Here is a 57671-nt window from a genome sequence, read left to right on the forward strand (position 1 = left end):
GATGAACGATATGCTGCAGCTATCCTAGATCTTGCAAGCAAAATTGAGAATCTAGCTGAAATGCTCTGATACTAAGCCTTCAAATAATTAAAAAATAAGAATCCCTGGCTTTTCAGCCAGGGATTCTTTGATTTTAGAGATTTTGTAGATGCACTTTCATACCAGTTTAGAAATTGAAAGGCTTAAATCCTGCCAAAATGATCGATTTATGCAGGCATCCCTCACCGGACACTTGCCCGCCGTGGCGGGCCTGACATCTGTCCAGATTAACAAAGAAAATGAGGACCTGGCATGATTCCGTATATCTACAATAAGAATAATCTAAAACCTAATACACTCCACTCACGGCTGCAGCAGCATTCAAATTTCCGTAGCCGTACTGAGAACTTTTATTTGGAAATAAGTCTGAACTCTCACGCATCCGCTGAAGTACTTGATCTCTAGTCCAATTTGGATTTTTTGACCAAACCAAAGCTGCAATACCGGAGGTCGTGGCAGTAGCTACTGATGAGCCTCCGACAGTCGCTGGATCATTTCCAAAGTTGGCTGTGGTCAATGGCTTATTATTGCTGCCTGATCGTTCCATCACCACGGTAAACTCAACCTGAGAGCCTGAGTGGCAAGTATCACAACGCTGATAGCCGCTTCCTTCTTTTACACCGGTTACGGCAACTGTCTCAGGCATATTAGCCGGGAAAATCACTCCTACCCAGTTGGTGAAACTGGTAGAAGTTCCAGCTGCCGCAAAAATCAATTTACCTCGATTGTATGCGTACCGAACAGCATCAGCCACTTTAGAATTTGAAAAAACATCACCAATGGACATGGAAATAATTCGCACATCAGATCGATTGCCTAATAGCACCAAAGCCTCTGCAACGCCGTCTTTTTCATTTCCGGAATTGACAATTACATCCGAGGTACCTCTTACTGATATCAAATTACTGTTATAAGCTACTCCTACAGCATTTCCTACTGTATTTCGGGGTGATGCAATCACACCTGACATGGCCGTACCATGACCACATTGATCATCTGGTCCATCATATCGCTTCCAAAACCACCAACCGGTCTTATGTGTACCAAAGCGAAGTACTTGTCTTCCGGATGATTCCCCCGAATTGAATAATCCGTTTAACATCGGTTGGTCCGGGGAAAGCCCGGTATCAATTACGCCAACTGTGATACCTGCTCCTGTACTTTGAGCCCAAGCTTGATCAATTCCCATGTCTTCATAATTCCAAGAAGACTTGGCTGATGGGCTAATTATTGTAAAATCCGAAGTAGGAACATTTCCCGGGCTATTTTCGCAGCCTGCGTCGCTTAGGATACGCGCATCTGGATCGCCTCCCTGAAGTAAGGTATAATCGAATTCATACGATCTAGGCTCTATGTATCGGACTTCTCCCATACTTCGAAGCGTCTGAATCATAGCTAAATCCGTAAATTTCACCTCCAAGAACGGCAGGTCTGGATGGATCAAAGCATTTTCATCCGCTAATCGATATTTGGGGCTTTGATTACGATCAAGCGTCTCCTCAATTGTTTGAACAATTTTCTGAGCGGCAGCTTGCCATTGAGGATCGGTAACTTTCTCGAGACCAATTCTTGAATTAGGCTGGCTCTCCATGCTTGGCTTATATCCTATCGTCAAGATAGAATCTGCATGCATCATAGCGGACCAAATCAGCAAATCACTTTGCTCTTCCCATTTGAAATCCCCGGTTTCCTGAAGGGATTTAAAAATCAACTCATTGATCTGAGTTTGAGGGATGACTTCTTGACTTTGGGATAACTCCGAACTTGGGGAGACCTGTGGCGATTCTTCCTGAGAACAGGACTGAATGATCAGGGCTAAAAATAAAAGCCCTGAAAAATACTTCATGGTTTTTTTCATTTTAAAAAGGTTTTGGTTTTGACTATCAGGAATTTACGTTTTCCGATAAAAAATTACAAAGCTATTTCTAAAAATAATTAGCGCGGAGAATTTGAGCTGATAGGTATTCCTTCATCTCATCACCTTCCTCCACTTTTATTTCGCCGGGCAATCCCAGAATAAATCGTCCCAATCCAGGAAGCTGAGGCACATTACCTTCGAAAATAAACTGATTACGATTTTCAGTTTTCAGCGATGGTCGGGCATTTGGATATTCTTCGAGCATAAGTTGGTAGGCCTTTTTACTCATCCGAAGCCTGACATGAAAACGCTTTTTTCCAGTATATCCAAAAAAAGATTCCTCCGGAATTTCATGTTTCCTTTTATTTTTCCATGCTTCATTTGACAATAAAACTTCACCAATCCGCTCGATTTTGAAAACCTTCATCGAAGAACTCTCAGGTTCAAAAGCATGGATGAATTCGTAATTCTTTGAAAATGCTACTGGCTCCACCAGGCGGTCACTGACAGAATCACTGTGCAAGGAATAGTAGTCACGTAGCCAAATTTGTCGCTCTTCCTGAATTCCCTTTCCAATTTCGTCGATAATTCGACCCAAGTTTGCACGAAATAGCTCCTCAGTACTCTCCCGTAGCTCTGATCGAAGCTGAAGCTTTTGCAAAACCGAATCACGAAGTAGGTTTTTCTTGCCCTTGCTTTCAATGATTTCTCTTAGCCATTGGCTTTCTTCAGCTGAGAAAGTGGAAAAATTCATCGTATCCATGCTACCGGGATACTCCGCTAATTTGTACTTGCTAAATTCCTTTTCCACCTTAAAACCCAAGGATTCTAGGAGTTTAAAATATCGGTAGATTGTCCGGACATCAGTTTCTAACAGTTCTGCCAATCGATGTACCGGCTTCCCAATATTCCCTCTAAGAAGATTGATCAATTTGAAAACACGGAGAATTTTTTGCTGCTCTACTTTTCCTGATGCTGCCATATTCGATTCTTTTTGAATTAAAAAAGGACCCTAAACTATCACTTTGAAAGTAAACTTTAACTTTTTTGTCAGTAATTGTCATGAATAAATTATATAGGCTTTCTTACCAATAGAAAATTGAAGGGCTAAAAATCTGCGAAAATGATCGATTTATGCAGGTATCCCTCATCGGACACTTGCCTGCCGAGGAGGGCCTGACACCTGTCCGCTGAGTCGAATCCCTCTGGATTAGCAAGGAAAATGAAGCTGCTGGCATAATTCCGTATATCCGAAATAAAATATTTCCACTTTCCTAAAGGAGAATTGAAATCGCCTAATTTTGAAAGTATGCAGATGAATGAAAGCGAAGTATTTGCTAAGAATTGGTCCTCTATTGTTTTATGGGGAGGATTGATCTTTCTTTTTGGCTACTGGCTTTTTGGTTTTGACGGGATTACTTTCAGCGATGATGTGTATTACCTACTCGCGGGGAGAGATTTTTGGGAGGGAAATATGGGCACAAACGATTATCACTTTTCTAGTCGCTGGGGCGCTTACATACCTGCAGGTTTAATTGTGCATTGGTTTGGGATGAATCCCCATTGGGCATCGGCAATATCACTCATAGCCTACTTGATTACATTTCTTTTGCTATTTCGTCTGCAACCAGAAAAAGAAGGAAAGTTGATATTTAGCTTCTGGATGCTTACTCAGGTTTATTTGCTTCACTTTTTGACCAAGGTATATCCGGATGCTTTGTTGGTACTCTGCGTTGCTTTTGTCGTATTCGCTTCAACTTTTCGCTTTCAAAAGCCCTTTTTAGCAGCTTTAGGAATCATCGTTGGATTTTTTGTGGGAATGGTAACCAAAGAAACCATGATCTTATTGGGAACTTTTCCAATTCTGATTCTATATTTTGACTGGAGGTCAAAAAAAATGGATTTCTCCTTTCTAGGCTATTTGATTGCTTTGAGCACAGCCGTCATACTTCTTTATTTGTTTTATTTCTGGTGGAAGTTTGGAGATCCATTCTACCGGGTTACATCTATCAATGCAGGTCATTACGTTTCTGAATTTACCTACGCAGACAAAGGTTGGAAAAGTATATTGAGACGCTTGAGCTATTTGCCTATTACTACTTTTGTAGAACGTATTTATTGGCCTTGGATAGTCTTTGCTATTCCTGGAATTTGGAACGCTTTGAAGACAAAAAAACCAATAGACCTTGAGTTTTCTTTGGCTTTTCTGTCGCTTTTAATCGGTTTTTGGTTTATGAGTTCTACGCTCGAACTCTACAATCCCATTTACCTGAACCCTCGTCACCTGATCGTGATTGTTCCGATATTGGCATTTTTGATAGGCGGTGGTTGGAAAGCTTGGAAGACTAATCCTAAAATGAAATGGACAATAATGTCCTTAATGATTCTAGGCGTCACCATCAGTGTATTTCAAAATGACTGGAAAACTGCGGCTTTTCAAGGGGTTCTTGCCTTCCTACTTTTCCTTCCAAAACCAAACTGGCAACTTGCAGCATTTAGCTTTGTCCTCATAGGTCCAGCTATCTTAGCCATTCAGTATCAAAAAGACTTAAAGGAATATCCAAATTTAATTTATAAGTTAAATATAGAGCTATTATCTACTGAAAATCAATCACCTATACTAGTAAACAACTTTGTGTATTTCAGTAGAGAAGCCCTCATCCCAGACCAAGGTTTAACTGATAATAAACTTATTCCTATAGAAAGTGCTGATTCTTTGATACAAACCGCTCCGGAAGAAATTCGGGTTTTTATCTACCATTATTACCAGCACGCTTATCCTCAAGAGGAGGAAGATATTGTACCATTGGAAAGCCTTCTTGTACCTTCCTACCAATTGCAGGAAGGTCGAGTAAATGGTCAGGTTGAAGTCAAAGTTTATATAAAGAGAAACTAATTTATAAAGACTTTTTAAAGGCCTTTAAAATGAATTGTCTTCCTTATTAATTTGTAAGACAAGTCAGGTAATTCAACTCTTTATCTCTTCTTCTGACCAATCGCAAATACCCGATTTACATTGAATCCTAGTCTAAATTCCTCACCGGGTACTCCATTGCCTCCGGCTAGCAAATAGGGTTCGTTTAATGCCTGAGAGGTCACAAAATACATCTGAAAGACATGACCACCAGCCTCCACGTCCCAACCTATTCCAAAATTACTTCGAAGGTCTGTATTCAAATTTGGGATGTATTGCAAAGTCAGCGAAGAGCGCTCTCCAACTTTAAACTTCCCGCTAAGACCGATAGCTAGATAGAAATTTTCCGTCCCCTCGATTTGATAAACAGGCCTAGGATCTACAAAATAAGCCATCATGGGACTCATTTGCAGGCTGATTCTATCAGTAAACTTTCTGGCAATCATCACCTGAGCGAAGTAATTGCTTCGCTCTGAGAAGTTGGGAGAATTTTCTGGGAGAAAATCATAATTACTGGTATTCACTCCCATTCCACCTGCAAGACTGACACTTACCGGCATAGACTCATTTAAGCGCTGCTCAAGCAAATGGTAGCGACCAAATACCTGATAAACCTTGTCTCGACTACTTCTCGAAACTCCAGCCGAAAACTTCTCAGAAAGCGCAAACTCAAAACTAAACTGAATATTTGCACCATTATCCAAGCCAAACAGATTCTCGACACCACCATTCAGCGTACCAAAAGTATGCATGATGGCGAAGTGCATGGTCTTTTTGTCCAAAGGCTCTACAGTAAGCAAATTGATATGCCTGGGGGCATGAAAAATCAAATCTACCGCTTGATTTTCATTGACCAGTTTCCGCTCTAACTGTCCCTTTGCGGTGAAAGAAATCAAGCTTCCAATCAATATTAAAGTAAATAGCTTTTGCATCAGTTCTGAAGTTTAAGACCTGCCTCAATATGAACCAACTGCTTTTCAGCCAATTCATAAAAGACCAATTTTGGAATTTCTATATCAAAGTCTCCTAAAAGCAATTCGAAGTCTGCCTGTAATTTCACAAGGCCTTTCTCCTCTTTTTTCAGCATTCCGGGAATTCGAATTTGTTTCTCTTTTCCATGGATTTTGAAAATACCTTCCACCTCTACGGCTACCCAATCGCCAGAATCTAGGTCAGGTACAGTTAGCATTTTTCCGGTAAACTCTGCAAAGGGGTATTTATCTGTCTCAAGATAATTTTCCCGCATGTGACGATCCCGTAGTCCTATTCCGGTATCGAGGGTATTCAGATCAAGGTAAAAATCCACCAAGTTTTTATCCAGGTCGATCAATCCATGAAGTTTCTGAGATACACCTTCGAACTCATTCAAAGGGGCTTTGGAAGTGAAAACAGCTTTTCCGTCCTCTGTGATAAAGTTTTGACCATTGGTCAATAAACTGAAGGCGGAAAAGAATACGAATAAAATAAGCCTTCTCATCACTTGGTGATGGTTAAAATACCATTGCTGATACTGGTGTCAAATCGCTCAAGGGGTCGATTGGCAGGTCCTTGGAGAACATTTCCCTCCGTGTCAAACTGTGACCCATGGCAAGAGCAAGTGAATCGATTGCCTGAGTAACTCCAGTTTCTGTCACAGGCAGAATGAGTACAAACGGAAGTCAAAGCACTATAGCTTCCTCCCACATTTACCACAAGAGTTTGAGCTTCGATGATAAGCAACCAGCCTCCACTATTGGCAAGCCCTGTTTGCTGATTTAGATCAATGGTAATGGTATTTCCCGCTACGGTAATTCCGCTTCCTCCGCCTGTAGGAGGAGCCTGAGGAGTGGCATCTTCCTCATCTGAGCAACTTGTGAAAAATGAAAGTCCAAAAACAGACATAGCGAGCACAGATCCGGATTTTTCCAGAAAAGCTCTGCGGGAATTAGTCAGATTCCCCGATTTTACTTGAATTGTTTTCATGATAGCTAATGTTTCGTTGGATATACGAGAACAAAAGCCTTTGTGGATTTAAAATGTTTGTTGCAGCCTAAAAATGCCTCCTATCAAGGATCTCTTTGAGGACAATGGCGTTCTTTAAAGAATCTTTGTTTTTTACCAACTTCGAATAAGGATTGGCCTTTTTTTGGCTTCTGTATTTAATGAAGCGTTCATCACTGGAAGAGGAAGGAATTTCAGGTATTCCTTCAGAAGTTTTGACTGATTTTGGGTCAAGTTTTTCGAAAGCTCCCTTGTAATATTGTATTTCATCGTCCTGCTCTTCAAGAGGTTTGTAGGAAGAAGTAGGAACTTTTTCAGCCTTGATGGGCTCAAAGGATTCTCTCCTTTTTGGTGGGGTTTGAGGTTTGGGCTTTGGCCTGGCTTCTTCCTTGGGTTTACCTTCCTGAATATCCCGGATTTCTTTTAGCAAATCCTCAAAAGTAACCGGCTTTTCTTGATCTTCAGGAGATTGATTATCAGGAATTTCTGGATTTTTCCCCTTCTTTTTACCACTGGTAGCTTGGTAAATAAAGTAGATGATAATCGCAATGATGTAAATAATATTCCCCCAATCCATAGCTCAAGATAGATATTCTAGCCGATAATTTATCAAGGCTCCTTTTGCTAATTCCAATTTATGACCCAAATTAATCGCTAACATGCAAATCAGAACAAATTATCTCAGTTTGCGTGATTAAAGAAGTTCAATTTTATTACTAACACTATGATCATTTCAACTACCAACAGCCTGGAAGGGCACAAAGTCACACAATATTTAGGAATAGTATCCGGCGAGACCATCATCGGTGCCAATGTTTTCAAAGATTTTTTTGCAAGCATTACAGACATTGTAGGAGGTCGCTCGGGTTCCTACGAAAGAGTTTTGAGAGAGGCAAAAGCCACTGCGATGATGGAGATGGAAATGCAAGCAAGAAGTTTTGGTGCCAATGCCATTATAGGAATCGACCTTGACTATGAGACGATTCGTGATGGTATGCTAATGGTAACCGCAAGTGGTACGGCTGTCAAAATTGAGAAGCTTTAATCTCAACTAGATGAAAAAAAAAATCCCGCTAAGTCGGGATTTTTTTGTTAGTCTACTATTCTTCGAGGCTGAAAAGGATAAGGCCTAAAACAAATCCTCAGGTTCGGATTTTTAATGCTTCAGTCTTCATACTTCCAGCTTCCAACCCTTCCCATTAAAAAAATTTGGCTATTGGTAGAATTCCCTCTTACCTATTTTTTTTGAATGGGCTATTTCAGCTTCTTTTCTAATTCATTCAATATTTGATCCGAATTGGTCTTTTTGTAAAAATGATCATCCAATATCACTACAGGAGCTGACTTACAATGATCAAGACATTTCGTTTGGATCAACTTACAATTTCCTTTCATGGGCGACTTTTTGAAGGATTCTTTAAGCTCTTTGCACAGACCTTTTGCACCTGCTTTCTTGCAGTCAGAACCCGTACATACAAAAATCAATTCACGTTTTTGCTTCATATAAGCTAAATCACATACCTGAAACAGCCTGCATCATCAGGCCGCATAGATAAGCTCCGTAAGTACCTACAGCATAGCCGAGGACTGCCAAAAGCACTCCGACTGGAGCTAATGAAGCATCAAAAGCACCTGCTACAATGGGTGCTGATGCAGCTCCTCCTACGTTGGCCTGGGAGCCCACAGCTACATAAAAGAAAGGAGCTTTGATCAACCATGCTACCAGAAGCATGATCAATATGTGGAAGAACATCCAAAGAATTCCTATGACGAATAAGATAGGGTTATCTAACACAGCACCCAAATCCATCTGCATACCGATGGTGGCAACCAGAATATACAAAAAAACTGACCCAAAACGAGAAGCACCAGCTCCTTCGAGATTTCTTGCTCGGGTAAAAGACAAAGCCAAGCCAGCAGTAGTAGCTACAACCACGATCCAAAAGAAAGTTGAATCCAAAGAATAATCCTTCAGCTGTGGATAATTCTCTCCAATAAATGGAGCAAGGTTATCTGCCAGTAAATGGGAAACACCGGTGATTCCAAATGCGACACCGAGAATCACCATACTATCCGAGAGCGTAGGAATCCGCATGATTTTGGACCTAAAATCAGCAATCTTATCCCGTAGTTCATAGATAGCAGAGGTATCCGCTTTGAAGAAATTATCGATTTTTTCGGGCTTGGCTGCCCAATAAAGCAGAAATGCCATCCATAAATTGGCTACCAACACATCGACTGCGATCATTTGTGCGAAAAGGTCCGCATCAGCACCGAATACCTCCAGCATGGCCGTTTGATTCGCCCCTCCTCCTATCCATGAGCCAGCGATAGTAGCAAGTCCACGCCAAATTTCCATGGGACCTTCTCCTCCCAATACCTCGGGGAAAAATGTCCCGACGGTAAGCAAGGCCAAGGGACCACCCAGCATAATCCCGAGCGTACCTGCCAGAAACATGGTGAGCGCTTTCGGCCCTAGCTTCAGGATACCTTTCAGGTCAATGCTCAATGTAAATAGTACCAGAGATGCAGGAAGTAAATAGCGGCTAGCAACGAAATAAAGATTAGAATCTTCCCCTGAGATGATTCCCAAGGAATTGAAAACCGCTGGAATGAAGTAACAGAGCAATACTGTCGGAACTACCCGATAAAACTTTTGAAGGATTCTATTATTACTGGCTGCTGTGCTAAAAACTAAGGCCAAAATGGCCAGCAAAATGCCAAAAACAATTGCATCATTGGTAATTAGAGGTCCCTGTCCTTCCATACTTTTCTAGTTAGTTTTTACAACAATACCAACAAAAGGGCAAAAGCCCAATAGAAATAGATCAGCCTTCTGCAAGCAAATGTGCCAACTCACTCAATATCATGGCTGTGGCTCCCCAGACGATTTCTCCGTGAAGATCGAAGTATGGCGTATCTAATTCTAATTCCTGATTGATTTTCAAAATCGTCCGTTGCCTTCTTTCCGAATTGAGAATGAAATCGAGTTGCGTAGGTAGGATCATATCTACTTCCCTGATTTCAGGCACAAACTCAGGAACTTCATGAATGGCACCGATTACAGGCGTTACGAGAAAATTGGATGTGGGAATATAAAGATCGGTCAGCTTTCCGAGGATCTGAACCCTCTCTGCGTTCACTGCAACCTCTTCCTGAGCTTCCCTCAAAGCAGTATGGATGATATCTGTATCTTCAGGATCCATCTTCCCGCCCGGAAGGGCAATCTGTCCACTATGAACTCCCTTGTATACTGGCCTTTTGATCAATGGAAAAAGCACTTCGGACCTTCCTGGATAAAATACGAGCAAAACGGCTCCTTTTCGATGATGGTGTGGAACCTTTGGGTCAAAGCGACGCAAATCGATGGGTTGAGGGGCCATTTGTATATGTGCCTCCTTCCCCGGTAATGGATGGCGGAGCCGATCCTTCAAAAAAGCAATTAATTCATCATGATTCATGTCTTCTGCAAGATAACAGACTTCCAATAAGACAATCCCAAAATGGATGCATTTAAACACAAAAAAGGCCGGGCTAATACCCGACCTTTTCCTGCTCTCAAACCTATTAAACCTATTGTAGATATTCGATTATGAATACTGTCGAAAAGTAGAAAATGTTTTCTATTACTCCAAACAATCGATTGCGAAAGATTTTCAAAATTTTATTTTCCAAATGATTTTTGACCTAAATCATTTAAAATCAAGCCTAAAGCCAGAAATATTTTTTAAAAAAAATTTAAATAATATTCTATCTAGATTTAATCAAAGTTTTATGCAATCGTCTGCATAAATTTTCACTTTTTCATTACAATCCTGAAGGGTCTTTTTTTTTCTGTATTTTCGGAAAAATACTAAGCCAAGCAATGCCGCATAGTCCCCAATCATTGGCCAAAAGAATCTTTGATGGATTTGAAAGCTACATCCGAAGCTTCAATACCTATACACGTCTCGCTCCAAAATATTTCAGGGAACGAAATTGGCAAAATATGCAAATCAACCACCGACAAAGGTTGAGATTGTACAAGGATCTTCTATTCCAACTAGTGGATGAATTTCATGAAAAGCTTGGGGAGACTGCTTCCGACAGAGGCATTTGGTCTTCTATTAGGAAAGAGTACCAAAGCATGATATTGGGAAGACCAGATGTGGAATTGGCCGAAACTTTTTTCAACTCAGTCATCCGCAAAGCTTTTCCTGGAATGTCGATAGATGCCGAATTGATGTACCTTACGGAGGGCCATGAATCCTGTGAATGGAGTAGAGATAGCGATATGATCCATGTATATCCCAGTCAAATGGGACTTGAGCCTATCATCCGAAAGATTTTGGATGATTTTGATATGGGAGTTCCATATATGAATAAGGAGCAGGATATCCAGTTTTTAATTCAAAGTGTCAAAGACGTCATTCTCACCCGGTACAACCCGGGCCCAGAAACTACCACAGAAATACTCAAATCGGTCTTTTATCGAAACAAGGCTGCCTACCTGATCGGAAGGACATTCGTCGGGGAAAAGTGGATGCCTTTCATTATACCTATGCTTCATGGAGAGAAGGGTGTTTTCGTGGATACCTTGATTTTTGATCGGCAGATCATGAGTCACTTATTCAGCTTTACCCGCTCCTATTTTATGGTCGAAGCCGATGTCCCTTCACAAGTGGTTGGTTTTCTAAGCTCAGTCATTTCTCATAAAAAGACACACGAACTCTACAATGCAATCGGGTTTAACAAACACGGAAAGACGCTTTTCTATCGTGACTTTCTGGACCATATAAATCAATCTTCGGATGAGTTTATTCCTGCCCCTGGAGTCAAAGGCATGGTGATGACTGTGTTCACGTCCCCCTCTTTAGATGTGGTTTTCAAGCTGGTAAAGGATCATTTTGAACCACCAAAAAGCATGACCCGTCAAGAAGTTAGAGAAAAATACAAGTTGGTTTCATTGCATGATCGTGTTGGTAGGATGGCAGACACCCATGAATTCGAATACTTTCACCTTCCACTTGATCACATTAGTTCGGAACTGATGGAGGAGTTGAGGAATACCTGCAACTCCCTCTTGAAAATCGAAAACAATGAATTGATTATCAAACACCTGTACACCGAGCGCAAGATGATACCGCTCAACCTTTACTTGGATGATTGCCCCACAGAGGAAGGATTGGAAGCGGCAGAAGATTATGGTAGAGCCATATTGCAATTGGCGCAGGCGAATATTTTCCCAGGTGATATGATGACCAAAAACTTTGGACTGACCCGTCAAAAAAGAGTCATTTTCTATGATTATGATGAGATTGAGTTTTTGACAGATATGAACTTCCGAGTGAAACCAAAAGCGGAAACTTATGAGCAGATCTATGCCTCCGAGCCTTGGTATGATATTGCCAAAAATGACGTCTTTCCAGAAGATTTTCGGCGCTGGATGATTGGCAGAGAAGATTTAAAAGAACATTTTCTGAATTATCACAAAAACCTTTTCGATCCGTTGCATTGGCAAAAGATTCAAAAAAGAATTAAAAGCGGTGAACTCATTCATGCATTCCCCTATCCAGAGGAAATCCGCTTTAGACCTTTTGAAAGAGTCTGACAGAAACACCTGTTTTTCACATTCTGAATAATCATTTTCAAATACATTTCATTTTGAAGCGGTATAAGCTATTTTTGCAAGGCTAAGCCATCGCCTGCTACCTGCTGATGAATTCACAAGAGCCTCCAGTAAAGTCCACTGTCACCCATACCAAAAAAATCATCCTTCTCACTCCGAATGATGATAACAGGCCGGTTTATATCTCGGGTAATTTCAATAATTGGGCGACTCAGGACTATAATTTCCGAATGGAAAAAATTGAAGAGGGGTGCTATGAGTTTGAATTTCCGGAAGGTGAAGAGTTTGAAGGAGAACTGATCTACAAATTTACAAAAGGAGACTGGTCAGAAGTCGAAATTGATCGATACGGAAATAAAACTCCCAATCGCCACTGGAATGATGATCAACTCGAGCGAGTTGAAAAAGTAGCTAAATGGCGTCACAACTGGCTTCCTTACCGCCCAAGTCAATTGCCAAAGGTGCATTTGATCTCGGAGGAATTTGAAATTCCCCAACTCAATAAAACCCGCAAAATATGGGCGCTCCTTCCCCATGATTACGATACCAGTGATGAGCATTACCCGGTTCTTTACCTACAGGACGCTCAAAACCTCTTCAATGAAAAGTCCGAATTCAACTGGCAGATAGATAAGAAGCTGGCGGTTATGTCGGACTACGGAATTGGGAAGATTATCGTCATTGCTATCGAGCATGCAGAATCAGAGCGCATTCAGGAGTACAATGTAGGGCGAACCTTACTAGGTGCAGGTCACGGAAAAAAATACATCCGCTTTATCACCGATACCTTGAAGCCTTTTGTGGATAAGACTTTCCGAACCAAAACTGAGCGTGAATTCACAGGTATTGGCGGAAGTTCCATGGGAGGTCTAGTGAGTATTTTTTCAGGATTGATCTATCCGGAGGTTTTCGGAAAATTGATGGTCTTTTCTCCCTCGCTTTGGGTCATACCCAAGATCAAGCTCGGCTTTCTGGATATTTTTGAACCGCAGGAAACTAGACTTTACCTCTATGCAGGCGGAGACGAAAGCGAAACTATGGTCAAGCATGTGACCAAATTCCGAAAGCGGTTACTAAGGAGAGAAAGCCTTCAAGGAAAAATGAAAGTGCGCCTTTCCATCAATATGGAAGGAAAACACAATGAAAGATACTGGAGCGATGAGTTCCCAAAAGCCATCGAATGGCTTTTCTTTAGTGACAAACCTGACTAAATCAAAATGCAATTTCAACTGAATCCAAAGTCAAAATCACAGACTTCCCTGAAAATTTTTCCTCTTAGAAGCGATCAGGTTTCCGATTTTTTAAGCCAAAACTTTCCGCAACAAACTATATCTCCGCTCCTTTTCAGCGGGAAGGAAAATACGCATTATGCTTTCTCGAATGAAAGCCATATCATTCTTCTGCTGGGTTTAGGCGATAGTCCAAGCTATAAATCAGTTGAGAATGCTTTCCGAAGAGTATTGGCTAAGCAGGGAGATTGGGTGAAAGAAAACATAGAATTGAACTTCAGTCAAACTGACCAGGCAGATTTGATGGAAGCAAGTATAATTGGCTTAGGATTAGGAGCTTACCATTTAGATTTTTTCAAGAAGGAGCGAAAAGAACTATTTCAAAAACTGAAAGTAGCTATCCGTTCGAATTCACCCGAAGCCAAAAAGACGCTATTACGTGCAGAGAAGATCTTGGATGCCAAGTTGGAGGCTTTATTGATGGTAGATCTTCCACCAAATGTACTTACCCCTAAGTATTTGGCGGATTGGGCAAAAAAGACATCCAAAAAGCTAAGCCTGAAAGCAAAAATCTTTGACCGGAAAAAGGCAAAATCAGAGGGCCTTGAAGCTTTTTTGGCAGTGGCAAGAGGTTCTGCTAAAGAACCCCAATTCATCGTTTTAGAATACCGACAGCCTAAAGCCAAAAAACACATCGGACTGGTCGGAAAAGGAGTTACTTTTGATACAGGAGGCCTGAATGTGAAGACTCAAGGGATGCATTACATGAAGTCAGACATGGGCGGTGCAGCGGCGGTTTTGGCAGCAACCCAACTCATCGCTTCCCTCCAAGTCCCAATCAACCTGACTTGCATCGTGCCAACGGTGGAAAATGCAATTGACAAGGATGCCTATCTTCCTTCCGAAGTCATTGAAAGCTACTCAGGTAAAAGCATAGAAATCGTCGATACCGATGCAGAAGGACGATTGATTTTAGCAGATGGCTTGGCTTATTTGGTCAAAAATTACCAAACTGATCACATCCTTGATTTTGCAACATTGACTGGATCAGCTGTTGGAACTTTCGGGTATGAATGCGCAGCTTTGTTTTCCAATGATGAATCCTTGTCCAAGCAAATTCAGGATTCAGGTATGGGAATAGGTGAAAAATCCTGGCCTCTACCCATCTGGAAGGAATATGCGAAAGAAATGGATAGTGAGATTGCGGACATTCGAAACTACCATGGAAAGCCTCTTGCAGGAGCCATCACAGCAGCTACATTTTTGCAAGCTTTCACCAATGAGCATCCATCTTGGGCACATTTAGATATTGCCGGTGTAGCCTTCGGAGATAGTGAGTTTACAAAAACCAAATCCGGCACATCCTATGGTGTCAATTTATTGCTTAATTTGATCGAAAATCTTCTTTAAAATGGATACTTCGGGCAAAACTTTTCTCTGCATCTCCAACTACTTCAAAGGAAATGCATTTTTAATTTCTCTCAAGAAGCAAGGGAATCGAGTCTTTTTGGTGACATCAGAAAATCTCAAAGAGCATCCTTGGGCTTTTGAATACATCGATGAAGTTTTCTACATGCCGGGCCAAGATTTGGATTGGGATTTGAATTTACTCTTGCAAGGAGTCGGAGGGCTCATGAAGGAGAATAAGATCGATGCCATCGTCGCTTTGGATGATTATGATGTAGAAAAGGCAACTTTTCTTCGAGAAAACCTACGTATCTCAGGTATGGGGCAAACTACCGGTCGATACTTCCGCGACAAGCTTGCCATGCGGATCAAAGCGCAAGATGCAGGAATCAATGTGCCTGCCTTCTCTCCCCTATTTAATGACGAGGATATCAACCAATATGCAGATCATATTCCTGCCCCTTGGGTACTGAAACCTCGCTCCGAAGCCTCAGCGCATGGTATCATTAAGGTGCACAACAAGGAGGAGCTCTGGAAACATATCCATGAACTTGGAGACAATCGCCTTTATTACCTCGTGGAGCAGTTTAAGCCGGGTGATGTTTATCATGCGGATGGCTTGATGCTAGACGGAAAAAACATCTTTTTGACCGTTTCTAAATACTTAGCAACTCCCATGGAAATATCTCAAGGAGGTGGGATTTTCCGATCAGCCAATTTGGAATATGGCTCTGCAGATGAAAAGGCCATCAAGAAAGTGAATAAAGATATCATGAAAGCCTTTGGCCTAAAGTCAGGTGCCACTCATACCGAATTCATCAAGTGCCATGAAGATGGGGAAATCTACTTTCTAGAAACCTCTTCGCGCGTGGGAGGAGCTCATTTGGCAGAAATGGTAGAAGCAGCTACATCCATCAATCTCTGGACTGAATGGGCCAAAATCGAAGATTCTCTTGCTCGAGGAAAGGAGTATAAACTCCCCAAAAGCGTCAAGCAATATGCAGGAATTGTGCTCACACTTTCCAAATTCCAAAATCCTGATTTAAGCAGCTTTGATGACCCGGAGGTGTACTTTAGAGTTCCATTGGAATACCATGCAGGATTGATTGTACGATCAAAAAATCGGGATAAGGTTTTGGCACTTTTGGATGATTATGCAGATCGATTAACCAGGGATTTCTCGACAACTGCCGCTGCACCCGAGGTGAAAAAGTTTCATTAATTCCGCCTTCTAAAACTTCTCCTCCACTCCCAGACCAAAAAGCGCAAAGTCATATTTGACAGGATCGTTCGAGTCCATTTCGCGCAATCTTTCTGTAAGTTCGATAGCGGTCTGCCAGTCGGTTTGCTTTCGGGTAATCAATCCCAACTTTCTGGCAACCCGATCCACATGCAAATCGCAAGGGCAGATCAACTGAGCGGGCTGTATACTTTTCCATATCCCAAAATCCACTCCATTGTCATCATGTCGAACCATCCAGCGGAGAAACATATTCATTCGCTTGCAGGCTGATTTCCGGGCAGGTGTCGCAATATGCTTTCTCGTACGGCTAGGAGCATCTGGCAAGGAAAAGAAGAACTCGTGAAAAGCCTTCAGCATGCTCTCCATTCCATCGAGTGAATGGTTTTGGCCTATAAGAAACGCTTCTTCAAGCGAATCATAATGCCTATAAAACCAGGCAAAAAAATGAATAAAATAAAGCGTGTCTATATCATTGAAGGTTCTATGCTTGAAAAGCAAAAAGGGCTTTAAATCCTTCTCTTGATGATTTAACAAAAAGTCATGCGGAGCATTATCCATTAGACGAAAAAGCTCCAAGCATTTGGAAATTATGGTTTTCCGCTGTCCCCATGCAAGAATAGATGCAAAAAAACCAGCGATTTCGATATCCTGCCTTTTCTTGAATAAATGTGGGATAGATATTGGATCGTAGGTAATAAATCCCGGTTGATTGTATTGCTCAACCTTTTCATCCAAAAAGCCCTTCAGATCTTGCATTGGCTTAAAGAGCGACCTTTACCTCTCCTCCTTGGGTTCCATCAAACCATTTAAAAAACAATTCCCGTTCTCCTCTCTCAGACACATGCCAGTCAAAGCATTTGATATTGGTAAGCGGTCTCAGGCTATCTTCATCCGGATTGTAAAGACAAATATCAAAATCAGGAAGTTCTTTGGAATCTGTGCTGTTCCACTTCTCCAGAATCAAGCCTTCTTCAATCACCCGAACTTTATTACCAAATACATAATCGGATAAAATGGAAGGAACACCATCCACTCTTCGAAGCTTAAACCCTGAAGGACCAAACATGATTGATTTGACTTCGAGTGCCTCAATTAGCTCATTGGTATGGGGCAAGGTCTCCCAATCTGAAGCTTTGATCGTCACTTTTTTACCCTCAGGTCTAATACGAGCAAGCAATTGGGAAAGCTTTGAAAAAATCCAGGTCAGGCCGATGAAGAGCAAGCCAAAACTAGCAAGAATTGGATAGCTGATCACGAATATCAAATTCCAGATAAATCGGAATAGGTAATGAAAAAAGAGTTGGATTTTGTTCATTCTTCTGTGGTAGAATGCAAAGTTACCTTAGAAGCTTGGGATTGACAAATGCCTATTGAATTGGAATCCGTAGGGAAAAGCCCGTAGGGCCTAAACTGAGTTGATTCACAATTTCCGGTAAAGCCTGTGCATGATGGCTGTGAAAACCATACATAATTGCGTCAAAGGTCAATAAAAATGCACCTTGGAGAATGATTGACTTCCCAAAGCCCTGCAGTCTTTCGTTGTTTTTTCTCAGGCCACGCTCCTTCAGATAAAGACCTCCTGCCATGTATCCCAAATCAAGCGCAGCATTGACAAGCAATACTTTTTCGATTCCTTGCTGGGCTTCGATGGTCTCCCAGAGACTCATGGCTTCCGGGCTTTTGCTTGCCTGCCAGTATCCGAATCCTGCAATGATCAGATTGACCGAATTCCAATAGAGATTCATTTGATGAAAAGCCTTATCGGAACCGGTAGTTTGGGATGCAGCTATTCCTCCCCAAAGCATATTTCCAACCGCCCAAGAACCTAAAATGACCATACCCTTCCGATTGAAATCTGTTCGGGTGGTATTGAAAAAATCAAGTTCCTGCTGCTGCGCCATCAGCTCATTGGCAAAGAAGCAGGATGAAAAAACTATCAGAAGAAAAAAGGCGGTTTTAGATTGCATATGTGTAAAACTACTGGAAATTCTGAATGTTTTTTTAATCTCCTAGATGCATTTTTCTCTCGCAAAGACGCAAAGAAAAAAAGCGCTGAAGGAGCGATATGTATAAACCCTACCACAGGTAGGCAGGCCTGGGTAAGCAAGAGGAGGTACGAGGCGCAGCGCAACCCAGAATAAAATTAATATCAACCTCTAGCGCTGGCCCTTAGTCTATAATTTGAAAACGGATTTTTTTGCCAGCAAGACGGAGATGAATTGAACTGACGAATTGCGATTTACGATTTACGGCATTTTTATATTAATGGGCCTCAAACCAGGCCTTTGATGGCCTTATTTCTTTCGGTCGTTCTAATGTCGAATGATGAATGTCGAAGTTTCCAGCTCTCGTAGAGGACCGGTGTCCATAGGTTTTTTTCCAGCGATTCTGGAAAATATGAAATACGCCTGCGGCGAAATAGGCTTCATTGCTAGCAAAACTTCGACAATTAATTAAAAAACAAACCTTATTTGACCGACCCTATTCAACAAAAAACCCATCCGACAAAAATCAGATGGGCTTTGATCGCTAAAATATTTATAATCTCTTAATACGCTACTTCAACAGGAAAGCGTGGATTGACTGCCTTGAGTTGATCATAGGCTGCTTGGGATAGTTTGATAACCAGTTTGGAATTATCACCTGTTTCTGGCAAAACACCAACTACCCTAGCGAAAATGGTCACATCATTTTCCTCATTTCGAACTCGCATGATCGTTCCGACAGGAGCTGTACGATGAAGGACCAAGTATTTTTTGTGCCCTCCCGTTCCCGGAATCACTTCAGCCTGACCCATTTCAGAAATATTCTTAAACCCGCCTGAGCTAGCTCCATCAGGCACTTCATGCATTTCCTCTACATCAGTTACCACTTTCGGTTCACCGACGATCGGAACTTGTGAGGGAGCAGGCTCTGCTCTTCCCACTTTGATAACTTGTCCAACTTTAAGATTATTGGAGCTTAAGCCATTCCATCGAATCACCTCCTCGACCTTTGCATTGTATTGTTTTGAAATCGAAAAGAGCGTCTCTCCCGATCTTACTTCATGGGAAATCCAATCACCCGGAACTACTGCTACAGCCTCGGCAGGTGCTTTTGGAGTTTCGGCCACTGAGCTTTTCTCTTCTACCGCTTTTTCAGCTTTCGCTTCTACTTTCTCGACCTTTTTTGGTGCTTTTTCTTCAACCTTGACCACCTCCGTATTGGTAGCTACAGCCTTTTCTGAAGTAGGCTGAGTTTGTTGCGGTATTTCTTGCTTCTCGACCTCTGCTACAACTGGCTTGGGAGTTGCAGCCTGACCTTTAATAATTAAAGCCTGACCGACGCTAAGGTCATTTCCACGTAGGGAATTCCAGGTTTTCAATTCATCGATGGAAACATTATACTTTTTGGAAATCGAATACAGCGTCTCTCCTGAAGCTACTTTATGCAAATCCGAACCTGCAGGAACCGACTCTTCACCTATGAAAGGAACAAAAATTTCCTGACCTGCTTTCAAGCCTGATTTTAAAGATTCATTTGATTTAACAATCTCACCAACAGGGGTTTGGTAACGGCGGGAAATCGCAAAAAGCGTCTCTTTTGCCTCTACTTGATGAACAATAAATGACTTCCCACCTCTTTTTTCTGTACGTAAGGAATCCAAGACAGAAACAGCTTGAGCACTACCTGCGAAAGCTAAAAAAATTAAACCGAGAGTAAGAAATTTGTTGAATCGCATGCTTAAATTAAGGTTAGGTGTTGTTCGGAAACTTCAAACATTAACATAAGAACAAGAATTATGCTAAAGAGAGCGATTTTGAACAATTAATTACCGCTCATATTCTCTGCATGTGATATTTAGCTTTTTTGATCTCGAATCGAATCAATATTAGACTGAAAAAAGTATCTTGCTTCTATGAGTAGACTTCTTCTTCCTTTCCTTTTCATGCTTATTTCTTTTTTCCCACAGCAACTCCTTGCGCAGGATAAAAAGATAGAACGGATTTTCACTTTTAAAATTGATCGGGACATCGATCCTGCCATGAATCGCCGGGTAAAACTCGCTTTGGAATCCGCGGAAGAAAAGGAAGCTGATTTGATCATTATTGAAATGGATACTTACGGCGGCGCTGTGAATGATGCCGATGATATTCGAACCATGATTTTGGAAGCTCCGATTCCGGTTTACACTTTTATCAACAAAGATGCGGCATCTGCAGGAGCCTTGATCTCTATCGCCAGTGACAGTATTTATATGGCCCCGGGTTCAAGTATCGGAGCAGCCACCGTGGTAAATGGTGCGGATGGTAGCGCTGCACCTGACAAATACCAATCCTACATGCGATCCATGATGCGAAGTACTGCCGAAGCAAGTGGTAGAGATCCAAAAATCGCAGAGGCTATGGTGGATGAAAAAATTGCCATTGATGGAGTCACAGAGGAAGGCTCAGTAGTAACACTTTCCGTTTCTGAAGCTATCAAATTTGGCTTTTGTGAAGGAGAATATCCTTCGATAGATGCAATTCTTGCCACTCAAGGGATAGCAGAGGCCGAAATCATTGAATATGAAGTTTCCAATACGGAGCAAATCATATCCTTCTTTTTAAATCCTGCTATTTCAGGAATCTTAATCCTAATTATCATTGGTGGTATTTACTTTGAATTGCAGACACCGGGAGTTGGTTTTCCACTGGCTGCCGCCATTCTCGCAACCATCCTATATTTCATTCCCTATTATCTCAACGGCCTGGCTGAAAATTGGGAAGTGATTGTCTTTGTTTTGGGAATCATATTGCTGGCGGTGGAGCTATTTGTCATACCAGGTTTTGGAATATTTGGAATTCTGGGAATAGTCTGCATCCTCTCTGGCTTGGTCTTAGGAATGCTCCCCAATCAAAACTTTGACTTTTCCTTTGTACCTGCAGAGCAACTCTTTGTCGCTTTGCTCACCGTTATACTGGCAGCCATAGCCGCAGTTTTTCTGATATTCTGGTTGACACCAAAAGTGAACTCTTGGAAGGCATTTAGCACCATTACCCTTGCCACAACTCAAGGAAAGTCTGAAGGATATACTTCTTCCTTTTATCCTGATGAACTCAAGGGCAAAGTTGGAAAGGTCCATTCCCGTCTTCGACCAAGTGGAAGAGTAGAAATCGATGGAGAAATCTTCGATGCCTATTCCCGGGGAGAGTTTATTGATCAGGGTGAAGAGATTATTGTCATTTCTACAGAAGGAACTTCGCTGAAGGTCAAAAAGCACGAAGGCTAATTCTACTTTTTTTCTAAGTTTGCGCCATGAATCCATTTCAGAGCATCTACGAGGCAGTAGGTGAAGAAAAAATACAGGAACTGGTCCATCATTTTTACCAAGGGGTTGAAAGTAACCATGAGCTCCGGAAACTTTATCCTGAAGGAGATTTAAAACCTGCTGAGCGTAGACTGTATTTATTTTTAGTTCAGGTGTTTGGAGGGCCGCAAACTTACTCAGAAGAGCGTGGTCATCCTCGCTTAAGGCTGAGACACATGCAATGGGCGATTGATCCAAAAATGCGGAATCATTGGCTGAATGCCATGCTCGAAGCAATGGATAAAATAGAGCTTGATCAAGAGGTCCGGGAATTGATGATGAATTACTTCATCAAAGTTGCAAATCACATGGTCAACCATGATTAAGCTTCTTCGAAGAATATATTCCCTCTATGCCGCACTGCTTTTTGTGCTAAGCTTTTTATTGATTTTTCCATTCTTTCTGATTTGTATTTGGATACCGGGCTGGAAACCTTACGGCCGAAGAATCAATCAATATTGGGCTAAAATTTATTTTTCTCTGATTTTCAAACCAGTTCATTTAGAAATTCAAGGTCAAATCAAACCCGGCCAACCCTACATTTTTGCAGCCAATCATTTCTCATACCTCGACATTCCCATGATGGGTTTCATCCCCGGAGATGTACAATTCATCGGAAAAGCATCGATTCGAAAAGCACCCCTTTTTGGTTATTTCTTCAAAAGCCTTCATATCGCAGTGGATCGCTCCCGCTTAAAAAGCAGGGCGGAAACTATGCGTCGCGCTGCTTTGGCGGTGGATGAAGGTAGCGGGATCGTGATTTTTCCTGAAGGAGGAATTTACACGACTCAGCCACCCCATATGGTACCCTTCAAAAATGGGGCTTTCCGACTTGCTTTGGACAAACAAATCCCCATCATTCCTGTCACATTGTCGTTTAATCATCTAATTTTGCCTGAGGACGGTAAGTTTTTGCTCGACTTTCACCGGGCAAAAATGGTCCTGCATGAGGCAATCTTTCCTGAAGAAGGAGCTACGGAGGAAAGTTTGAAAAACAGATGCTTTGAAGTCATCGAAAGGCAATTGCAACTTGATAATGGCGTTTAAAGGAAGATTGGTAATAAAACTGAGCTAAGTTCAAATGAAAATAGACAAAGAATCCATTAAGAAAATCGCTCACTTGGCGCGCTTGGAATTTGATGAATCCAGTGCCGAAAAAATGTCAAAAGACATGAGTCAGATTTTGGACTGGGTGGAAAAACTCAATGAACTCGATACAGAGGGAGTAGAACCACTGACCACGATGTCCTCTGAAGTCAATGATATGCGTGAAGATAAGGTTGGAAACCACTTGGATCATGAAGCAGGACTGAAAAATGCTCCTAAGCGGGATTCAGATTATTTTCGGGTGCCAAAAGTTTTGGAATAATAATGCGTCAAATCCTTCCAGCCATCGGCTCTTTTATCCTCATTGCCTTGATCCTAATCGGGGCTTTTTTATTGATCTATTTCGTGGGTTTCGATCGTATGCCCTATCGGGAGCTCATTCCTGGTTACTTTCTGGACCGACTACCTATTCCTTTTGACATAGCTGCGATTGGGCCAGTGACTTTTCCGATTGAAGTAGATAATTTTCTGGTTTTCCAAGAATTCAAATCTCTAAGACCCAGTTTTTCATTGCTTGAAATTCGGACATTTGGAGTGCTGGCTTTTATTTTAATTTCAGCCTTTTTGGCTTGGATACCTTCTTTCAAAAAACTCTATTTCCTCATTGCGGGTGCAGCCTGGATTCTGATCTTAACACTTGGCAATCTCAATGGGCTCAATTTTGAAGGGCTTAGTACTAACCTACCCTTGATTGTAGCGATTGCAGGAAGTTTGGCGGCTCCTGTCTTTTTCCATGTATCTGGAAAATTCAATTACTATCCAGTTCGCTTTGTTGTCAGCTTACTGTTTGTGGGGATTTCAGCTTGGGTTATGATTCAGGGAAGTACCGTAGAGCAGGCGGATATCTTCCTTGCAGAACATGCCCTGATTCCGGTCTTTTGCCTCAGCATTGCTTGGGTTTTCTGGAATGGACATTCTATGATATCCGGTATTTACATCTTACTGACCCGAGCAAGCCGCAATTTAGAAGTAAAGATTTCATTTCAACTTTTAATTCTATCTATCGTCTACTTATTGCTGATTTTCAATATCTTATTAGATCTAACAGGAAACCCTCTTTCTTGGCTTCCCTCTTTTGATCCGCTGTATTTATTGATCCCCGTAGGCGTTTTGGGCTATTTCGTAATCGATGTCAAAGGAAACACCGATCTAGATTTAATTGCTCCCCCCAAAGTGCTAAAATCCCTGCACTTAATAGGCTTTGCCTTGGTCTTATGGTTAGTTTGGAAATTGAAAGCAACCGGCAATCAACCCGGAGAAGAATTGCTTAAGCACCTCTTTACCTATTCCCAATTGGGTATTTCAGCCTTTTTCATCATCTATCTTTATTCCAATTTTCTTTCCATCATGAATACTGGAAAGAATGTGGAAAGAGTCCTTTTCAAACCTTTTTCTCTTCCCTATTATCACCTTCGTCTTGGTGGGTTGATTGCTATGCTGGTCATCACTGCTTACGCCAACGGAATCGTCGGTGCCCAGGTCAATGCGATGAGTAATCATGTCTTGGGTGATTATTATTATGCAACCGACCAAAGACTCAATGCGAGTATCTTATATGAAAACTCATGGTTTCGCTACCGAAATAATCCGAAAGCCAAAAATGCCTTGGCTCATCTGCTCTTTGAACTGAAACAGCCAAGTCTGGCCAAAAGCCACCTGGAACAAAGCGTGTATGAAGCACCACAGGAGGATAATTTTGTACTTCTAGCAGGGCGGTTTCATCAGGAAAACAAACTTTTCCAAGCTATTTCATTATTAGAAAATGGATTGGATATTTTTAAGCAAAGCGAAGCTATTCGAAATAATCTAGCCTTGCTTTATCTCAAGACCAATCGAGCCGAAGAAGCCATCCAACTTTTGCTGGATGCTCCTCTTGAGCAAAAGGTGACAAAAAGCAATCTTCTGGCTTCTCAGTTGAAAAGCGGAAACTTCAATACTGAAAATACCGAAGCCAAAGATTTACCGAATAAAATCAATGCACTCGCTTATCAGAATGCTTTGGGAAATATTCCTGCCAAAGAGTTGGTAAAAAACCTTCGAGAAGAATCATTAAAGTCTACTTCTCCTATTTTGAAGCAAGCTGGCTTGCGAAATGTGTACTCTGTGTGGACACAAGAATCTCCTGAATCTGACCTTGTCCTATTGGATAGCCTTTGGCAGCAGCCTGAAATGGAAACCTATATCATGCCTTTGCAGGAGACGGCCGTTATTCGGAGCCTGGCAGCAGATCGTATCGGTGAAGCTGTTAAAAACTTAAATGGGCTAGCCTTCCGAAATCCCGGAGACGCTGGTTATTTCCTTCATCTATCGGCCATGATTTTGGCATCCGAACTTGACTTTGAAAAAGCTGGAAAAGAATTATTGGCAGCAAAGGACAAAGGATTCCAAGCTTTCCAAAGCTATCATTGGGAGATTCTAACTTTAGGAGGGTACTATGAAGAAGCCGAGCAACTGAGATTAGCTTACGAATTGAAACCTAGAAACTGGTATGAAAGTCCTGATTCTGAGGAAGCTCAATACCTATTTTGGATTGAACGATTGCATAAAAGCTTGCCCAAAACACTACTAGGAGCTTGGAAGGGAATGGAGGATGAGCGATTCAAGGCAGATTTTGGTATTCGCTTATTGAAGAGTAAATCCCATGACCTAAGCAAAAGCAATATTCAGGAATTGGCTGATTTTATTCAAAAAGTACAAGGTGAAAATACCGCTCTATCAAGCTTCGCTAAAAACCCGGATTTTCAAGATTCGAAATCCATCAATAGCTTTTTAGAATGGCTTGGAAAACCCGATGAACTTACCGGTAACCCCTATCATAGTCCTTTGATTTGGTCGGCACAAGCTATCCAAAGTGATGCCCTCGATCGATACGAAATACTGAATCGAGCGACAGAATTTAACCGAGATCCGGTGCTTTGGATGCGGAAAGTACAAGCAGCCCGAGAGCTGGGCTTGAGCAATTATGCTACCGATGCCTTGGGAGAAATGTCAAAATGGATTGATGAAGAGACACTTTATCAGCTTCAAATGCGTAAATTTTGATAGTTGGTTTCGGTTTTTCTCATAAATGAATCTAACTTTAAGCGAACTAAACCTACACCACATGAGTCGAGTCATAGAAACCCACGAAATCAACAAAACCTATAAAATGGGAGCCGAAACTATTCAAGCTCTCAAGTCTGTATCCATAACCGTGGATCGTGGGGAATATGTAGCATTCATGGGACCTTCCGGTTCGGGTAAGTCCACTTTGATGAATATCATTGGCTGCCTCGACACACCAACTTCAGGTTCCTATATTTTGAATAATAAAGATGTCAGCTCCATGACTGAGAATGAGCTGGCTGAAATCAGAAATAAAGAAATTGGTTTTGTCTTCCAGACATTTAACCTGCTTCCGAGAGCTTCCTGCTTAGAGAATGTTGCCCTACCATTAGTTTATGCAGGGTTTAGTCGAGAAGAGCGGGAAGAAATGGCTTTCAAAGCCTTGGAAAATGTAGGCTTGGGCGATCGAACAAAACACCGTCCAAATGAACTTTCCGGTGGTCAGCGTCAGCGTGTCGCCATTGCAAGAGCCTTGGTCAATGATCCAAGTATTATTCTTGCCGATGAACCTACAGGTAACCTAGATTCCAAAACATCTTACGATATCATGGAGCTTTTCCATGAGCTGCACAGCAAAGGAAATACCATCATCATGGTAACTCACGAGGATGATATTGCTCACTATGCTCACCGAATTGTCAGACTTCGGGATGGATTGGTTGAGTCCGACACAGTCAACCCCAACCCTACTCGCGGAGTGAGCGAAGCAGTCTAAACCCTGCCCTTTTCGAAATAGATTCTTAATTTTGTGCGATCAAAGCAGGGAGTAGAATGAAAATTTATACAAAGACCGGAGACGAAGGGATCACCTCATTATTAGGGGGTATTCGAGTTCCAAAATCTGATTTACGAATCGATGCCTATGGCACTGTGGATGAACTTAATTCCTATGTGGGCCTGCTTCGAGATCAAGAAGTAAATAAGGAAAGAGGTGCGATCTTAAAGGAGATTCAGGATAGACTCTTCACAATCGGTGCTGACCTTGCTACCAGTCCTGGCAAAGACAAAGTCAAAAAACCAGACTTGCACGAATCTGACATTGATCTGTTGGAAAAGGAGATGGATCAAATGGAAGAGCAATTACCACCATTAACCGCCTTTATTCTTCCGGGCGGACATCAATCCGTCTCTTTTTGCCACTTGGCCCGCACAGTATGCCGTCGCACAGAGCGTTTGGTCGTAGAGCTGGCTTCCTATGAAGAAGTCAATCAACTTGTCATGAAATACCTCAACCGACTTTCCGATTACTTCTTTGTATTAGGTAGAAAAATGGCCCAAGAACTAGAGGTCGAAGAGGTGACTTGGAGACCGAGAGTTGAGGGGAAGTAGGGAGTTTGGAGTGGGAAGAGGGAAGTGGGAAGTTGGAAGCTTGAAGTGGGAAGATGGGAGTTGGAAGATGGGAGTTGGAAGATGGGAGAAGGAAGTAGGAAGAGGGAAGTGGGAAGTTGGAAGCTTGAAGTGGGAAGATGGGAGTTGGAAGCCGGGAGAAGGAAGAGGGAAATTGGGAACTTGAAGTTGGAAGTGGGAAGCGGGAAAGTTGAAAGGTTGCAAAGTTCGAAGTTAAGTACAAGGTTCGCTAGTCTGGGCTAGGAATAAAAACCAAAAAGACCCTGAAGGGGTCAAATTGTGAATAGCCCTGGGTGAAACCCAGGGTTCTAAAGTAGACTAGAAAACCAGCGCTGGGCCTGAAAATTTAAATTGGAGAATAATTATATTTCCCAGCAAGACGTAGAGGGAAGGGAGAAGTTGGAAGCTGGGAGAAGGAAGCAGGAAGGAGAAAGTTAGAAGTAAAAAATGAAAATATCATTGGGTTTTGATTGAAGAGCTCAATCCAAAAAATATAAAATAATCATAGCTTTTAGTATAGAAGAACATGAAGACATCACTAGCCATACCCGTTACCAAGGTTCAGAAGTCCAAACTAGCTGAAACCGACTTTTCAAATTTAGTTTTTGGGAAAACCATCTCTGACCACATGTTTGTGGCGGACTATAAAAACGGCGAGTGGACTGACTTAAGAATAGTTCCTTATGGTCCTTTGCAATTATACCCGTCGAATGCTGCCCTTCACTATGGACAGTCAATTTTCGAAGGCTTGAAGGCTTACAAAAATGAAGCTGGAGAAGCCTTGATTTTTCGTGCTGATGCCAACTGGAAAAGAATGAATGAATCAGCGGTAAGAATGTGTATGCCAGAGATTCCAGAGGAAGTTTTTATGGAAGGATTATCTCAGCTGATTGATCTGGATCGGGATTGGATTCCTACTGCAAAGGGTTCTTCCCTTTATATCCGCCCTTACATGTTTGCCACGGATGATTACATTGGGGTAAAACCATCAGACACCTACAAATTCATCATTTTCACTTGCCCGGTTGGGAATTATTATTCCAAGCCAGTAAGTGTAAAAGTGGAAACAAAATACACTCGAGCAGTGCAAGGCGGAACTGGCTCAGCCAAAACAGCAGGTAACTACGCCGCTTCCCTCTATCCTGCCCTACTAGCACAGAAGGCCGGTTATGATCAATTGCTCTGGACCGATGGAAAAACCCATCAGTTTATCGAGGAAAGTGGTACCATGAATGTGATGTTTAAAATCCATGGAAAAATCATCACAGCCCCAATTCATAGCGATACCATCTTGAAAGGAATCACCCGAGACTCCGTTTTGAAATTGGCGAAAGACTGGGGAGAAGAGGTAGAAGAGCGATTTTTAAGCGTATCCGAATTGAAAAGTGCTTTGGAAGATGGAAGCATCGAGGAAGCATTTGGAACAGGAACTGCCGCAACCATCGCCCATATTCGCTTGATTAATATCGATGGAAAAGATTACGAACTTCCAGAAAAACCCGCAGATGCTTTTTCACATCGGGTTTTAGCTGAATTAGATGGGATCAAATACGGAACCAAGGAAGATCCGCATGGATGGGTGATGAAGTTTTAGGGCTTTAAAAATCTCTTTAATTCACTTAGAAAAAAGACCCAGGTCAGTTTGTTAGAAGCGTAATTTTTTTGCATAAGCTAAAAAATTGGGAAATTGATAATAGGCTGATTTTTAAAGATGGAGTTTTTGAACTTATAAAAATTCTATTATTTTAGTTTCATGTTTTAAGTTATAAACGCATGAAACTTAATCCTTTCCTTCAAAAGCTATTCTTTTTCTTGATAGCGATAGTATTGATTGCAAAAGTCATGAATTGGTTTCTGGATTTCAACTCAGAGATCAATACAATCATTAATGCAGCTATGTTTTCCCTGATCGGTATGGCTTACATTTATACTGGATTGTTCTGGGACAAAAAGCTAATTCAAACCATTTTTATTCTTTGTGGTATTTTCCTGATTGGGATGAATTTCCTCAAAGAAACTACATGGATATCCATTATGGCCATCATCTGCCTTTTGATACCCATGGTCATTGGCAGAATTAGTTCAAAAGACAAAAAAGAACTGGCAGAGCAGTAGCTTACAAGAAATAGTTCCTTTCTATTCGCTTTCCTGAACTATTTTCTGAAAAAAATATTCGAGCCGCTCTCCTAATACTCCGAGACGTATTGGTTTTGTCAGGTAATCATCCATCCCTGCCTCGATAGCGGAAATATGGTCCTCATCAAACACATTCGCAGAAAGTCCAATGATGGCAGGCTGTTTACTAAGTGCTAGTTTTCGGATAGCTTGAGTAGCCTCAAGACCATTCATCACTGGCATTTGAACATCCATTAGGACCATATCATACCCATTTTTCTCTACCATTTGGACCGCTTCCAATCCATTTTTAGCAATTTCATAAGAGAAGCCTAGCTGATTTAACATCATTCCCATTAGTTGAATATTAAGCTCATTATCTTCAGCCAATAAGACTTTTATCGGATATTTCCCCGTAGAATTTTTAATATCTTTCCAGCTCGTTTTGCTCTTTGGGTCAGTAGCCTCAGGTGAGGACACTCTTTTAACCAAAACCGAAAACTGGAAAGTGGAACCTTCACCAAGCTGGCTTTCCACCTCAAAACTTCCACCCAGAAGCTCTGTAAGCTTTTTGGCTATTGCCAATCCCAAGCCTGTACCTTGGTGAGACCGCGTTTTAGAGCTATCAATTTGATAAAACGGCTCACTCAAATGCTGTAAGTGGTCTGATGAAATACCGATCCCGGAATCCTTCACAGTGCAGCTCAAAAAGCCCTGTGCCTCACCAAGTGGGTCGTATTCAAGCCGAATATCTACTTCCCCTCCTTCTGGAGTAAATTTGATGGCATTTCCTGCCAAATTGAGAAAAATCTGATTGATCTTAACCTTATCCGCCTCTATAAATAAGTCTTCCTCATCAGCTCGCTGAAAAGTAAATTTTATCTCTTTTTTTGATGCTAGTCCTGAAAGGATTTTTGCTTGATTCTCCAGTTCCGCATTGGCATCGTAGACCTCTTTGATAATTTCGATTTTTCCAGCTTCAATTTTGGAATAGTCAAGAATGTCCTTGATTATCCCCAGCAGCATATTCCCACTATTTTTGATAATATCAGCATATTGTTTTTGTACCTTATCAAGCTTGGTCTGTTCAAGCAGGTCTATGATACCCAAAAGACCATTCATTGGGGTACGAATCTCATGACTCATATTTGCCAAGAACTCCGATTTGGCACGACTTGCCTTATCAGCCGCTTCCATAGCTTCCATGAGTCCTTTTTCCCAAATTTTCTGTCCAGTGATATTTTTGGAAATTGATATCATCTGCTGCTGATCCAATGGAAAAAAACGGGTTTCAAAATGCTTGATACCGGACTTTGTTGGGATTTTCTGTTCTAAGGAGTGGATTTTCCGAGATTGAAGTGCATTTAAGAAGGTTTGCAATACTCCTTCTCCATCTGGACCATCAAACAAATCCTTAAGATTTTTACCTTTCACATCCTCCGGCGGCATCATTTCAGCTGCTTCTGAAGGAATATGGAAATCTAAAATCTTACCTGAATTATCATAAATAAAAATGATATCCGGAATACTTCGAATCAGGTTTCTCAGGCGGTTTTCACTTTCTCTGAGTTGCTCTTGAGACTCATATTGAAGTGAAATATCAGTGCCCAAACCCATACCACCCTTAAAGTTGCCTTCTCCGTCAAAAATCAATTTTTCAAAAACTCTTACTCGAATCTCCTGACCATCTGGACGGACAAAATCATACTCAAGATTCAATACATCCTGTTTTTGGGCAATTCGATCCATGACTTGCTTTTTGACCAATTTGGCTTCCATATGACTGGAATTAGTAGCAAAAGCTGCTACAAATTCATCCGGACTATGCCCTAATACCTGCTCGACTTCAGGACTGACTCGAGTGATTTCCCCTCGATGATCATGGAAGAATACAAAACCTCGCAACTCCTGTAAGAGCAGATTTTGCTGATCAAACAGTTGCTTAATCTCTTGGATATTGCTCTCTTGGATACGCTGAAACTCGAAACTATTTTTAAGAGAAATCACAAAAAAACTTACCGCAGAAATCAACAATATCATAAAGCCGAAAAACGACAGAAAATAGGTGCGGTAAATACCTGAATAAAGACTTTCTACAGGAACCACAAAGACCACAGCCCCTACCCGATTTGCTACATGAAACCGAAAAGGGTATTGCGCAGCCACCCCGGTAAAGTCATCTTCTCCTACACTGCTATTAATGGTATAAATACCTTTAACACCCTCAGTTAAGTCTTTTTGAATAATACTCAATTCACTTTCAGGCAAGCTAATTTCAGATTTATTCAAGGGGAACAGTTGGTCTTCAAAAAATAAATACTTAGCACCGGTTGGATTGAGATAATAATTTTCCGCAAATTCCTTCGCAAAATCAAGAAATTTCAAACTGTAAAGTACCCGAAAGCCTTTTTTCCCAAGGACAAGATTGGCATAAGGCTTAGAAGAAGACTCCGGAAATCCTTGGTCAACCGCCTTTCTGAAGAAGTCATTCCGCTCATTGAAGGTAAATGTCAAAACCGAGTCCTGCATATCTACCCATGCTGAGTCAATCAACTGAGGAAAAGCATTGAAAAGCCTTCTTACTGCATAGGTAAACTCCTCATCATAGTCATCGATTTCATGATTAGGATCCTCGAGATAATTGATCAAGTCCTTTGATTCTTCCTCAAATCGACGGATTTCTAATTCCAGACCCCTCGCAGCCAATTCGGATTGCTTGGTTAAAAAGTCTCTTCTTGATTCGATTTGCGCATTATAAATCGCGTTGAAAAAACCAATTCCCAGAACCATAATTAGGATCACTAAAAGGGTTCCAACCACAAAGCTCACCCAAAAGTTTCTAAAATAAGATCTAGGTTTAGGTGCCTTCATTGTACCCGTGGATTTATCTTGACCATGTACCAATCTATGACCTCAAATGGAAAGCAAACCGCATCTTCAAGGTACGCTTCCTCTTCAAAAAGAAAATGATCATTTCCTTCCAAGATAAAGCTCTTAGCCATTTTTCTCACTTCCCTACTCTTACTATTAAATAGGTTGAAGTCAGAAATTCTGAAGGAATCAGATTGGATGGTTTCCCTGTAGACATGATTTTTCAATGGGGGCATACTCAAAGACTCTATGGCAGAGGAAGAGCCCGCCACGATATCTCCATTCTTATTCAGAATCAGGAAACTCCCTTCAAAGTCATCGATAAAGCTTTGGATAATTTCATCTACAGTGATGTCTATGCCTAGTACTCCAAACAACTGATCACCATCATAAACGGGATTAATCAAAGATAATATCCAACCCTTACCTGCAGGGTCTACATAGGGTTCAGGAATCCATACGGGCCCTTTGGAGGGATTATGCTCAAGATCAGCTTCATAGAAAAAGTTGAATTTTTTCACATCAATATCAGGATCCATGATGTTTTTGGCATCATAAGCGGGGAAGACTCTAGAATATTGATTACTGGTGTTTAAGTATACTTGAGCGATGATACCATACTTCCTGACCAAATGGTAAAAGGCCGAATCCAAGAAATTAGTAAACTTAATTTCATCAATTGCGGCCTCGTAATCTTCGGTGGTGCTTAAGATGACTACTGTACTTTTTGTAGAGTCTTCGAGTGTAGGCAGGGAGGAGAAATTACCAACCATGCGATATGGGTCAGGCCGCTCCTGGGCAAGAATTTCCTCTTTTTGATCTACCAGCGAGTCCAAAAAATCGGCTAAAGAAGAGATTTCCCTTGTCAAGGAATCACCCTGGAACTCTAGGGTTTTAATCATTTCCGCTAAGAGAACTTGATCTTGAATCTTCCTCTCTTCCAAGGATTTGCTGCACTTGGAAAATAGACCAAGCAACACTAGCACTATTAGAGACCTAAATATTTTCCCACTCATTGGGGTAATTTAAAGATTTTCGAGCTGCTTCCGTAAATTTTTCCCCATTTCTTCGAAACGTAGTTTGACTGCTTCAAAAAAATCCCCTTCACAAAAAGAGTTCAAGTCCTCCTCATCAAGGACATCAACTTCACTTACTTTAAAGGTTTGCTCCATGGGACCCAACTCAAATTTGATCAGATACTTATTATTCCATGAAAAAATACTAACGCGAATTTCTTCCTTAGAAAACTCCTTTACGACTCTCATGCTGGTCTTTTTACTTCCGAACTGTAAGTAATTCGACTTTTCAATGAAGAAGCCACAGAGCAATATTTGTCTACAGACAAGGCCACTACTTTGGCAAACTCCTCAACCTTGGCATCCGGAGATACTATGACAAAATGTAGATTAATATCGGTGTAAAAAGCCGGGACACCATCATTTCGCTCACCATTCACTTCGACATAGAAATCTGCAATATTTCTACGCTTCTTCTTCATCATCAAGACAGCATCCACTGAAGCACATCCGCCCAAAGCAGAAAGCAGCATATCCATGGGGGATTGAGCCTTCTTTGCAGGAGCATCATACATGTCGATTTGCACGGTATTGCCCTGTTGATTCGTTGCTTCATATTCATAATCCGCTTTCATCCGGACTGTGACTTGTCTATGATGTGCCATATGTTTGATTTGGAAATTTAATTTTTGGATAAAGTACTAAGTGTGCAAAGATTACATATTTCTCCGATACTGCCCCCCTACTTGATAGAGTGCTTGGGTGATTTGACCCAGAGAGCAATATTTCACTGCCTCCATCAGTCTTTCGAACACATTTTCATTTGCCACTGCAGCTTTTTTTAGAGCATTCAAATGCTTTTCCGCTTCCACTTCATTTCGTTGATGAAGATTATTTAATGTAGCAATTTGACTTTCCTTTTCCTCTTTAGTAGCCCGGATTACCTCTCCTGGTACGATGGTGGGAGAACCCTCAGAGGACAGGAAAGTATTCACCCCAATGATTGGGTATTCACCTGTATGCTTTAGCATTTCATAATGCATACTTTCTTCTTGGATTTTTCCTCGCTGATACATGGTTTCCATTGCTCCCAAGACACCTCCGCGCTCAGTGATTCGGTCAAATTCCAAATAAACAGCCTCCTCTACCAAGTCAGTCAATTCCTCGATGATAAAGGAACCCTGAAGTGGATTCTCATTTTTTGCTAGTCCCAATTCCTTATTGATAATCAATTGGATGGCCATGGCACGGCGTACAGAAGCCTCTGTAGGCGTAGTAATCGCTTCATCATAAGCATTCGTATGAAGTGAGTTGCAGTTATCATAAATCGCATACAGTGCTTGCAGCGTGGTCCGAATATCATTGAAATCAATCTCTTGAGCGTGAAGCGAACGACCTGATGTCTGAATATGGTATTTAAGCATTTGAGAACGCTCATTAGCCCCATATTTCAACTTCATCGCCTTTGCCCAAATTCTCCGAGCTACCCGGCCGATTACCGCGTACTCTGGATCGATTCCGTTGGAAAAGAAAAATGAAAGGTTTGGAGCGAAATCATTGACATTCATACCTCTGGAAACATAGTATTCCACATAGGTAAAACCATTGGAAAGTGTTAGGGCCAATTGAGTGATTGGATTGGCTCCGGCTTCTGCTATGTGATAGCCAGAAATACTGACTGAATAGAAGTTTCGGATCTTATGATCGATGAAATATTGCTGCACATCCCCCATCAACCGAAGTGAAAACTCTGTAGAGAAAATACAGGTATTTTGAGCCTGATCTTCTTTTAGGATGTCTGCCTGAACTGTTCCTCGGACCTTAGAAATAGTATCAGCTTTGATTTTAGCATACACTTCAGCAGGAAGAACTTGGTCGCCCGTTACTCCCAAAAGCATCAAGCCTAAGCCATCATTTCCTGCCGGAACTGAAGCATTATATTTTGGCCGAAGCAAACCTTTTTCTTCGTAAATCTGATTGATTTTGGCTTCTACCTCTTCTTCCAGACCGTTTGCTTTAATATAGACTTCGCACTGCTGATCAATAGCCGCATTCATGAAAAACGCTGTCATCGTAGCAGCAGGTCCATTGATGGTCATGGATACGGAAGTCATTGGATCTACTAGATTGAAGCCCGAATACAATTTCTTGGCATCATCCAGGCAACAAACATTAACTCCTGAGTTACCGATCTTTCCGTAGATATCAGGTCGATAATCTGGATCCTCGCCATATAAAGTTACCGAATCGAAAGCCGTAGAAAGACGCTTAGCCGGCATGTCCTTGGAGACATAATGAAAACGCTTGTTGGTACGCTCGGGACCACCCTCACCGGCAAACATTCGGGTAGGATCCTCTCCCTCTCGCTTGAAAGGGAAAACTCCAGCGGTGTACGGAAACTTTCCTGGAACATTCTCCCGAAGTCCCCACTTGAGCAACTCACCCCAAGCTTCATATTTTGGAAGGGAAACTTTTGGAATCCGGGACTCTGACAAAGAGGTATGATAAGTCTTAATTTTAATCTCTTTATCTCGCACTTTGAAGACATAATAGTCATCGCGGTAGCGCTCTGCCTCAGCCGGCCATTCTTCCAACCATTTTTTATTTTTCGGGTCAAGTTCTAACTCAACTTGCTCATAAACCTCCTGCAATTCTTTCAATAGCCTATCCCTGTCATCCACCTTGGTTTCCCGAATGGCTTCCATTGATTTATGAATGGAATAAAGCTTCTGGGCTACCTCCTTCTGCTCTTCCACCCAAGAATCATAATGACGGTTGTTTTCCGTGATTTCACTTAGATAGCGCGTTCTGGCAGGTGGAATGATATAAATCTTCTCGCTTTGACCTGCTGTCAATTCAAAACTACTTTCTAAGCCTCCAAATTTCTCATTGATCCGTCCCACAATCGCCCGATATAGCTGATTCATTCCGGGATCATTGAATTGAGAGGCAATGGTGCCAAATACCGGGATTTCTTCTTCGGGAGTTTCCCAAAGGTTATGATTTCGCTTGTATTGTTTTTTGACATCGCGAATCGCATCGAGTGCGCCTCGTTTGTCAAACTTATTCAAGGCAATCACATCTGCGAAATCCAACATGTCGATCTTCTCCAACTGCGATGCTGCACCATATTCTGGAGTCATTACATACAAAGAAAGATCAGAGTGTTCAATGATTTCTGTATCCGACTGCCCGATTCCGGAGGTCTCCAAAATCACCAGATCAAATCCAGCTGCTTTCACTGTATCGACAGCATCTTGGACATACTTTGAAAGTGCCAAATTGGACTGTCGGGTAGCCAAAGACCTCATGAAAACTCGTGGGTGATTGATGGAATTCATTCTAATCCGGTCACCTAGTAGCGCTCCACCAGTTTTCCGTTTGGATGGGTCTACAGAAATAATAGCCAGTGTTTTATCCTCAAAATCAATTAAAAACCTTCGAACCAACTCATCCACCAATGAGGATTTCCCAGCTCCACCGGTACCGGTAATTCCCAAAACAGGAGTCTTACTCAATTCGCTAGCCTTCCGAATCCGCTCAAGTAGTTTAAATGCATTTTCCGGGAAATTTTCAAAAGCTGATATAGCTCTTGCCACATGAGATTTTTCAGAGGCTTTCAAATCAAATCCTTCCGAAATCTCATCTCCAATCGGAAAATCGCATTTCTTGACCAGGTCATTGATCATCCCCTGAAGCCCCATGGCACGACCATCATCAGGAGAATAGATTCTACAAACCCCATACTCATGCAGTTCCTTGATTTCCTCAGGAAGGATGGTTCCTCCTCCCCCTCCAAAAAGCTTGATATGCCCAGCTCCTTTTTCCTGAAGGAGATCATACATGTATTTAAAAAACTCCGTGTGCCCACCTTGATAAGAGGTAATGGCTATAGCTTGAACATCCTCTTGGATGGCACATTCTACGATCTCTTGAACGGAACGATTGTGTCCTAAATGGATCACCTCACAACCAGTAGACTGAATGATGCGACGCATGATGTTGATCGCAGCATCATGCCCATCAAAAAGTGAGGCAGCCGTTACAATTCGGATATGATTCTTTGGTTTATAGATTTCGGTAGTTGCTGACATGAATTTGGGTTTATAGTATCAAAACTCCCTAAACCTGGAAAAAGGTTGGATTAGAAAGCCTTTTTTACGTCTGCGAATATAAGGAATTTGATGGAGCTTCTACAGCATGATTATTTGACTTACAAAATAAAATTCTGAATTCTAAAGATGTTTTTAGAAATACAGCGAATAAACGCTAATTGATTTAATTTTTCTTAATAAAATTTTAAATCAAATAATATTTCCTTCTTTTAGAGCTATCCAAATTTCCTTTTGACAAGATCGAATTACAACATATTTTTTCGATGGATTTTGAAATAAGAGGCTTCTCATTAGTTTCGTGGATTCCATTTGCAAAAATCACCATGAATTCCAACCGATACGTCTTTTTCATTTCCATCACTGCGGCTTTGGGTGGATTCTTATTTGGTTTTGATACGGCTGTCATTTCAGGAGGTGAACGGGCCATTCAGGAGATTTGGAAACTCAGCGATTGGGTTCACGGCCTAGCTATCGCTTCCGCCCTTTATGGAACGGTAATCGGAGCGCTTTTCGGAGGAATTCCTGCAGATCGCTTTGGCCGCAAAAAATCCCTGCTTTGGATCGGCCTATTCTACTTTATTTCTGCCTTTGGTTCGGCTATGGCTTGGAACGTGGAAAGCTTCACTCTTTTCCGGTTCTTGGGTGGATTGGGTGTCGGAGCCTCATCGGTTGTGGCCCCCATGTATATTTCTGAGATAGCTCCTGCCAAAAACCGAGGATTATTGGTCGCACTCTATCAGTTTAATATTGTATTCGGTATAGTTGTGGCTTATTTATCTAACTTTTTGATCGGAACAGCCGAACTCCCCGAGGATTGGCGCTGGATGTTGGGAGTTGAAGCTATTCCAGCATTGATTTACAGTGTTATGATTTTCCGAATCCCGGAAAGCCCACGCTGGTTGATCGCCAAGCGAAATGCCCAGGAGGAAGCAAGGGTCATTTTACAACGTACCGACCCCGAAGGAGTAGAAGCTGCCATTCGTCAGGCTATCGAAGAGGAAAGACAAGAAAAATCAACTTCTGGTTTTGCTACGCTGTTCAATAAAAAATATCTCGCCAGTACCTTTTTAGCCGTTTTAATCGCCTTCTTCAATCAAGTCTCAGGGATCAATGCCATCATTTACTTTGCCCCGAGAATATTTGAAATGGCTGGAATATCCACCGAATCAGCTTTGATTTCGACCATTGGAATTGGAGTAGTCAATCTACTCGGCACCTTTTTAGGACTCTATTTGATCGATCGATTAGGTAGAAAGATTTTAATGTACATCGGTTCATTTGGCTATTTGATTTCGTTGAGCCTGATGGCATACAACTTCCTTGGCCCTGGAATTCCCACTATTTGGTTGCCCATCTTTGTTTTCGGATTTATTCTATCGCATGCAATTGGTCAAGGATCGGTGATTTGGGTCTTTATTTCTGAAATGTTTCCGAATGAACTTCGAGCATATGGACAATCCTTGGGTTCTTTCACGCATTGGATTTTAGCGGCTTTGATTGCCAATGTATTTCCCTTCTTCGCCAATGCCTACGGTCCGGGCTATATTTTTAGCTTTTTTGCTTTCATGATGTTTTTGCAGCTACTTTGGGTGAGATTTAAAATGCCAGAAACCAAGGGTCGTTCCTTGGAAGAGATTCAAAAAGATTTACATAAAGACTATGTCGCATAAAGTCCTTGTTTTTGGGGAAATGCTCTGGGATTGTCTTCCAGAGGGAGATGTGCCCGGAGGCGCATCTATGAATGTAGCCCTGCACTTGCATCATTTGGGATTTGATAGTCACTTGATTTCGGCTGTAGGTGATGACATCTTGGGCGAAAAGCTTCTGAACCATTTCCGAAGCTTTGGTGCAGCGGACGACTTGATCCAAATAAATGAATATCCTACTTCAAGAGTCATAGTGGACAATAAGGATATAGAAAACGTCAAATATGACATCCTCTCCCCTGCAGCTTGGGATTTTGTGAAGAATTCAGACACGCTGAAAGACTCCGTCAAATCATCCGATTCACTCGTATTCGGAACCTTGGGAGTGAGACATTCCAAAAGCCTTCAAACTCTCCTCGAATTGCTACCACATGCCAAACTGAGGATCTTCGATGCAAACCTGAGACCCCCTTACTACGATTTTGAGGTAATAGAAAAGCTTTTGGGAATGACGGAAGTACTCAAGATCAATGAAGATGAACTGGTTGCTTTTGAGGATTATTTTGATATCAAGCCCAATCCTGAAAGCATTTGCCAGTTTATGAGCCATCACTTTCCTGTCAAAACCATCTGCATCACCTTAGGGTCAAAAGGAGCCATGGTTTTTCATCAAGGAGAGATGTTTCAAGATGCTGGCTTTCGAGTGAAAGTAAAGGATACCATCGGGGCAGGAGATGCTTTTCTAAGCGGATTTGTGAAAAGCTATTTGGAGAAGAAACCCATGCCGGAAACTTTGGAATTTGCCTGCAAGCTCGGTGCATTTGTAGCTTCTCAACAAGGTGGCTCGCCCAATTACAAATTGTCGGATTTGGAAAAAATAAGTCGCTAAGATCTAAGGAATTTACCGCTTATCCATTTTTGCAACTTTGTTTCATTTTTTCTGGTTATTAGATGAAATGTAAACTATTTTTGCAGAGTGAAATTGCAAGGCGCGAGATTAATTTTGGTTTTATTATTGATTATCAGTGGGTTTGAGGCACTGTCTCAAGACTGCAAGCTGGTAATAAGGGGGAAGGTTATTCATTTAGAAAATAACCAAAACATACCCGGTGCCTATATTTGGATTGAGGAGGTCAAGGCAGGTGCCGTCACTGACGACTCGGGAAATTTCATTTTTAGAAATCTTTGCCCAGGCGATTACACTATCAAAATCCAGTTTTTAGGACATAAGGATATTATTGAGGAGGTCACACTTTCCAACTCTTCTTTCAATAAAACCTTTCGAATGGAAGAGCTTCCCACTGAATTGGGTGGAGTGGAAGTTCATGGTCACCGCGATGCAATTCAGACAACTACTGCAGTAAATGCCCTTTACGGCTCTGAATTATTGGAAGCCCGAGGGGAAAATCTAGGAGAAAGTCTTAAGAGAATTGCCGGAGTTACCACTTTTTCGACTGGAAACACCATCGCAAAACCTGTGATTCATGGCTTGCATTCCAATCGAATCATGATTCTCAATAATGGAATCAGACTGGAAGGACAGCAGTGGGGAGCAGAGCATGCTCCTGAAATTGATCCATTTTTGGCGGAAGAAATTACAGTAATCAAAGGTGCTGAAACCGTGCGATTTGGTCCTGAAGCAATGGGTGGAGTAATCATGGTCAACCCCGGTGAATTGCCTACAGAAAAAAAGGATAAAACGGACTTATACCTTGTTGGTGGGAGCAATGGCCGAATGGGGAATCTGTCTCTTAGCCATACTGGCGGATCTGAGAAAGTCAAAGGTCTCGGATATCGAGTTCAAGGTTCAGTCAAAAGAGCTGGAAATGTACGGTCTCCTGAATATTTTCAGGGGAATACCGGTATGAGTGAAATAAACTTTTCCGGTGCTACAGGCTATTCAAATTCCAAACTAGGTGCAGAGCTTTATTATTCTTATTTCAATACTGAATTGGGAATTTTAAGAGATGCACATACTGGTAACCTATCAGACCTAGAAGAAATCATCGCCAACGGAAGACCTTTTACCAATCCTGATTTCACCTATGAAATCAACAATCCAAAGCAGGTAGTCCAGCATCATTTGACTAAACTCAAAACACACTATCACCTAAACAGCAAATGGAAAGCGAATCTTCAGTATGGTTTTCAGCTAAACCAACGCCAAGAATATGATAGAAGAAGAGGTGATTTGAATGAAAGGGCAAGTTTGGACTTGGAGCTTTTCACCAATACGCTCGATCTATTTGTGGACCATACCCATGAAAATGCCTTAAGCGGTACTTGGGGAATCAATATTATCCAACAGGCCAATTCCAATGTTCCTGGTACAGGAGTCACGCCATTGATTCCTAATTATGACATGCTCAATGCTGGTCTTTATTTGATAGAGAAATATTCTAAGGGTCCACTGGAACTGGAAGGTGGTCTGAGATATGACTATCGAACGATCAGCACGGCAAGATTTATTGGCAGTGAGTTGGAAGAAGCTGATTTACAGTACAATAACTTCACAGCCTTTTTTGGGACCTATTATCAAATAAACCCCAATTTGGCTTTTCGATCCAATCTTGGATCAGCTTGGAGGCCACCAAATGTGAATGAGCTCTTTTCACAGGGACTTCACCATGGGGCTGCAGCTGTAGAAATTGGAGATGCTGATTTGGATTCGGAGAAAAGTTTGAAATGGGTAAACTCGCTTGAGTTTGAAGGTAAAAAATCCACTGGAGAATTGACTGTCTATGCCAATCAGATCCGAGATTATATCTATCTCAATCCAACTGGAGAGACGTTTGTAAGTCTTCGTGGGACATTTAATGTCTATGAATACCTTCAAGCCAATGCCTTTTTCTGGGGCGTAGATTTTTCTGGAAGCTATGAATTGACAGAAAGTCTTCAGGCCTATGCCAAAGGCTCCATAATCCGGGCTAGAAATACAGAAACCGATGAATTTTTCCCATTCATTCCTTCTGACAGAATGGATTGGGGACTAAGCTATCAACTGGATAGAGGTTCTAAAACACATCACTTTAACCTATCCAATATGTTGGTTGCTAGGCAAAAACGAGAACCAGTTTTTGATTTGGCTCCAGCTCCTCCTGGCTACGCGCTTTTCAATGTGGGTTACCGGTACGAATTGCCTTTTCAAGGAAATCGATTAAACCTAGGTCTTCAAGTTCAAAATATTTTCAACACAGAATTCAAAGAATACATGAACCGATTCCGCTACTTCACTGCGGATATGGGAAGAAATTTATTAATCAAAATCAACTATCAATTCTAAACAAAAACAAAACCATGAAAAATCTACAAAAACTACCTCTCTATTTTCTCTTTGTGGGGCTCTTTGCCTTTGCTTCCTGCGACAGTGAAGATCCAGTGATTGAGAATGAAGGAGAAGTAATTACTGATGTGACACTAGCGTTTACGGAGTTAGATGGTGCTGGCAATCCAGTTGGCTTGACTTTCACTTTCACAGCAGCTGACCCGGAAGGAATCGAAGTTGGAGGTGCTCCTACAATCGAAACAGTTGAGCTAGAAGCGGGAAAGACTTACCAATTGGATATCGAGGTCTTCAATAGTATTGAAAATGAAGACATCACTGAGGAAATTATCGAAGAAGCTGATGAGCATCAATTCTATTTCATTGGTTCCGCCTTCGTAGGTGGAGCTGCTCCTCTTAGCTATGTGTATGATGACGAATCAGGAGAATTGATCGGAGTACGTGGTATTGTTACTGTTGATGCTACTCCTTCTTTCAACAATGCTCAGATGCGAGTTGTCTTGCGTCATGATTTGGACAAGAATTTCCCTGGTGCGGACAATCCAAACTTTGAGAATTTTGTTCAAGCCGGTGGCGAATCCGATTTGGACATCATCTACCCATTGATTCTTAACTAATTAAGACAAAAAGTCCATAAAAAGAGGCTGTTTCGATGAAACAGCCTCTTTTGTTTATAAAAATCACTAAAAGTTGATCTCTTATTTTGAAATCAAAATTCAATCAAATAACTCTTCTAGCTTTCTTTCCAAGCTAGGACCTCTCAAGTCCTTAGCGATAATTTTCCCTTCCGGATCTACCATGTAAGTAGCTGGAATTGCCTGAATCTGGTACAGTTCAGCAGCAGCAGAATTGAAGTATTTGAGGTCTGAAACTTGAGTCCAAGCGAGTTCGTCATCGGCAATGGCTTTTACCCAGGCATCGCGTTCACGATCAAGAGATACGCCAAAAACCTCAAAGCCCTTATCATTATATTTATTGTATAGCCTGACCACATTAGGGTTTTCTTCACGGCAAGGCTTGCACCATGCAGCCCAAAAGTCAATCAAAACGTATTTACCTCTTAAATCAGAAAGTTTTTTGATTTCTCCATCTGGATTCGGAAGTGCGATATCAGGAGCTTCAGCACCAATCGCCAAAGCGCGAAGTTCTTCGAGTTGCTGCTTCAACTGGATAATCGTTACCGTATTCGGATATTTTTGATCCAATCGCTGGATGAGTTCGTCTAGGAAGGGAAAATCATTTTTAGGATTGAGAAGACCAATGGCTGCAAGTGCCGCAAAACTATCTCCCATACTGGTAATGGTTTCCTTAACCCGCTCCGCTTGATTAGCCTCAAGCTCAAGCGCCTTCATTTGAATACCCTTGATTTGCTCGGTATTCTTATTGCTCATGGCTTCGTAATAAGCCTCATTAAGCGCATTGACATCACTTTGATATTGATTCATCAATGTTTCCAATTTGAGCATTTCTTGAGAATCCTTCGATCCCAAAATCTCAATTGCCTCTGGCTGATTGAAATCATAATTGACTTCTACATCTTCGTCTAGCAAAGCCAAGCGCACAGATCGCTGCCCGTAGAGATTTAAATCATAGAAAGTCGGAGATTCTACCTCCAGTTCATAGGAAAACTCTCCATCAGCATTCAACTCAAGCGTGTCCAATACCTTGGGACGGCTATCCGTAAATTGGGATAAAACCACCTGCCCACTTGGAGCATTAATGATTTTACCGCTGATTTCTACTTTTCCGTCGTTTTGCGACTCTGATTCTCCACAGGAGAAAAGCGCAAACACACTTAGAATCCAGAGTCCTGTCATCATCTTTTTATTCATATCAATTTTCTAATAATTGCTTTAACAACTTGGTGGCAACTTTTGGGTCAGCCTTACCATTCGATTTTTGCATTACCTTACCCATAAACATGCCAATCAGACCTTTTCGACCTGATTTATATTCTTTCACTTTTGCCTGATTCTCATTCAAAACCTCCTGAATAACAGGAATTAAGGAAGATTCATCACTTTCCTGAATCAGATTCAGCCGCTGTGCAATCTGAAGAGCTCCTTCTCCGGGAGCTTGAAGCATTTCTGGATAAATTTTTTGGGAAGCCGCCGAAAAGCTCACTTTCCCATCATCCACTAAACCAATTAAATCAGCCAAGGTCTGAGTGGAAATCGGAAATTCCGAAATATGCCAAGCCGACTCATTCAAGGTCGACTTGATGGGACCCATTAGCCAATTGGATGCCGCCTTGTAATTGGATGTTTTTTGACAAAGCTTTTCAAACCAAAGCGCCATCTCCTTCGAATCAGTCAGAACTCCTGCATCATAATCAGGAAGACCGTATTGATCGACAAACTTTTTCCTCAATTCCCGCGGCAAAGCAGGCAGGTCACTTTGAATGGAGCGGAGCCATTCTTCAGAAATCACTACCGGGCTCAAGTCAGGCTCCGGAAAATACCGATAGTCGTTCAACTCCTCCTTTGTACGCATACTGGCAGTAGTGCCCGTACCAGCATCAAATGTCCGCGTCTCAGAAATCACTTCCTCTCCCCTCTCCAAAATCCCGATAATTCGCTCATGCTCATGCTCAATAGCTCGAACTACATTACGGAAAGAATTCATATTCTTAACCTCAACCTTTTTGCCCAGGGTATTCGTACCCTTCAACATCACAGAAATATTAGCATCACAACGAAGCGAGCCTTCTTCCATATTTCCATCACAGATATCGAGGTATCTGACCAGTTTTTTGATTTCATTGAGAAAAACATAAGCCTCCTCAGCAGTATGAATAGCCGGCTCAGTCACGATTTCAATCAAAGGTGTTCCAGCCCGATTAAAATCCACCAAGGTATCTTCTTCCTCGGGCAAATGCATTGACTTTCCTGCATCTTCTTCTAGGTGGATTCGATTCAGTGGGACAGTTCTTTCAGTACCATCCGAAAGGATGACAGGTACTTCGCCTCCCACACAGATAGGCCCTCTATCTTGCGTGATTTGGTAGCCTTTTGGCAGGTCTGGATAAAAATAGTTTTTCCGAGAGAAAATGTTGGTTCGGGTAATCTCACAATCACAAGCCAAACCCATTTTCACAGCGTACTCAATGGCTTTCTTGTTGACCTTTGGCAAAGTGCCGGGATGCCCTAAAGTAATGACTGAAATCTGCGTATTGGGAAGATTTCCGTAGGCAGTAGAATCAGCAGCAAACATCTTACTTTTCGTCAAAAGCTGTGCATGTACTTCCAGTCCGACTACGAGTTGATATTTGCTTTTTATTTCTTCCTTCATCTTTTAGCTAGCTATTTATCCGAGAAAAAGTTCTCGTGCCTTGCTGACCACTTGTGGCAGACCTCCCAAATTCTTCCCGCCTGCTGTCGCAAAGAATGGCTGACCACCACCGCCACCTTGAATTTCTTTGGCAAGGTCACGGACGATTTGTCCTGCATTGTATCCTTTCTCAGCGATCAAAGTCTCGTCAATGATTACAGCTATTTGCGGCTTGCCATCTATGTCTGCTGCTAGTACAATCAAGGACTTCTCCACTTCATTTTTGAGCTCATAAGCCAGCTTTTTGAGGGCATCTACATTTGGAAGGCTCACCTGGGCAATCAGAACTTTGTGATCATCCTTTTCTTCGAATTGAGAGATCAGCTGTCCTTTCACTTGACCTGCCTTTTCTAGATGCAATACGTCCAATTCCTTTTTCAGTTCGTTTCGCTCCGAAAGCAAGGCCTCAATAGCTTTCTTTACATCCTTTGGATTCTTAAGAATATCATAAACTTCCTTGAGCAAGTCTTCCTGCTGACGGAAGTAATTCTCAGCCTCCACAGAGGTGATTGCCTCGATGCGCCGGACACCTGAAGCAACAGACCCTTCAGAAGTAATCTTGAAAAAGCCAATTTGACCGGTAAAAGGAACATGCGTACCTCCACAAAGCTCTACTGAAAAATCAGGATCGAAAGTGATTACACGCACAAAGTCACCATATTTTTCTCCAAAAAGTGCTGTAGCACCCATGTTTTTGGCTTCTGCTATCGGAACATTTCTTCTTTCAAGAAGTGGAATATTTTCCCGGATCTTTTCATTGACCAATTTTTCAACTTGCTCGATTTCCTCCTCAGTCATCTTGGAGAAATGAGAAAAGTCAAATCGAAGTAGTCGCTCATTGACCAAAGAACCACGCTGCTGCACATGATCGCCTAGGACTTCTCGAAGTGCTGAATGCATCAAGTGCGTAGCTGTGTGATTATTCATGGTCAAGCTGCGCTTTTGGCGATCTACACTTGCCGTGAATAAGGCAGAGGGATCCTGTGGCAGCTTTTCTACAAAATGAACAATGAGGTCGTTTTCCTTCTTGGTGTCGACTACGCGGATTTTCTCAGAATCAGAAATCAACCAGCCGGTATCTCCGACCTGTCCACCGCTTTCGGCATAGAAAGGAGTACGATCCAAAACCAATTGGTATTTTTCACCTTTCTTCTCCTTAACGGTTCGGTATTTGATAATTTTTGATTCAGATTCCAACTGATCGTAGCCCAAAAACTCTACAGAGCTCTCTTCCTCCACCTGTACCCAGTCTCCTGTTTCGGATTCTGAGGCCGCTCTGGAACGAGTTTTTTGCTTTTCCATTTCTGCCTGAAAACCCTTTTCATCAAGTGAAAAGCCGCTTTCTCGAGCAATCAATGAAGTCAAATCCAAAGGAAACCCGTAGGTATCATACAATTCGAAAGCCACTTTGCCTGACAAAACCTTTTCGCCCTTTTCTTTCATCTCTGACTTGATGCTACCCAGCATTTTCAGTCCGTTGTCAAGCGTGCGAAGGAAGGAAGTCTCTTCTTCTTGAATCACCTTGGCAATAAAATCCTGTTGCTCTCTGATTTCCGGGAAAATCTCTCCAAACTGTGATGCCATCAAAGGGCACAATTCATAAAGGAAAGGTGATTGAAAGTCTAGGAAGGTATATCCGTAGCGAACTGCCCGACGAAGAATGCGTCGAATCACATAACCGGCTTTATTATTTGATGGCAGCTGACCATCTGCAATAGTGAAAGAAATGGCTCGGATATGATCGGCAATTACCCGAAAAGCAATATCTGTCTGCTCGTCCTGACCATATTTTTTACCGGATTTTTCCTCCAAGTAGGAAATAAAAGGCGTAAAAATATCCGTATCGTAATTAGAAGATTTTTGTTGAATGGCTCTAACCAAACGCTCAAAGCCCATTCCGGTATCGACGTGTTTGGCAGGAAGCTCCTTCAGACTTCCATCTGCAAGTCGGTTGAATTGCATAAATACCAGATTCCAAATCTCAATCACTTGAGGGTGATCTTGATTGACCAATGATCTTCCCGGAACATTTGCAATCTCATCATCTGTCCGCAAATCAATGTGAATTTCCGAGCAAGGGCCGCATGGTCCTGTATCTCCCATTTCCCAGAAGTTATCCTTCTTAGAACCCATGATGATTCTATCTTCAGGAACGATTTTCTTCCAAAAGTCAAAAGCCTCTTGGTCCATTCCCAGCTTGTCCGAGCTATCTCCTTCAAAGACTGATACGTAAAGCCGATCTTTTGGCAGCTGATATACTTCTGTCAGTAATTCCCAAGCCCATTCGATCGCTTCTTTTTTGAAATAATCTCCAAAAGACCAGTTTCCGAGCATTTCGAACATAGTGTGGTGATAAGTATCCACGCCCACTTCTTCCAAATCATTATGCTTTCCGCTTACGCGAAGACATTTTTGGGAATTGGCTACTCGGGAAAACTTCGGGGTCTCATTTCCAAGAAAGGCATCCTTAAATTGATTCATCCCGGCATTAGTAAACATCAGGGTCGGATCATTTTTGACCACGATAGGTGATGAAGGGACAAATTGATGTGCTTTGGATTGAAAAAACTCAATGAAGGTAGTTCTGATTTGCTTTGCTTCCATGAAGGTGTGAATGCAGTGATGCTTTTAATTTTGAATGTGCAAAATTAGCAGAAATGACGGCAAATTGATAGAATATTTCGATAATCGGAGCAGGTGTAATTGAAAAGAAAAAGCGCCTAGACTCTAGCTCTGCTCAATGGCATGGTCATACATCTTGGTCCCCCTAGGCCTCTCGAAAGTTCGGACGATGGAATCTCCAAAACTTCCACGCCCATATTTCGAAGCGCACGATTGGTATGAAGGTTCCGGTTGTAGGAAATTACCCTTCTCGGTCCTATAGCAAAGACATTTGCCCCATCAAACCACTGCTCTCGCAAGGAATAATCCGGGTTTCCATCAGCAGTTGCCAAAACCTCCAAATGGGGAATTTCCCGCTCCAGAACAGTCAATAATGATTCTTTCAAGACCTCGCGTTTGATATGCACTTTATCTCCTTGAATTTCTTTAAGGGTGTAACAGGAGGTTTTCAGCACGGCATTCATAGCATCTGGATAGGTTAAAACCAGATTTTCGTCCAAAATGGTAAAAACCGTATCCAAGTGCATGTAATTTCTTTTTTCGGGAAGATGCACTTCATAAACTCGCTGCACCGTCCCCTCTCCAAGCAAGGCTTTAGCTGCTTGATAAATAGCTTTTTCATCCGTTCGCTCTGAATTTCCTATTGCCACCGCCTCATGAGAGAGAATAATGACATCTCCGCCTTCTATGCTTGGTGGATTTGCCTGACCATTATTTGGATACAATGGATTTACGTGATCCTTAAATTCAGGATGATTTTCGAAGATTGTTCGAAGCAGATCGGCTTCCCGCTGCCTACCTTCCATTTTCATCGATGAAAAAATAATTCCTCCGGGAGTCAATGCCATAGGATCGCGCTGAAAATAAAGATTAGGACAAGGAGCAATCAAAAATGCATACTCCATCAGTTCACCAGCATCGAGTTTAGGCATCTTTCTCCGGAGTTCATGTACCTTCAGACCCGCTGTGAGAATACCGGCACATTCTGCCGTGGAATAACGCTCCAAAATATCCGCTGCCAAGTGAGTATGCGTGGATCTCTTCAAGGATTCCTGCAAAAGTTTGAACAGGATTTCCTTATCGTACAAAACTCGAATCAGCAACTCACGCAACTGATACACATGCGCCCCGGTAGATTCTTTGATCAAATTGGAGAAGGCGTCGTGCTCCTTTTGCAAAGCTTCCAAATACGGCACATCCTCAAAGAGTAGAAACTCCTTATTGTAAGGCGTAAGACGATCGATTTCTTTACCAGGCCTATGCATCAATACCGCCCGAAGCGTACCATATTCAGAATTGATTCGAAGATTCATGTTGAGCTTTTTTCAATAAAAAGAGTATATTTTTAATAATTTCTAAGATAACGAGCTAGATCAATTAAAAAAACATAATCTTCAAGGATCTTTTCATCTAGGAAGCTAAAACTTCAAATTCTTAGACTGATACCTAGAACCTTTTATTCTTTGGAAAGAATCAGGGTCATCTGAAAGCATTTCGAAATTATATTCTCTTTGAAGGACAATTTTCCTACTGAATACTTTAAAGGAAAATCTACCTGAAACGTGATTTATTAAACTTAATGAAAACACAAATCTTTTTACTTTTCGATTCGTTAACAAGCCCTATGCAATTCACTAAATCTCAAGCTTCGTCCAAGCTTCTATTCACTTTCATTTTGCTTCTTTTTCATCAAGTTTCTCAAGCCCAAATCAATGAGCTTTTAGGAAAATTGGGATCAAAGCCCAGTGAGGAACAAATCCAGTCAGGTATTAAAGAGGCTTTGGAAAAGGCCACTGATTTGACTGTAGAGCGACTTTCCCTGGAAAATGGCTTCCTCCAAAATCCTGATATTAAAATTCTTTTTCCGCCTGAGGCTAGGAAAGTGGAAAGTACGCTCCGCAAAATCGGACTCGGAAATGTGGCAGATGATGTCATCACAAGCCTTAATCGTGCGGCAGAAGATGCTGCCAAAGAAGCAAAGCCTATTTTCACCGATGCAATCAAGAACATGACCCTTAAAGATGTTCAACAAATTCTCTTGGGTGAGCAAAATGCAGCCACCAACTATTTCCAAAAAACAACTTCTGATTCCCTTGCCGTAAAGTTTTCTCCAAAAATAGACCAAAGTTTATCGAAAACTGATGCAACAAAAATCTGGGAATCAGCTATGGAAAATTACAATAAGTTGCCTTTTGTAAAACCGGTGCAAACCGATCTGACAAAATATGTGACGGACAAAGCTATTGAAGGCCTTTTTGTAGAAATAGCCAAAGAAGAAGTGGAAATCCGAGAAAAAATCGGGGCTAGGACAAGTCCCTTACTCCAAAGTGTATTTGGGTATGCAGAGCAGGAAAAAGCAAAAGACCCCAAAAAGTAATTTTTGAGGTCTTTCGCATTTTATAATAAGATCCTGTTGAATCTACTCTGATCAATGATTTAGAATTCAGGAAACTTCGTTCTTCCAGCTTACTTCTAAATACATTCGAACACATGACCATTAGGATCAAGTCGGTTTTTCACTGTGAATGATTATGCATTCATTTTTTCAATGTGCGCTTCTTTAATTTTCCTTCTTAGAATTTTACCGACGTTTGATTTTGGAAGCTCATCTGTGAAATAAACTTCACGAGGAACCTTATAATTAGTCAAGGATTCATGACAATGCTTCAGGACTTGGTCCTTGGTAAGTGTACTCTCTTTGGCAACTACATAAGCGACTACCTTCTCGGTGGATTTAGGATCCGGCATACCGATTACCCCTACTTCCAGAACTCCGGGGCAACTTGCGATGCAATCTTCCACCTCGTTTGGATAAACATTGAATCCGGAAACCAAGATCATTTCTTTCTTACGGTCTACAATCTTGAAAAATCCATCCTCATCCATCACGCCAATATCTCCAGACTTAAACCAATCTCCGTGCATAACATTTGCTGTTTCCTCTGGTCTTTGCCAGTAGCCGCGCATCACTTGGGGTCCTTTGATACAAATTTCGCCTCGCTCTCCGATAGGAAGTGGATTTCCTTCGTCATCTGCCACCATCACTTCTGTGTTTGGTAATGGCAAGCCGATGGTTCCGATTCGCTCTGTCCCATCAATGGGATTACAGGTCGCTACAGGGGCTGTTTCTGTCAATCCATACCCTTCTGCAAGTGGGACACCGGTGACAGATTTCCATTTCTCAGCGGTAGCCTTCTGAACAGCCATTCCCCCTCCTACAGCTATTTTTAACTTACTGAAATCCAATGATTTGAAATCTTCTTGATTAAGCAAGCCATTAAATAAAGTATTGACTCCTGTAAATACAGTAAACTGATGTTTTGAAAGATCCTTTATAAAGGCTTTCATATCCCGGGGATTGGTGATCAGCAAATTATGCGCACCAATTTTTAGCATGGCAAGACAGTTGACCGTCAAGGCGAAAATATGGTATAATGGCAAAGCGGTCACCACGATCTCTTCTCGTTCTTTCAGCTTAGGTTTCATCCAAGCAGAAATCTGCTGCATATTCGCCACAATATTTCCATGTGTCAATTCAGCACCTTTAGATACACCGGTAGTTCCTCCTGTGTACTGAAGAAATGCAGTGTCTTCTAAGGAAAGAGCTGTTTTACTGAAAGTATGTTTCGCTCCTTGAGAAAGCGCAGATTTGAGATTGACCGCTCCTGGAATCGAAAATGCCGGAACCATCTTTTTCACATGCTTGACCACCAAATTAACAATAGTGCCTTTCAATCCACCTAGCATATCACCAAGTTCGGTAACGATCACATGTTTGGCAGGAATTTCATTTTTAATTTTCTCCAGATTGTGGGCAAAATTGGCCACGATAACAACCACATCTGCACCTGAATCATTAAACTGATGACGCATTTCCGCAGCTGTGTAAAGTGGATTGGTATTGACTACCACCATCCCAGCTCGCAAAACCCCAAACATTACTACTGGATATTGTAGAATATTGGGCATTTGAATGGCAACTCTGGATCCTTTCGGAAGCTTGAGTGTATGTGTCAGATAATTAGCAAATTGGGCACTCAATCTTTCCAAATCATTAAATGAAATGGTTTTACCCATACATTCATAAGCCACCGCATCACCATATTTCTTGACACTCTCATCAAACAAATCACTGATGCTCGAATAGGCTTTGTAATCAATTTCTTTATCTACCGAGGCTGGGTACTGCTTAAACCAAGGGAAGTCTGTCATAAAAGGAATCGTTTGGGTGAATTGATAATTGATTTTAAGCCTTGAATATAAACTTATTTCAATATTTTTCGAGCGATTAATTCCTTCATGATTTCATTTGTGCCAGCATAAATCCGCTGAACTCTCGCATCCGCATAGGCTCTGGCCACTCCATATTCCCACATATAGCCATAGCCACCATGCAACTGAACGCATTCATCAGCAACTTTGCACTGCAGTTCGGTCATATTATACTTAGCAGCTGAAGCCATTGCAGGGTCTAATTCTCCCTCATTGTGAAGTTGTACCAAATAATCACAATAAATCCTTCCCTGTTCTAATGCAGCTGTCATTTCGGCAAGCTTAAATCGGGTATTCTGAAAATCTGAAAGGCTCTTATTAAAAGCTTTTCGTTCCTTGACATAGCTAAGCGTGCTATCGAGCATGTATTCACCCAGGGCAACTGCAGCAAGGGCCACTACCAGTCTTTCCTGAGCCAATTCAGTCATAAGATATTTAAAGCCCTCTCCCTCTTTTCCCAGAAGATTTTCTTTTGGCACTTTTACATCTTCAAAAAACAATTCACAGGTATCCTGTGCATGAAGCCCCACTTTCTCAAAAGGCTTTCCTTTCGAGAAACCTTCCATTTTGCTATCGACCAAAACCAATGAAATTCCTTTGGCTCCTTTAGTAGGGTCAGTTTTGACCGCTACAACTACTACATCACTCAGGTAGCCATTGGTAATAAAGGTTTTTGAGCCGTTTACCAAGTAATGATCACCTTGGTCCACCGCGGAAGTTCTCATTCCCTGCAAGTCAGATCCAGCACCCGGCTCGGTCATTGCCACTGCTCCAATCAAATCTCCTGAAACCATGCCAGGAATGTAATTCTGCTTGGCTTCGGGAGTTCCGTAGTGCAGGATATAAGGCATCACAATATCGGAGTGGAGTGGATAGCCAATCGCAGGCCCAGAGCAACCGCTAAGCCCTAGCTCTTCGATCAATATCGCATTGTATCGAAAATCCTGAATATTCAATCCTCCCAGCTCTTCAGGAGCCTGCATCCCTAGAAATCCATTTTCCCCTAATTTTTTCCAAGATTCTCTGGAAACCATTTTCTGCTTTTCCCATTCTGCATTGTAGGGTGTAATTTCCTTGGCAATAAAATCCCGAACACTTTGTCGGAATAATTCGTGTTCCTCGTTAAATAGTTTTCGTGGTAGTCCAAACATTGGGTTTATATTTTTTTCAGTGTAAAAATAAAAATTACAATGGATAGAAACTCCCCCTTTTTGATAAAGGATTAGTCATCCGCTTGACATTTTTATGGAAGAAATTAATTTTCATTGCCCTATGTTTGAACTCAAATTGCAATTATTAAAGCATGAAATTTGAACTAACCAACAACACCTCACTCGAGGATCTACAATCACTCAACTTCTGGCAGCCTGAGGAAAAAGTCCTTAAAACCTCAGAATTGCCTGATAGCAATATGAATCAGGTGATCAGAATCCACACCAATCAGCGTACGGTCATAGCGAAACAGTCCAGAGATTTTGTTCGAAAATTTCCACAGATTCCAGCTCCTATCCAGCGAATTGAGACTGAAAAAAAATTTTACGAGACCGTTCAAGAATCAGAATTCTTAAACCCTCATAGCCCAAAAATAATCAATTGGTTTCCAGAGCATTACTTACTGATTACCGAAGATTTGGGTAAAGTCGGTGATTTTAGCGGACTCTATTCTGGGGAAAAGCTAATTAGTGATTCTGAAATCAAATCTTTGATCGACTATCTGAATCATCTACATCGATTAGCTCCTGAGGATTTCCCAGACAATCTCGAAATGAGAGTGCTTAACCATGAGCATATCTTTAATTTTCCATTTGAAATTGAAAACGGGTTTGACTTGGACACCATCCAAAAAGGTCTTCAAGAACTCAGCCTGAGATATAAAAAAGATGATTCCCTGAAGCAAAAAATTAATGAATTGGGAAAGCGATATTTAGCTCCGGGAAGTTCACTTTTACATGGAGATTTTTATCCCGGAAGTTGGATGAGTGGAAATTCCGGTATCAAAATTATCGATCCGGAATTCGCCTTTGTGGGAGATCGGGAATTTGATCTTGGAGTATTTCTGGCGCATGCTGATTTTGCAGGTATGGGTGCTCAATTGGAAATGGCAATCACAAAGCACTATTCTCAGGACATTGATCCTAAGCTTTTACAAAGCTACCGAGGAGTGGAAATCATGCGTAGATTAATCGGAATTGCTCAATTGCCTTTAAAGTTGAGTCTCGGTAAAAAAGAAGTTTTGCTCGAAAGAGCTAAAGAAATGATCATGAATCCATGAGGAAATATCTAATTCTAGCAGCTTCTTTAATCATTTTCTCCTGCAGTCATCAGGAGTCAGAAGATTCGATTTCCTTGGAGGAGAAGCTTTCAAAATCTGGACTTTCAAAAGAAGAACTAAAAGATAGAATCTTGGGAATGATTGTCGGAAGTGCCATTGGTGATGCCATGGGCGCACCTACCGAAATGTGGCCAAGAGAATCCATCAAACTAGAATATGGCTTTGTCACAGACTTGGATTCTATGATTCGAGAGGCTTCCCCTGAGGGTATATGGGTTCCAAATTTGCCGGCAGGAGGCACTACGGATGACACAAGATGGAAGGTCCTGACATCTGAATACTTACTAACTCAAAATCACGGAGAACTAAATCCATCAGATTTTGCAAAAATCATTGAGGATCGATATCTCAGCTACTTGGAGGGAATCAAACAAATCAACAGTGAGGATATTGAAGCCTATGAAAATGCTATGCTGAAAGCGGAATGGCTACAGGAATGGGCAAAAGTAAGCAGACCCTTTATCGAAAATAATCTGACTGGCTACGCTGATTCTTTGGGAAAATTTTATGGAGGGGAAATGGTTTGTGCGGGCTTGCTTTATGCGCCGGTTTTAGGAGCTTATTTCCCAGGTGATCCCGAGAGAGCTTATTCTGAAGCATACAAGCTTTCAATGTACGATTTAGGATATGCCAAAGACCTCACCGCCCTGAGTGCAGCATTGACCGCTGCGGGTATGAAAAAAGGTAGCAATCCTGATAGTTTGCTCGCTTCCTTGCGAGTCGACCCAAAGCAGTATTTCCAAAGTAGACTTGTAGGAAGGACGGCATATCGGATCCTTCAGGATGCGCTGAAAATAAATGAAGAAGCCAAAAAACTGGATTCTTTGAATTTCATAGATGGGAATAGTCCGGCACTTGCCTATGCCTTTGAGCAGCTGGATGAGCGGATTCAGGATATGCCTTTTCACGCTGGTGAGATTTATTTGCAGACTATTACTGCGATGGTATATGCAGACTTTGACTTTATGAATACACTGATTTTTCTGACGAATTATGGACGGGATAATGATACCACAGCCGCTTTGGCAGGAGGAATTTTGGGAGCTTATTTCGGATTTGAAAAACTTCCTAAAAAAGAGCGAGAGCAGGTGATTCAAGTAGCCAAGGAACAGTTGGGATTAGACTTATTATCCATAGGTCAGCAGCTTGGCGACCATTTGGTCAAACCATAAAAAAACCCCAATTCTTTCGAAAAGGGGTTTCATTGTGGGTGGTTTAATTTAGAAGTATAGGGTCTTTGTTCTACCCAAGTTGTCTGTCAACTGGAAGTAAACATCTTCCGGGTTAACTCCTTTTAATTTGTAGTCTTTACGGAATCCATCAGGGTGATCCACAGTCTCAGTGTGAATGATTTTGTTTGAGTCTTCGTATCTAACAGTAACTTCTACACCTGGCTCCGTAAGTCCGATTACTGCAATATTTACAGTTTCATCATCGACAATTTTACCATAAGCCATAAGCGGTAGTTCTCCGATTTCTGGCTTCCTGTCAAAAGTCTCCACCTTGTAGATTACCTCTTCATCCTCGGTCGTGATTTTTACTTGATATTCTCCACAAGGCATGTTGTTCAAGTCGTAAGGTACGATGACTTTCTCATCACCTACATTTACTTTTCGCTGATGGAGGACCTTTCCTTCATCATCAAGAATGGCAACCTTTGCCTTTCCAACTCCCTCATTTAGAAGGATATTTACTTTTTTGAATTTTGCCCTAGCGTCTGTGTCTGCTAAAAGGTCTTCATTTGAGTTTGCTGCAAGAGTACTAGTAGCAAGTAGTCCAGCAAGTGCGAATGTGAATAGCGTTTTCATAATGTAGTTGGTTTTAAGTTGTTGTGCTATCCCTATTGCCAAGGCTGTACCAATTGCCATTTCCTGATTTTTAAGAAAGCTTAGAAAATCAGAATTTTTTAAAATTTTTAAGATTTACACGGAATTAAATTTGGTTTTCTTCTCAAAAAATTAACAAAATCTGTAAAGAATGTGAACACTTGCTTGTTCGTTTGACTCGAAAGCGAACACTTTAAGGCAATTTTCTGGATTTCGAGGGTTGCATCTTAGTATGCTTGTTAAGAAAAAATAATTTTCAAAAAATTCTCCAGCTCAGAAATGGCCATGCCAAAAGCAAAAAAAGCTGTACGCTAGTGTACAGCCTTTGTTCGATTCAACACATTATTTGATTCAGATCAAGATTTTTTCAATTCCATACTGAGCTGCTTTACTCGCTCCTTGATACTGAAATCCCAGATATCATCGCGTTTTAGAGAGGTTGCTTCGAGAAAATCAACTACTGCACCTTCATGGTTGGTAGACTTTCCTTCTGCCAGGGTCACATATCGCATCGTGGACCAAAGAACTGTTTTGAGTTGGGTCTTGCTGTCATCGGTCATGTAATACTCGACCAAGATGGTATTTTCATTATGCCATAGTATGCGGCTCATAATTCGAACCCACTCTCCAACCATTGCAGGCTTGACGTAGCTGATATTGTGATTGTAAACCACCCAAGCAGCTTTGTATTTACGAATCAAATCGATCACCTCTAATCCATAGAGCTTAGGGACCTGATCCTCACGGGCATTGAAAAAGTAGTCGAAGTACTTGGCATTATTCAAATGCCGAAGTGGATCACAATCCTGAAATCGGATGACCACTCTACTTTCTGTCTCTTTGGGATAATGTTTTTCAGCGTCGTATTCAAACATGGGCTTAATCAATCAGTTCTTTTGATTTAATCAACTTCACTCCTTTTCCCTCCATTTCTTCCAAGGCCAACTTGCCATCTTCTGGATTTAGATTCACAGCTCTTGTCACATCCTGAAGGAGATAGGTTTCAAAGCCCAAAGATAAGCCATCCAAGGCTGTAAATTTCACACAATAATCCTGGGCTAAGCCACATACAAAGAT

At 41.6% G+C, this 57671-nt stretch carries 51 protein-coding genes (2 of these 51 running past the window's edge); 24 read left to right on the forward strand and 27 right to left on the reverse strand.

Annotation, left to right across the window (positions count from 1 at the left end):
- Window positions 1–69 carry the 3' portion of a M28 family peptidase gene (locus G457_RS0111310; protein WP_035483692.1) on the forward strand. The gene continues 2034 nt to the left of window position 1, outside the view, so the window shows 69 of its 2103 coding nt (coding positions 2035–2103); its start codon lies off the left edge, out of view; the stop codon is at window positions 67–69.
- 259 nt (window positions 70–328) lie between these two features.
- Here the strand turns inward: G457_RS0111310 and G457_RS0111320 are convergent, their stop codons facing one another.
- Both G457_RS0111320 and G457_RS0111325 read right to left on the reverse strand, forming a co-directional pair.
- A complete protein-coding gene (locus G457_RS0111320) occupies window positions 329–1897 on the reverse strand; it encodes a S8 family peptidase (protein ID WP_026946588.1) in 1569 nt (522 codons plus the stop codon).
- 67 nt (window positions 1898–1964) lie between these two features.
- The gene (locus tag G457_RS0111325; protein ID WP_026946589.1) at window positions 1965–2879 is read right to left on the reverse strand and encodes a helix-turn-helix transcriptional regulator; all 915 of its coding nucleotides are present in this window, start codon (window positions 2877–2879) and stop codon (window positions 1965–1967) included.
- 333 nt (window positions 2880–3212) lie between these two features.
- Between G457_RS0111325 and G457_RS0111330 the strand changes: the two genes are divergently transcribed.
- Window positions 3213–4793 carry an ArnT family glycosyltransferase gene (locus G457_RS0111330; protein WP_155847134.1) on the forward strand — a complete coding sequence of 527 codons (1581 nt, stop codon included), beginning with the start codon at window positions 3213–3215 and terminating at the stop codon, window positions 4791–4793.
- A gap of 80 nt (window positions 4794–4873) precedes the next feature.
- Here the strand turns inward: G457_RS0111330 and G457_RS0111335 are convergent, their stop codons facing one another.
- From G457_RS0111335 to G457_RS0111350, 4 genes are all read right to left on the reverse strand, one after another.
- Complete coding sequence (locus tag G457_RS0111335; protein ID WP_026946591.1) at window positions 4874–5743, reverse strand: DUF5777 family beta-barrel protein; 870 nt, start codon at window positions 5741–5743, stop codon at window positions 4874–4876.
- Complete coding sequence (locus G457_RS0111340; protein ID WP_026946592.1) at window positions 5743–6288, reverse strand: YceI family protein; 546 nt, start codon at window positions 6286–6288, stop codon at window positions 5743–5745. The genes G457_RS0111335 and G457_RS0111340 overlap by 1 nt, the downstream gene beginning before the upstream one ends.
- On the reverse strand, window positions 6288–6773 hold the full coding sequence (locus G457_RS0111345; RefSeq protein ID WP_026946593.1) for a QcrA and Rieske domain-containing protein: 486 nt from the start codon (window positions 6771–6773) through the stop codon (window positions 6288–6290). Before G457_RS0111345 ends, G457_RS0111340 begins: the two co-directional genes overlap by 1 nt.
- Window positions 6774–6840: 67 nt before the next feature.
- The gene (locus G457_RS0111350) at window positions 6841–7368 is read right to left on the reverse strand and encodes a hypothetical protein (protein WP_026946594.1); all 528 of its coding nucleotides are present in this window, start codon (window positions 7366–7368) and stop codon (window positions 6841–6843) included.
- A gap of 147 nt (window positions 7369–7515) precedes the next feature.
- Here G457_RS0111350 and G457_RS0111355 point away from each other — a divergent pair, with 147 nt between their 5' ends.
- Window positions 7516–7836 (forward strand): YbjQ family protein, encoded by a 321-nt coding sequence (locus G457_RS0111355; RefSeq protein ID WP_026946595.1) that lies wholly within the window; start codon window positions 7516–7518, stop codon window positions 7834–7836.
- Window positions 7837–8045: 209 nt separating this feature from the next.
- On the opposite strand, the gene G457_RS0111365 is transcribed toward G457_RS0111355, so the two are convergent.
- The 3 genes from G457_RS0111365 to G457_RS0111375 all read right to left on the reverse strand — a co-directional run bounded on the left by G457_RS0111365 (window position 8046) and on the right by G457_RS0111375 (window position 10312).
- Complete coding sequence (locus G457_RS0111365; protein ID WP_026946596.1) at window positions 8046–8294, reverse strand: (2Fe-2S) ferredoxin domain-containing protein; 249 nt, start codon at window positions 8292–8294, stop codon at window positions 8046–8048.
- Window positions 8295–8304: 10 nt separating this feature from the next.
- The gene (locus tag G457_RS0111370) at window positions 8305–9558 is read right to left on the reverse strand and encodes a DUF819 family protein (protein ID WP_026946597.1); all 1254 of its coding nucleotides are present in this window, start codon (window positions 9556–9558) and stop codon (window positions 8305–8307) included.
- A gap of 61 nt (window positions 9559–9619) precedes the next feature.
- Window positions 9620–10312 carry an NUDIX hydrolase gene (locus G457_RS0111375; RefSeq protein ID WP_248602854.1) on the reverse strand — a complete coding sequence of 231 codons (693 nt, stop codon included), beginning with the start codon at window positions 10310–10312 and terminating at the stop codon, window positions 9620–9622.
- A gap of 344 nt (window positions 10313–10656) precedes the next feature.
- On the opposite strand from G457_RS0111375, the gene aceK reads away from it, so the two are divergent.
- From aceK to G457_RS0111400, 4 genes are all read left to right on the forward strand, one after another.
- Window positions 10657–12381 (forward strand): bifunctional isocitrate dehydrogenase kinase/phosphatase, encoded by a 1725-nt coding sequence (aceK, locus tag G457_RS0111385; protein WP_026946599.1) that lies wholly within the window; start codon window positions 10657–10659, stop codon window positions 12379–12381.
- Window positions 12382–12488: 107 nt separating this feature from the next.
- On the forward strand, window positions 12489–13610 hold the full coding sequence (locus tag G457_RS0111390) for an alpha/beta hydrolase (protein WP_026946600.1): 1122 nt from the start codon (window positions 12489–12491) through the stop codon (window positions 13608–13610).
- Window positions 13611–13616: 6 nt separating this feature from the next.
- Window positions 13617–15038: a leucyl aminopeptidase family protein gene (locus G457_RS0111395; protein ID WP_035483693.1), complete on the forward strand. Its 1422-nt coding sequence runs from the start codon at window positions 13617–13619 to the stop codon at window positions 15036–15038.
- 1 nt (window position 15039) lies between these two features.
- Window positions 15040–16257, forward strand: coding sequence for an ATP-grasp domain-containing protein (locus tag G457_RS0111400; RefSeq protein WP_026946602.1), 1218 nt, complete (start codon window positions 15040–15042; stop codon window positions 16255–16257).
- Between the two features lie 9 nt (window positions 16258–16266).
- Here the strand turns inward: G457_RS0111400 and G457_RS0111405 are convergent, their stop codons facing one another.
- The 4 genes from G457_RS0111405 to G457_RS0111425 all read right to left on the reverse strand — a co-directional run bounded on the left by G457_RS0111405 (window position 16267) and on the right by G457_RS0111425 (window position 19999).
- Entirely contained in the window at window positions 16267–17034 is a 768-nt protein-coding gene (locus G457_RS0111405) for a TIGR02757 family protein (RefSeq protein ID WP_026946603.1), read from the reverse strand.
- Between the two features lie 4 nt (window positions 17035–17038).
- The gene (locus G457_RS0111410; RefSeq protein ID WP_026946604.1) at window positions 17039–17593 is read right to left on the reverse strand and encodes a hypothetical protein; all 555 of its coding nucleotides are present in this window, start codon (window positions 17591–17593) and stop codon (window positions 17039–17041) included.
- Between the two features lie 52 nt (window positions 17594–17645).
- Window positions 17646–18245 carry a DUF6992 family protein gene (locus tag G457_RS21370; RefSeq protein ID WP_035483695.1) on the reverse strand — a complete coding sequence of 200 codons (600 nt, stop codon included), beginning with the start codon at window positions 18243–18245 and terminating at the stop codon, window positions 17646–17648.
- 581 nt (window positions 18246–18826) lie between these two features.
- On the reverse strand, window positions 18827–19999 hold the full coding sequence (locus G457_RS0111425) for a LysM peptidoglycan-binding domain-containing protein (protein ID WP_026946605.1): 1173 nt from the start codon (window positions 19997–19999) through the stop codon (window positions 18827–18829).
- Between the two features lie 207 nt (window positions 20000–20206).
- Here G457_RS0111425 and G457_RS0111430 point away from each other — a divergent pair, with 207 nt between their 5' ends.
- The 10 genes from G457_RS0111430 (at window position 20207) to G457_RS0111475 (ending at window position 29281) form a co-directional block, all read left to right on the forward strand.
- Window positions 20207–21529 carry an NfeD family protein gene (locus G457_RS0111430; RefSeq protein ID WP_248602858.1) on the forward strand — a complete coding sequence of 441 codons (1323 nt, stop codon included), beginning with the start codon at window positions 20207–20209 and terminating at the stop codon, window positions 21527–21529.
- Window positions 21530–21555: 26 nt separating this feature from the next.
- On the forward strand, window positions 21556–21933 hold the full coding sequence (locus G457_RS0111435; RefSeq protein WP_026946607.1) for a globin domain-containing protein: 378 nt from the start codon (window positions 21556–21558) through the stop codon (window positions 21931–21933).
- Entirely contained in the window at window positions 21926–22654 is a 729-nt protein-coding gene (locus G457_RS0111440; RefSeq protein ID WP_081701429.1) for a lysophospholipid acyltransferase family protein, read from the forward strand. Before G457_RS0111435 ends, G457_RS0111440 begins: the two co-directional genes overlap by 8 nt.
- Window positions 22655–22688: 34 nt before the next feature.
- Window positions 22689–22976, forward strand: coding sequence for an Asp-tRNA(Asn)/Glu-tRNA(Gln) amidotransferase subunit GatC (gene gatC, locus G457_RS0111445; RefSeq protein ID WP_026946609.1), 288 nt, complete (start codon window positions 22689–22691; stop codon window positions 22974–22976).
- A gap of 2 nt (window positions 22977–22978) precedes the next feature.
- Complete coding sequence (locus G457_RS0111450) at window positions 22979–25756, forward strand: tetratricopeptide repeat protein (protein ID WP_026946610.1); 2778 nt, start codon at window positions 22979–22981, stop codon at window positions 25754–25756.
- A 61-nt stretch (window positions 25757–25817) separates the two neighbouring features.
- Complete coding sequence (locus G457_RS0111455; protein WP_026946611.1) at window positions 25818–26534, forward strand: ABC transporter ATP-binding protein; 717 nt, start codon at window positions 25818–25820, stop codon at window positions 26532–26534.
- A gap of 56 nt (window positions 26535–26590) precedes the next feature.
- On the forward strand, window positions 26591–27148 hold the full coding sequence (locus G457_RS0111460; protein WP_026946612.1) for a cob(I)yrinic acid a,c-diamide adenosyltransferase: 558 nt from the start codon (window positions 26591–26593) through the stop codon (window positions 27146–27148).
- A complete protein-coding gene (locus G457_RS22545) occupies window positions 27135–27332 on the forward strand; it encodes a hypothetical protein (protein WP_155847135.1) in 198 nt (65 codons plus the stop codon). Before G457_RS0111460 ends, G457_RS22545 begins: the two co-directional genes overlap by 14 nt.
- A gap of 360 nt (window positions 27333–27692) precedes the next feature.
- Complete coding sequence (locus G457_RS0111470; RefSeq protein WP_026946614.1) at window positions 27693–28760, forward strand: branched-chain amino acid aminotransferase; 1068 nt, start codon at window positions 27693–27695, stop codon at window positions 28758–28760.
- A 179-nt stretch (window positions 28761–28939) separates the two neighbouring features.
- Window positions 28940–29281 carry a hypothetical protein gene (locus tag G457_RS0111475; RefSeq protein WP_026946615.1) on the forward strand — a complete coding sequence of 114 codons (342 nt, stop codon included), beginning with the start codon at window positions 28940–28942 and terminating at the stop codon, window positions 29279–29281.
- 21 nt (window positions 29282–29302) lie between these two features.
- Here G457_RS0111475 and G457_RS21375 read toward each other — a convergent pair whose 3' ends face one another.
- The 5 genes from G457_RS21375 to G457_RS0111500 form a co-directional block, all read right to left on the reverse strand.
- A complete protein-coding gene (locus G457_RS21375) occupies window positions 29303–32152 on the reverse strand; it encodes a PAS domain-containing hybrid sensor histidine kinase/response regulator (protein ID WP_051260795.1) in 2850 nt (949 codons plus the stop codon).
- Window positions 32149–33054 (reverse strand): cache domain-containing protein, encoded by a 906-nt coding sequence (locus G457_RS21380; RefSeq protein ID WP_155847136.1) that lies wholly within the window; start codon window positions 33052–33054, stop codon window positions 32149–32151. Before G457_RS21380 ends, G457_RS21375 begins: the two co-directional genes overlap by 4 nt.
- A 123-nt stretch (window positions 33055–33177) precedes the next feature.
- Window positions 33178–33417 carry a hypothetical protein gene (locus G457_RS0111490; RefSeq protein WP_026946616.1) on the reverse strand — a complete coding sequence of 80 codons (240 nt, stop codon included), beginning with the start codon at window positions 33415–33417 and terminating at the stop codon, window positions 33178–33180.
- The gene (locus tag G457_RS0111495; protein ID WP_024282718.1) at window positions 33414–33833 is read right to left on the reverse strand and encodes an OsmC family protein; all 420 of its coding nucleotides are present in this window, start codon (window positions 33831–33833) and stop codon (window positions 33414–33416) included. The genes G457_RS0111490 and G457_RS0111495 overlap by 4 nt, the downstream gene beginning before the upstream one ends.
- Before the next feature lie 51 nt (window positions 33834–33884).
- On the reverse strand, window positions 33885–37262 hold the full coding sequence (locus G457_RS0111500) for a methylmalonyl-CoA mutase family protein (RefSeq protein ID WP_026946617.1): 3378 nt from the start codon (window positions 37260–37262) through the stop codon (window positions 33885–33887).
- A gap of 344 nt (window positions 37263–37606) precedes the next feature.
- Between G457_RS0111500 and G457_RS0111505 the strand changes: the two genes are divergently transcribed.
- From G457_RS0111505 to G457_RS0111520, 4 genes are all read left to right on the forward strand, one after another.
- Window positions 37607–38953: a sugar porter family MFS transporter gene (locus tag G457_RS0111505; RefSeq protein WP_026946618.1), complete on the forward strand. Its 1347-nt coding sequence runs from the start codon at window positions 37607–37609 to the stop codon at window positions 38951–38953.
- Complete coding sequence (locus tag G457_RS0111510) at window positions 38943–39818, forward strand: carbohydrate kinase family protein (RefSeq protein ID WP_026946619.1); 876 nt, start codon at window positions 38943–38945, stop codon at window positions 39816–39818. Before G457_RS0111505 ends, G457_RS0111510 begins: the two co-directional genes overlap by 11 nt.
- Window positions 39819–39905: 87 nt before the next feature.
- The gene (locus G457_RS0111515) at window positions 39906–42212 is read left to right on the forward strand and encodes a TonB-dependent receptor (RefSeq protein ID WP_248602855.1); all 2307 of its coding nucleotides are present in this window, start codon (window positions 39906–39908) and stop codon (window positions 42210–42212) included.
- A 14-nt stretch (window positions 42213–42226) separates the two neighbouring features.
- The gene (locus G457_RS0111520) at window positions 42227–42829 is read left to right on the forward strand and encodes a hypothetical protein (protein WP_035483699.1); all 603 of its coding nucleotides are present in this window, start codon (window positions 42227–42229) and stop codon (window positions 42827–42829) included.
- Between the two features lie 99 nt (window positions 42830–42928).
- Here the strand turns inward: G457_RS0111520 and G457_RS0111525 are convergent, their stop codons facing one another.
- The 4 genes from G457_RS0111525 to G457_RS0111540 all read right to left on the reverse strand — a co-directional run bounded on the left by G457_RS0111525 (window position 42929) and on the right by G457_RS0111540 (window position 49477).
- Window positions 42929–44044: a TlpA disulfide reductase family protein gene (locus G457_RS0111525; protein ID WP_051260797.1), complete on the reverse strand. Its 1116-nt coding sequence runs from the start codon at window positions 44042–44044 to the stop codon at window positions 42929–42931.
- Window position 44045: 1 nt separating this feature from the next.
- A complete protein-coding gene (gatB, locus tag G457_RS0111530; protein WP_026946623.1) occupies window positions 44046–45503 on the reverse strand; it encodes an Asp-tRNA(Asn)/Glu-tRNA(Gln) amidotransferase subunit GatB in 1458 nt (485 codons plus the stop codon).
- Window positions 45504–45518: 15 nt separating this feature from the next.
- The gene (gene alaS, locus G457_RS0111535) at window positions 45519–48146 is read right to left on the reverse strand and encodes an alanine--tRNA ligase (protein WP_026946624.1); all 2628 of its coding nucleotides are present in this window, start codon (window positions 48144–48146) and stop codon (window positions 45519–45521) included.
- Window positions 48147–48262: 116 nt separating this feature from the next.
- Window positions 48263–49477, reverse strand: a complete 1215-nt coding sequence (locus G457_RS0111540) for an arginine deiminase (protein ID WP_026946625.1) — start codon at window positions 49475–49477, stop codon at window positions 48263–48265.
- A gap of 311 nt (window positions 49478–49788) precedes the next feature.
- Between G457_RS0111540 and G457_RS0111545 the strand changes: the two genes are divergently transcribed.
- A complete protein-coding gene (locus G457_RS0111545) occupies window positions 49789–50541 on the forward strand; it encodes a DUF4197 domain-containing protein (RefSeq protein WP_035483702.1) in 753 nt (250 codons plus the stop codon).
- A 152-nt stretch (window positions 50542–50693) separates the two neighbouring features.
- Here the strand turns inward: G457_RS0111545 and G457_RS0111550 are convergent, their stop codons facing one another.
- Entirely contained in the window at window positions 50694–52376 is a 1683-nt protein-coding gene (locus G457_RS0111550; protein WP_026946627.1) for an AMP-binding protein, read from the reverse strand.
- 53 nt (window positions 52377–52429) lie between these two features.
- Window positions 52430–53587 (reverse strand): acyl-CoA dehydrogenase family protein, encoded by a 1158-nt coding sequence (locus tag G457_RS0111555; RefSeq protein WP_026946628.1) that lies wholly within the window; start codon window positions 53585–53587, stop codon window positions 52430–52432.
- A 152-nt stretch (window positions 53588–53739) separates the two neighbouring features.
- Here G457_RS0111555 and G457_RS0111560 point away from each other — a divergent pair, with 152 nt between their 5' ends.
- A complete protein-coding gene (locus tag G457_RS0111560; protein WP_026946629.1) occupies window positions 53740–54708 on the forward strand; it encodes a phosphotransferase in 969 nt (322 codons plus the stop codon).
- On the forward strand, window positions 54705–55940 hold the full coding sequence (locus G457_RS0111565; RefSeq protein WP_026946630.1) for an ADP-ribosylglycohydrolase family protein: 1236 nt from the start codon (window positions 54705–54707) through the stop codon (window positions 55938–55940). Before G457_RS0111560 ends, G457_RS0111565 begins: the two co-directional genes overlap by 4 nt.
- Before the next feature lie 48 nt (window positions 55941–55988).
- On the opposite strand, the gene G457_RS0111570 is transcribed toward G457_RS0111565, so the two are convergent.
- The 3 genes from G457_RS0111570 to pncA form a co-directional block, all read right to left on the reverse strand.
- On the reverse strand, window positions 55989–56636 hold the full coding sequence (locus tag G457_RS0111570; RefSeq protein WP_051260798.1) for a hypothetical protein: 648 nt from the start codon (window positions 56634–56636) through the stop codon (window positions 55989–55991).
- Between the two features lie 314 nt (window positions 56637–56950).
- Window positions 56951–57469 carry an acyl-CoA thioesterase gene (locus G457_RS0111575; RefSeq protein ID WP_024282734.1) on the reverse strand — a complete coding sequence of 173 codons (519 nt, stop codon included), beginning with the start codon at window positions 57467–57469 and terminating at the stop codon, window positions 56951–56953.
- A 4-nt stretch (window positions 57470–57473) separates the two neighbouring features.
- On the reverse strand, window positions 57474–57671 hold the 3' portion of the coding sequence (gene pncA / locus G457_RS0111580) for a bifunctional nicotinamidase/pyrazinamidase (RefSeq protein ID WP_035483706.1). It continues 435 nt past the right edge of the window; only the last 198 of its 633 coding nucleotides appear in the window; its start codon lies off the right edge, out of view; its stop codon occupies window positions 57474–57476.

Source organism: Algoriphagus marincola DSM 16067 (assembly GCF_000429405.1).
GTDB lineage: Bacteria > Bacteroidota > Bacteroidia > Cytophagales > Cyclobacteriaceae > Algoriphagus > Algoriphagus marincola.

Excerpts from the sequence above, each read along its gene's own strand:
- G457_RS0111320 (WP_026946588.1), bottom strand. The coding sequence starts at position 1,897 with ATGAAAAAAACCATGAAGTATTTTTCAGGGCTTTTATTTTTAGCCCTG.
- G457_RS0111325 (WP_026946589.1), bottom strand. The coding sequence starts at position 2,879 with ATGGCAGCATCAGGAAAAGTAGAGCAGCAAAAAATTCTCCGTGTTTTC.
- G457_RS0111330 (WP_155847134.1), top strand. The coding sequence starts at position 3,213 with ATGAATGAAAGCGAAGTATTTGCTAAGAATTGGTCCTCTATTGTTTTA.
- G457_RS0111335 (WP_026946591.1), bottom strand. The coding sequence starts at position 5,743 with ATGCAAAAGCTATTTACTTTAATATTGATTGGAAGCTTGATTTCTTTC.
- G457_RS0111340 (WP_026946592.1), bottom strand. The coding sequence starts at position 6,288 with ATGAGAAGGCTTATTTTATTCGTATTCTTTTCCGCCTTCAGTTTATTG.
- G457_RS0111345 (WP_026946593.1), bottom strand. The coding sequence starts at position 6,773 with ATGAAAACAATTCAAGTAAAATCGGGGAATCTGACTAATTCCCGCAGA.
- G457_RS0111350 (WP_026946594.1), bottom strand. The coding sequence starts at position 7,368 with ATGGATTGGGGGAATATTATTTACATCATTGCGATTATCATCTACTTT.
- G457_RS0111355 (WP_026946595.1), top strand. The coding sequence starts at position 7,516 with ATGATCATTTCAACTACCAACAGCCTGGAAGGGCACAAAGTCACACAA.
- G457_RS0111365 (WP_026946596.1), bottom strand. The coding sequence starts at position 8,294 with ATGAAGCAAAAACGTGAATTGATTTTTGTATGTACGGGTTCTGACTGC.
- G457_RS0111370 (WP_026946597.1), bottom strand. The coding sequence starts at position 9,558 with ATGGAAGGACAGGGACCTCTAATTACCAATGATGCAATTGTTTTTGGC.
- aceK (WP_026946599.1), top strand. The coding sequence starts at position 10,657 with ATGCCGCATAGTCCCCAATCATTGGCCAAAAGAATCTTTGATGGATTT.
- G457_RS0111390 (WP_026946600.1), top strand. The coding sequence starts at position 12,489 with ATGAATTCACAAGAGCCTCCAGTAAAGTCCACTGTCACCCATACCAAA.
- G457_RS0111395 (WP_035483693.1), top strand. The coding sequence starts at position 13,617 with ATGCAATTTCAACTGAATCCAAAGTCAAAATCACAGACTTCCCTGAAA.
- G457_RS0111400 (WP_026946602.1), top strand. The coding sequence starts at position 15,040 with ATGGATACTTCGGGCAAAACTTTTCTCTGCATCTCCAACTACTTCAAA.
- G457_RS0111405 (WP_026946603.1), bottom strand. The coding sequence starts at position 17,034 with ATGCAAGATCTGAAGGGCTTTTTGGATGAAAAGGTTGAGCAATACAAT.
- G457_RS0111410 (WP_026946604.1), bottom strand. The coding sequence starts at position 17,593 with ATGAACAAAATCCAACTCTTTTTTCATTACCTATTCCGATTTATCTGG.
- G457_RS21370 (WP_035483695.1), bottom strand. The coding sequence starts at position 18,245 with ATGCAATCTAAAACCGCCTTTTTTCTTCTGATAGTTTTTTCATCCTGC.
- G457_RS0111425 (WP_026946605.1), bottom strand. The coding sequence starts at position 19,999 with ATGCGATTCAACAAATTTCTTACTCTCGGTTTAATTTTTTTAGCTTTC.
- G457_RS0111430 (WP_248602858.1), top strand. The coding sequence starts at position 20,207 with ATGCTTATTTCTTTTTTCCCACAGCAACTCCTTGCGCAGGATAAAAAG.
- G457_RS0111435 (WP_026946607.1), top strand. The coding sequence starts at position 21,556 with ATGAATCCATTTCAGAGCATCTACGAGGCAGTAGGTGAAGAAAAAATA.
- G457_RS0111440 (WP_081701429.1), top strand. The coding sequence starts at position 21,926 with ATGATTAAGCTTCTTCGAAGAATATATTCCCTCTATGCCGCACTGCTT.
- gatC (WP_026946609.1), top strand. The coding sequence starts at position 22,689 with ATGAAAATAGACAAAGAATCCATTAAGAAAATCGCTCACTTGGCGCGC.
- G457_RS0111450 (WP_026946610.1), top strand. The coding sequence starts at position 22,979 with ATGCGTCAAATCCTTCCAGCCATCGGCTCTTTTATCCTCATTGCCTTG.
- G457_RS0111455 (WP_026946611.1), top strand. The coding sequence starts at position 25,818 with ATGAGTCGAGTCATAGAAACCCACGAAATCAACAAAACCTATAAAATG.
- G457_RS0111460 (WP_026946612.1), top strand. The coding sequence starts at position 26,591 with ATGAAAATTTATACAAAGACCGGAGACGAAGGGATCACCTCATTATTA.
- G457_RS0111470 (WP_026946614.1), top strand. The coding sequence starts at position 27,693 with ATGAAGACATCACTAGCCATACCCGTTACCAAGGTTCAGAAGTCCAAA.
- G457_RS0111475 (WP_026946615.1), top strand. The coding sequence starts at position 28,940 with ATGAAACTTAATCCTTTCCTTCAAAAGCTATTCTTTTTCTTGATAGCG.
- G457_RS21375 (WP_051260795.1), bottom strand. The coding sequence starts at position 32,152 with ATGAAGGCACCTAAACCTAGATCTTATTTTAGAAACTTTTGGGTGAGC.
- G457_RS21380 (WP_155847136.1), bottom strand. The coding sequence starts at position 33,054 with ATGATTAAAACCCTAGAGTTCCAGGGTGATTCCTTGACAAGGGAAATC.
- G457_RS0111490 (WP_026946616.1), bottom strand. The coding sequence starts at position 33,417 with ATGAGAGTCGTAAAGGAGTTTTCTAAGGAAGAAATTCGCGTTAGTATT.
- G457_RS0111495 (WP_024282718.1), bottom strand. The coding sequence starts at position 33,833 with ATGGCACATCATAGACAAGTCACAGTCCGGATGAAAGCGGATTATGAA.
- G457_RS0111500 (WP_026946617.1), bottom strand. The coding sequence starts at position 37,262 with ATGTCAGCAACTACCGAAATCTATAAACCAAAGAATCATATCCGAATT.
- G457_RS0111505 (WP_026946618.1), top strand. The coding sequence starts at position 37,607 with ATGAATTCCAACCGATACGTCTTTTTCATTTCCATCACTGCGGCTTTG.
- G457_RS0111510 (WP_026946619.1), top strand. The coding sequence starts at position 38,943 with ATGTCGCATAAAGTCCTTGTTTTTGGGGAAATGCTCTGGGATTGTCTT.
- G457_RS0111520 (WP_035483699.1), top strand. The coding sequence starts at position 42,227 with ATGAAAAATCTACAAAAACTACCTCTCTATTTTCTCTTTGTGGGGCTC.
- G457_RS0111525 (WP_051260797.1), bottom strand. The coding sequence starts at position 44,044 with ATGAATAAAAAGATGATGACAGGACTCTGGATTCTAAGTGTGTTTGCG.
- gatB (WP_026946623.1), bottom strand. The coding sequence starts at position 45,503 with ATGAAGGAAGAAATAAAAAGCAAATATCAACTCGTAGTCGGACTGGAA.
- alaS (WP_026946624.1), bottom strand. The coding sequence starts at position 48,146 with ATGGAAGCAAAGCAAATCAGAACTACCTTCATTGAGTTTTTTCAATCC.
- G457_RS0111540 (WP_026946625.1), bottom strand. The coding sequence starts at position 49,477 with ATGAATCTTCGAATCAATTCTGAATATGGTACGCTTCGGGCGGTATTG.
- G457_RS0111545 (WP_035483702.1), top strand. The coding sequence starts at position 49,789 with ATGCAATTCACTAAATCTCAAGCTTCGTCCAAGCTTCTATTCACTTTC.
- G457_RS0111550 (WP_026946627.1), bottom strand. The coding sequence starts at position 52,376 with ATGACAGACTTCCCTTGGTTTAAGCAGTACCCAGCCTCGGTAGATAAA.
- G457_RS0111555 (WP_026946628.1), bottom strand. The coding sequence starts at position 53,587 with ATGTTTGGACTACCACGAAAACTATTTAACGAGGAACACGAATTATTC.
- G457_RS0111560 (WP_026946629.1), top strand. The coding sequence starts at position 53,740 with ATGAAATTTGAACTAACCAACAACACCTCACTCGAGGATCTACAATCA.
- G457_RS0111565 (WP_026946630.1), top strand. The coding sequence starts at position 54,705 with ATGAGGAAATATCTAATTCTAGCAGCTTCTTTAATCATTTTCTCCTGC.
- G457_RS0111570 (WP_051260798.1), bottom strand. The coding sequence starts at position 56,636 with ATGGCAATTGGTACAGCCTTGGCAATAGGGATAGCACAACAACTTAAA.
- G457_RS0111575 (WP_024282734.1), bottom strand. The coding sequence starts at position 57,469 with ATGTTTGAATACGACGCTGAAAAACATTATCCCAAAGAGACAGAAAGT.